General features: G+C 68.7%; 56 protein-coding genes and 2 pseudogenes (2 of these 58 running past the window's edge). 33 read left to right on the forward strand and 25 right to left on the reverse strand.

The features are described 5' to 3' along the window. On the forward strand, positions 1–387 hold the 3' portion of the coding sequence (locus PBN85_RS03405; RefSeq protein WP_271300166.1) for a GNAT family N-acetyltransferase. 147 nt of this gene lie to the left of the window's left edge; the window shows 387 of its 534 coding nt (coding positions 148–534); the start codon falls outside the window, past its left edge; it ends in the stop codon at positions 385–387. Positions 388–393: 6 nt separating this feature from the next. Here PBN85_RS03405 and PBN85_RS03410 read toward each other — a convergent pair whose 3' ends face one another. Then, complete coding sequence (locus PBN85_RS03410) at positions 394–1,125, reverse strand: potassium channel family protein (RefSeq protein WP_271300167.1); 732 nt, start codon at positions 1,123–1,125, stop codon at positions 394–396. Between the two features lie 150 nt (positions 1,126–1,275). Here PBN85_RS03410 and PBN85_RS03415 point away from each other — a divergent pair, with 150 nt between their 5' ends. Continuing rightward, the gene (locus PBN85_RS03415; RefSeq protein WP_037536922.1) at positions 1,276–2,463 is read left to right on the forward strand and encodes a helix-turn-helix domain-containing protein; all 1,188 of its coding nucleotides are present in this window, start codon (positions 1,276–1,278) and stop codon (positions 2,461–2,463) included. Between the two features lie 42 nt (positions 2,464–2,505). On the opposite strand, the gene PBN85_RS03420 is transcribed toward PBN85_RS03415, so the two are convergent. The 3 genes and pseudogenes from PBN85_RS03420 to PBN85_RS03430 all read right to left on the reverse strand — a co-directional run. Then, positions 2,506–2,928, reverse strand: a complete 423-nt coding sequence (locus PBN85_RS03420) for a flagellar biosynthesis protein FlgN (protein WP_037536919.1) — start codon at positions 2,926–2,928, stop codon at positions 2,506–2,508. Further along, positions 2,925–3,248, reverse strand: a complete 324-nt coding sequence (locus PBN85_RS03425; protein ID WP_271300168.1) for a rod-binding protein — start codon at positions 3,246–3,248, stop codon at positions 2,925–2,927. Before PBN85_RS03425 ends, PBN85_RS03420 begins: the two co-directional genes overlap by 4 nt. A gap of 8 nt (positions 3,249–3,256) precedes the next feature. Then, a pseudogene (locus PBN85_RS03430) lies at positions 3,257–4,117 on the reverse strand (flagellar basal body P-ring protein FlgI); the annotation flags it as partial. Between PBN85_RS03430 and PBN85_RS03435 the strand changes: the two are divergent. Beyond that, positions 4,100–4,732 (forward strand): annotated as a pseudogene (locus PBN85_RS03435) (aldo/keto reductase); the annotation flags it as partial. The pseudogenes PBN85_RS03430 and PBN85_RS03435 overlap by 18 nt on opposite strands. Positions 4,733–4,854: 122 nt before the next feature. After that, positions 4,855–5,589 carry a Crp/Fnr family transcriptional regulator gene (locus PBN85_RS03440; protein WP_271300169.1) on the forward strand — a complete coding sequence of 245 codons (735 nt, stop codon included), beginning with the start codon at positions 4,855–4,857 and terminating at the stop codon, positions 5,587–5,589. A 3-nt stretch (positions 5,590–5,592) separates the two neighbouring features. Here the strand turns inward: PBN85_RS03440 and PBN85_RS03445 are convergent, their stop codons facing one another. After that, positions 5,593–8,004, reverse strand: a complete 2,412-nt coding sequence (locus PBN85_RS03445; protein WP_443026778.1) for a TonB-dependent receptor — start codon at positions 8,002–8,004, stop codon at positions 5,593–5,595. A gap of 294 nt (positions 8,005–8,298) precedes the next feature. On the opposite strand from PBN85_RS03445, the gene PBN85_RS03450 reads away from it, so the two are divergent. From PBN85_RS03450 to PBN85_RS03500, 11 genes are all read left to right on the forward strand, one after another. Beyond that, positions 8,299–9,753: a methyl-accepting chemotaxis protein gene (locus tag PBN85_RS03450; protein WP_271300171.1), complete on the forward strand. Its 1,455-nt coding sequence runs from the start codon at positions 8,299–8,301 to the stop codon at positions 9,751–9,753. Between the two features lie 242 nt (positions 9,754–9,995). Further along, a complete protein-coding gene (locus PBN85_RS03455) occupies positions 9,996–11,429 on the forward strand; it encodes a methyl-accepting chemotaxis protein (RefSeq protein ID WP_271300172.1) in 1,434 nt (477 codons plus the stop codon). Positions 11,430–11,459: 30 nt separating this feature from the next. Beyond that, a complete protein-coding gene (locus PBN85_RS03460; protein WP_271300173.1) occupies positions 11,460–11,765 on the forward strand; it encodes an STAS domain-containing protein in 306 nt (101 codons plus the stop codon). Between the two features lie 11 nt (positions 11,766–11,776). Beyond that, positions 11,777–13,906, forward strand: coding sequence for a chemotaxis protein CheA (locus tag PBN85_RS03465; RefSeq protein WP_271300174.1), 2,130 nt, complete (start codon positions 11,777–11,779; stop codon positions 13,904–13,906). Further along, positions 13,903–14,763 (forward strand): CheR family methyltransferase, encoded by an 861-nt coding sequence (locus PBN85_RS03470; protein WP_037536819.1) that lies wholly within the window; start codon positions 13,903–13,905, stop codon positions 14,761–14,763. The genes PBN85_RS03465 and PBN85_RS03470 overlap by 4 nt, the downstream gene beginning before the upstream one ends. Continuing rightward, a complete protein-coding gene (locus PBN85_RS03475; RefSeq protein WP_271300175.1) occupies positions 14,760–15,800 on the forward strand; it encodes a protein-glutamate methylesterase/protein-glutamine glutaminase in 1,041 nt (346 codons plus the stop codon). The genes PBN85_RS03470 and PBN85_RS03475 overlap by 4 nt, the downstream gene beginning before the upstream one ends. Then, a complete protein-coding gene (locus PBN85_RS03480) occupies positions 15,797–16,354 on the forward strand; it encodes a chemotaxis protein CheD (RefSeq protein ID WP_051583721.1) in 558 nt (185 codons plus the stop codon). Before PBN85_RS03475 ends, PBN85_RS03480 begins: the two co-directional genes overlap by 4 nt. A gap of 31 nt (positions 16,355–16,385) precedes the next feature. Beyond that, positions 16,386–16,751, forward strand: coding sequence for a response regulator (locus PBN85_RS03485; protein ID WP_037536814.1), 366 nt, complete (start codon positions 16,386–16,388; stop codon positions 16,749–16,751). Between the two features lie 22 nt (positions 16,752–16,773). Continuing rightward, positions 16,774–17,217: a chemotaxis protein CheW gene (locus tag PBN85_RS03490; RefSeq protein WP_037536812.1), complete on the forward strand. Its 444-nt coding sequence runs from the start codon at positions 16,774–16,776 to the stop codon at positions 17,215–17,217. Between the two features lie 92 nt (positions 17,218–17,309). Further along, complete coding sequence (locus PBN85_RS03495; protein WP_271300176.1) at positions 17,310–18,320, forward strand: chemotaxis protein CheB; 1,011 nt, start codon at positions 17,310–17,312, stop codon at positions 18,318–18,320. Further along, on the forward strand, positions 18,317–18,643 hold the full coding sequence (locus PBN85_RS03500; RefSeq protein WP_037536809.1) for a hypothetical protein: 327 nt from the start codon (positions 18,317–18,319) through the stop codon (positions 18,641–18,643). The genes PBN85_RS03495 and PBN85_RS03500 overlap by 4 nt, the downstream gene beginning before the upstream one ends. Positions 18,644–18,709: 66 nt before the next feature. On the opposite strand, the gene PBN85_RS03505 is transcribed toward PBN85_RS03500, so the two are convergent. Continuing rightward, positions 18,710–19,090: a hypothetical protein gene (locus tag PBN85_RS03505; RefSeq protein ID WP_200870478.1), complete on the reverse strand. Its 381-nt coding sequence runs from the start codon at positions 19,088–19,090 to the stop codon at positions 18,710–18,712. Positions 19,091–19,198: 108 nt separating this feature from the next. Beyond that, on the reverse strand, positions 19,199–19,867 hold the full coding sequence (locus PBN85_RS03510; protein WP_037536806.1) for an MBL fold metallo-hydrolase: 669 nt from the start codon (positions 19,865–19,867) through the stop codon (positions 19,199–19,201). 80 nt (positions 19,868–19,947) lie between these two features. Here PBN85_RS03510 and pabB point away from each other — a divergent pair, with 80 nt between their 5' ends. The 4 genes from pabB (at position 19,948) to msrA (ending at position 23,970) form a co-directional block, all read left to right on the forward strand. After that, positions 19,948–21,726: an aminodeoxychorismate synthase component I gene (gene pabB, locus PBN85_RS03515; RefSeq protein WP_271300177.1), complete on the forward strand. Its 1,779-nt coding sequence runs from the start codon at positions 19,948–19,950 to the stop codon at positions 21,724–21,726. Positions 21,727–21,760: 34 nt separating this feature from the next. Then, a complete protein-coding gene (locus PBN85_RS03520; protein ID WP_037536802.1) occupies positions 21,761–22,960 on the forward strand; it encodes a pyridoxal phosphate-dependent aminotransferase in 1,200 nt (399 codons plus the stop codon). 155 nt (positions 22,961–23,115) lie between these two features. Then, on the forward strand, positions 23,116–23,262 hold the full coding sequence (locus PBN85_RS03525) for a hypothetical protein (protein ID WP_200870477.1): 147 nt from the start codon (positions 23,116–23,118) through the stop codon (positions 23,260–23,262). 54 nt (positions 23,263–23,316) lie between these two features. Next, entirely contained in the window at positions 23,317–23,970 is a 654-nt protein-coding gene (gene msrA, locus PBN85_RS03530) for a peptide-methionine (S)-S-oxide reductase MsrA (protein ID WP_037536800.1), read from the forward strand. Positions 23,971–24,310: 340 nt separating this feature from the next. On the opposite strand, the gene pdeM is transcribed toward msrA, so the two are convergent. Next, positions 24,311–24,973, reverse strand: a complete 663-nt coding sequence (gene pdeM, locus PBN85_RS03535; protein ID WP_037536798.1) for a ligase-associated DNA damage response endonuclease PdeM — start codon at positions 24,971–24,973, stop codon at positions 24,311–24,313. 137 nt (positions 24,974–25,110) lie between these two features. Between pdeM and PBN85_RS03540 the strand changes: the two genes are divergently transcribed. After that, complete coding sequence (locus PBN85_RS03540; RefSeq protein ID WP_037536795.1) at positions 25,111–27,045, forward strand: potassium transporter Kup; 1,935 nt, start codon at positions 25,111–25,113, stop codon at positions 27,043–27,045. Positions 27,046–27,206: 161 nt separating this feature from the next. Here the strand turns inward: PBN85_RS03540 and PBN85_RS03545 are convergent, their stop codons facing one another. Then, entirely contained in the window at positions 27,207–29,612 is a 2,406-nt protein-coding gene (locus tag PBN85_RS03545) for a ligase-associated DNA damage response DEXH box helicase (protein ID WP_271300178.1), read from the reverse strand. Between the two features lie 126 nt (positions 29,613–29,738). Here PBN85_RS03545 and PBN85_RS03550 point away from each other — a divergent pair, with 126 nt between their 5' ends. After that, the gene (locus PBN85_RS03550; RefSeq protein ID WP_271300830.1) at positions 29,739–30,737 is read left to right on the forward strand and encodes a ligase-associated DNA damage response exonuclease; all 999 of its coding nucleotides are present in this window, start codon (positions 29,739–29,741) and stop codon (positions 30,735–30,737) included. A gap of 31 nt (positions 30,738–30,768) precedes the next feature. Here the strand turns inward: PBN85_RS03550 and rpoN are convergent, their stop codons facing one another. The 5 genes from rpoN to PBN85_RS03575 form a co-directional block, all read right to left on the reverse strand. Next, positions 30,769–32,247 carry an RNA polymerase factor sigma-54 gene (gene rpoN / locus PBN85_RS03555; protein ID WP_271300179.1) on the reverse strand — a complete coding sequence of 493 codons (1,479 nt, stop codon included), beginning with the start codon at positions 32,245–32,247 and terminating at the stop codon, positions 30,769–30,771. Between the two features lie 160 nt (positions 32,248–32,407). Continuing rightward, on the reverse strand, positions 32,408–33,187 hold the full coding sequence (gene lptB / locus PBN85_RS03560) for an LPS export ABC transporter ATP-binding protein (protein WP_271300831.1): 780 nt from the start codon (positions 33,185–33,187) through the stop codon (positions 32,408–32,410). Positions 33,188–33,358: 171 nt separating this feature from the next. After that, positions 33,359–33,916: an LptA/OstA family protein gene (locus PBN85_RS03565; RefSeq protein ID WP_037536790.1), complete on the reverse strand. Its 558-nt coding sequence runs from the start codon at positions 33,914–33,916 to the stop codon at positions 33,359–33,361. 6 nt (positions 33,917–33,922) lie between these two features. Further along, entirely contained in the window at positions 33,923–34,561 is a 639-nt protein-coding gene (lptC, locus tag PBN85_RS03570; protein WP_037536787.1) for an LPS export ABC transporter periplasmic protein LptC, read from the reverse strand. Positions 34,562–34,570: 9 nt separating this feature from the next. Then, positions 34,571–35,191 (reverse strand): ribonuclease D, encoded by a 621-nt coding sequence (locus tag PBN85_RS03575; RefSeq protein WP_271300180.1) that lies wholly within the window; start codon positions 35,189–35,191, stop codon positions 34,571–34,573. Between the two features lie 284 nt (positions 35,192–35,475). Here PBN85_RS03575 and PBN85_RS03580 point away from each other — a divergent pair, with 284 nt between their 5' ends. Together PBN85_RS03580 and PBN85_RS03585 are read left to right on the forward strand one after the other, a co-directional pair. After that, positions 35,476–36,309 (forward strand): cold-shock protein, encoded by an 834-nt coding sequence (locus tag PBN85_RS03580; protein ID WP_271300181.1) that lies wholly within the window; start codon positions 35,476–35,478, stop codon positions 36,307–36,309. Between the two features lie 116 nt (positions 36,310–36,425). Beyond that, complete coding sequence (locus PBN85_RS03585) at positions 36,426–37,274, forward strand: glutaminyl-peptide cyclotransferase (RefSeq protein WP_037534918.1); 849 nt, start codon at positions 36,426–36,428, stop codon at positions 37,272–37,274. 33 nt (positions 37,275–37,307) lie between these two features. Here the strand turns inward: PBN85_RS03585 and PBN85_RS03590 are convergent, their stop codons facing one another. From PBN85_RS03590 to PBN85_RS03600, 3 genes are all read right to left on the reverse strand, one after another. Then, complete coding sequence (locus tag PBN85_RS03590) at positions 37,308–38,903, reverse strand: cisplatin damage response ATP-dependent DNA ligase (RefSeq protein WP_271300182.1); 1,596 nt, start codon at positions 38,901–38,903, stop codon at positions 37,308–37,310. A 74-nt stretch (positions 38,904–38,977) separates the two neighbouring features. After that, positions 38,978–39,469: a Dps family protein gene (locus PBN85_RS03595; RefSeq protein ID WP_271300183.1), complete on the reverse strand. Its 492-nt coding sequence runs from the start codon at positions 39,467–39,469 to the stop codon at positions 38,978–38,980. 95 nt (positions 39,470–39,564) lie between these two features. Then, positions 39,565–40,131, reverse strand: a complete 567-nt coding sequence (locus tag PBN85_RS03600) for a TMEM165/GDT1 family protein (protein WP_271300184.1) — start codon at positions 40,129–40,131, stop codon at positions 39,565–39,567. Between the two features lie 207 nt (positions 40,132–40,338). Between PBN85_RS03600 and rpmG the strand changes: the two genes are divergently transcribed. Beyond that, positions 40,339–40,506, forward strand: a complete 168-nt coding sequence (rpmG, locus tag PBN85_RS03605; RefSeq protein WP_017977469.1) for a 50S ribosomal protein L33 — start codon at positions 40,339–40,341, stop codon at positions 40,504–40,506. A gap of 417 nt (positions 40,507–40,923) precedes the next feature. On the opposite strand, the gene PBN85_RS03610 is transcribed toward rpmG, so the two are convergent. After that, positions 40,924–41,286, reverse strand: a complete 363-nt coding sequence (locus PBN85_RS03610; protein ID WP_037534955.1) for a response regulator — start codon at positions 41,284–41,286, stop codon at positions 40,924–40,926. Between the two features lie 36 nt (positions 41,287–41,322). Between PBN85_RS03610 and PBN85_RS03615 the strand changes: the two genes are divergently transcribed. The 4 genes from PBN85_RS03615 to PBN85_RS03630 all read left to right on the forward strand — a co-directional run bounded on the left by PBN85_RS03615 (position 41,323) and on the right by PBN85_RS03630 (position 44,135). Further along, positions 41,323–41,598 carry a DUF3572 domain-containing protein gene (locus PBN85_RS03615; protein WP_037534922.1) on the forward strand — a complete coding sequence of 92 codons (276 nt, stop codon included), beginning with the start codon at positions 41,323–41,325 and terminating at the stop codon, positions 41,596–41,598. Then, positions 41,595–42,221 (forward strand): HAD family hydrolase, encoded by a 627-nt coding sequence (locus PBN85_RS03620; RefSeq protein WP_271300185.1) that lies wholly within the window; start codon positions 41,595–41,597, stop codon positions 42,219–42,221. The genes PBN85_RS03615 and PBN85_RS03620 overlap by 4 nt, the downstream gene beginning before the upstream one ends. A 249-nt stretch (positions 42,222–42,470) precedes the next feature. Further along, positions 42,471–42,935, forward strand: a complete 465-nt coding sequence (locus tag PBN85_RS03625; protein WP_037534924.1) for a RidA family protein — start codon at positions 42,471–42,473, stop codon at positions 42,933–42,935. A 63-nt stretch (positions 42,936–42,998) separates the two neighbouring features. After that, a complete protein-coding gene (locus PBN85_RS03630) occupies positions 42,999–44,135 on the forward strand; it encodes a GNAT family N-acetyltransferase (protein ID WP_271300186.1) in 1,137 nt (378 codons plus the stop codon). Here the strand turns inward: PBN85_RS03630 and PBN85_RS03635 are convergent. The 3 genes from PBN85_RS03635 to PBN85_RS03645 all read right to left on the reverse strand — a co-directional run bounded on the left by PBN85_RS03635 (position 44,116) and on the right by PBN85_RS03645 (position 48,880). Then, positions 44,116–45,744, reverse strand: coding sequence for a hypothetical protein (locus PBN85_RS03635; protein ID WP_271300187.1), 1,629 nt, complete (start codon positions 45,742–45,744; stop codon positions 44,116–44,118). The two genes, PBN85_RS03630 and PBN85_RS03635, sit on opposite strands and share 20 nt — an antisense overlap. Before the next feature lie 9 nt (positions 45,745–45,753). Continuing rightward, a complete protein-coding gene (locus PBN85_RS03640) occupies positions 45,754–47,517 on the reverse strand; it encodes a hypothetical protein (RefSeq protein WP_271300188.1) in 1,764 nt (587 codons plus the stop codon). 145 nt (positions 47,518–47,662) lie between these two features. Further along, positions 47,663–48,880: an argininosuccinate synthase gene (locus tag PBN85_RS03645; protein ID WP_037534927.1), complete on the reverse strand. Its 1,218-nt coding sequence runs from the start codon at positions 48,878–48,880 to the stop codon at positions 47,663–47,665. Positions 48,881–49,013: 133 nt separating this feature from the next. On the opposite strand from PBN85_RS03645, the gene PBN85_RS03650 reads away from it, so the two are divergent. Beyond that, positions 49,014–49,406 carry an EF-hand domain-containing protein gene (locus PBN85_RS03650; RefSeq protein WP_235199758.1) on the forward strand — a complete coding sequence of 131 codons (393 nt, stop codon included), beginning with the start codon at positions 49,014–49,016 and terminating at the stop codon, positions 49,404–49,406. A 132-nt stretch (positions 49,407–49,538) separates the two neighbouring features. Here PBN85_RS03650 and PBN85_RS03655 read toward each other — a convergent pair whose 3' ends face one another. Together PBN85_RS03655 and PBN85_RS03660 are read right to left on the reverse strand one after the other, a co-directional pair. Further along, positions 49,539–49,706, reverse strand: coding sequence for a hypothetical protein (locus PBN85_RS03655; RefSeq protein WP_153810804.1), 168 nt, complete (start codon positions 49,704–49,706; stop codon positions 49,539–49,541). A gap of 174 nt (positions 49,707–49,880) precedes the next feature. Continuing rightward, the gene (locus PBN85_RS03660) at positions 49,881–50,381 is read right to left on the reverse strand and encodes a GreA/GreB family elongation factor (protein ID WP_037534929.1); all 501 of its coding nucleotides are present in this window, start codon (positions 50,379–50,381) and stop codon (positions 49,881–49,883) included. A gap of 98 nt (positions 50,382–50,479) precedes the next feature. Between PBN85_RS03660 and PBN85_RS03665 the strand changes: the two genes are divergently transcribed. Continuing rightward, positions 50,480–50,647: a hypothetical protein gene (locus PBN85_RS03665; RefSeq protein ID WP_200870430.1), complete on the forward strand. Its 168-nt coding sequence runs from the start codon at positions 50,480–50,482 to the stop codon at positions 50,645–50,647. Positions 50,648–50,659: 12 nt separating this feature from the next. On the opposite strand, the gene PBN85_RS03670 is transcribed toward PBN85_RS03665, so the two are convergent. Then, entirely contained in the window at positions 50,660–51,949 is a 1,290-nt protein-coding gene (locus PBN85_RS03670) for an MFS transporter (RefSeq protein WP_037534930.1), read from the reverse strand. Positions 51,950–52,049: 100 nt separating this feature from the next. Further along, positions 52,050–52,667, reverse strand: coding sequence for a flavin reductase family protein (locus tag PBN85_RS03675; protein WP_271300189.1), 618 nt, complete (start codon positions 52,665–52,667; stop codon positions 52,050–52,052). A gap of 26 nt (positions 52,668–52,693) precedes the next feature. On the opposite strand from PBN85_RS03675, the gene PBN85_RS03680 reads away from it, so the two are divergent. The 3 genes in view from PBN85_RS03680 to PBN85_RS03690 are tightly spaced (at most 18 nt apart) and all read left to right on the forward strand, a layout consistent with a single transcriptional unit that may run on beyond the window. Continuing rightward, positions 52,694–53,401 carry a cytochrome b/b6 domain-containing protein gene (locus PBN85_RS03680; protein ID WP_271300190.1) on the forward strand — a complete coding sequence of 236 codons (708 nt, stop codon included), beginning with the start codon at positions 52,694–52,696 and terminating at the stop codon, positions 53,399–53,401. Next, entirely contained in the window at positions 53,398–54,144 is a 747-nt protein-coding gene (locus PBN85_RS03685) for a molybdopterin-dependent oxidoreductase (RefSeq protein WP_037534933.1), read from the forward strand. Before PBN85_RS03680 ends, PBN85_RS03685 begins: the two co-directional genes overlap by 4 nt. Positions 54,145–54,162: 18 nt before the next feature. After that, positions 54,163–54,645, forward strand: the 5' end (the start) of a protein-coding gene (locus tag PBN85_RS03690; protein WP_271300832.1) for an SAM-dependent methyltransferase. The gene runs 747 nt beyond the window's last position; 483 of the gene's 1,230 nt are visible here — the first part of the coding sequence; its start codon is at positions 54,163–54,165; its stop codon lies beyond the right edge, outside the window.

Here is a 54,645-nt window from a genome sequence, read left to right on the forward strand (position 1 = left end):
GTCGTCACCGTCGACGGCGATCCCGCGGCCTTCGGGGGCTATGAGCTGTGGGACCATTATAACAAGGCGTTGCTCTATTGGGGCATGGCAGGGCGGGCATGGCATGGCGCCGGGCTCGGGCGGCTGCTGCTGTTCGCGCGGCTGTTCGACATCGCCTGCCACGCCGCGCCGCCGACCCGCTATGTCACGGTCGATACCTCCGATCTGGTGGCACCCTTCTTCCGCCGCCACGGCTTTGCGATCACCCGGGTGTGGCCGGAGGGCTATCGGAGCGGCATGACGATGCACGAGCTGCATTACGACCTCGCCGCGACGACACCGGCCGCGCTCGCCGAGGAACGCGATGCGGCGCTGGCTGCGGCGGAGGCGGCGGTGGCGCGCCGCTGATCGCGCTCAGTCGCGCTCCTCGTGTGCGAGGTGGAGCGCGACGAGGCGGGCGAGCAGCGTCGCCGGGAAGAGCTGGCCGATCACCGATTCGAGATTGGCGAGGCTGCGCGCGAGCGGCGCGACGGGGACGATGTCGCCGAAGCCGGTGGTGGTGATCGTCGCAAGGCTGAAATAGGTGAAGGCGGCGGTCGAGCTGCTCGCGCCATGCGGTTCGAAACCGCTGCCGGCAAACGCCCCCGGCGCGTGCATCGCAATCGCACTATAGAGAATCGCGAACAATGCCGAGACGTTGAGGTAGAGCAACACCGCGCCGCGGACGCGATGCGCGGTCACCCGCCCGGCGGCGAAGACGTGCGGCGCGACCACGGCGGTGACCGCGGCGTTGAACAGCAGCGCGGCAAAGGCGATCGCCTCATGCTGTTCGGTGGTGCTGAGCGGCAGGGTCGCCGAGATGGCGCGGCTCAGCACCGGCCAGCCGGTCAGCAGCGCGATCGAGACGAGCAGCACGATCCGCCACAGCCGCCGGCGGGTGAGCACGGTGATGCAGATCAGCGCAAAGCCGAGGTGACAAACATCGAGCAGCGTCCGCCCGAACGCCAGGCTCTGTGCGAGCGGGACGACGATGAACAGCGTCAGGCCTTGCAGGACGAGCAAGGCGGACAGGCTGTGATCGACGCGGCGTTCATAGTCGGACAGCGGCGGCGCGATCGGCGGCGTCGGCATCTTCGGCTCGGGCATCGCATCGTCTCCAGCAGCTGGCCGTCCGGTAGAGCGGCGTGGCTGAACCGCGTCTTGCTCAGCCGGCACCGTCGCAAGCCTCCGATTTGCCGGCAAAATGGATTCCAGATTGATCGACATCGCCGCGTTTCTGCGGCACAAGCTGCGACAATGACCCGCACCAGCATCGCCGGACCGGAAGAAGAGGTTGCCGCTCAACAGGTTGCGGCAGATGACGGGGCGATCGACCGCTACCGCTCGATCGTATTTCCCAATGCGATCCGCGAATTACGCAAGCAACACGGCTTCGCCCGCCTGCTCGGCCTGTCGGCGGCGCTGCCCGACATCCCCTATGTCCGGCTGTCCAAGATCGAACGCGGCGAAGTCTTCGCCAAACCGGCGGAATTGCAACGGATCGCCACCGCGCTGCGGGTGCCGGCCGAGGATCTGCTGCTCGACATCGACGCACCCGGCTTCGACGTCGCCGATTGGGCGACCGAATTGCAGGGGTGGACCGAGGAGGAGATCGCCGAGGATCGGTTCGCGGTGCTGCTCGCCGCGGCGATCCGCGCGCGGCGCGACGCCGACCGCTCGCTGTCGATCCCGCAGGTCGAGCGCCAGTTCGGCATCGCCCCGGTGATTCTGTCGCGGCTCGAAAATGGCTATAAGCCGCTGTCGCGGTGGAATGCGCAGACGGTGCGGGCGATCTGCGGCCTGCTCGGCGTCGCCGATGCCGCGGCGCTGCGCCGCATGGTCGAAGAGGCGGACGCCGCCGGCCAGTTGCGGGACTGGTTGCCGGTCGCGGCGAGCCGGGCCGCGCGGATCGAGAAGACACGCGCGCGCATCGCACTGCTCCGCACCGAATTGCGCGATGCGCCGCCGCCCGGCCCGCGCGCCAAGGCCGCGCATCCGTTCCGCATCGTCCCGCGCGAGCCGCAGCCGCGCGATGGCGATGCGGCGGTGCTCGCCGCGATCGAGCGCGATGATGTCGCGACGGTGCGACTGGTGCCGGTGTTCGGCGCGCCGCGCGGCGACGGGTTGATCGAGCGGGTCACCGCCGGACGCAGCGTCGAGGCACCGCGTCACGCCGGCGAGAAGGCCTATGGCCTGCGTGTCTGTCGCGCGACGCTGGGACCGGCGCTGCCGGCGCATGCGGTCGTCGTCGTCGATCCCGATCGCTTCCCCTCGTCGGGCGGCCTTGCCTGCGTGCGGGAGGCGGACGGGTTGCGGCTGCTCGTCGTCACCTTCGACCGGCAGGGGCGGATGATCGGCTATAGCCTCAACCCCGAGCGCGAGATTGAACTCGACCGGCTCGATCCTGCCGATATCGGCAGCGTCGTCGCGGTGCTGCTCGACTGAGCCGGTCGCCCGCGGTAATGACGCGCCCCCGGTCATCGCGGCTCAATAACTGGAGTTGATCGCGATCGGCATGGTCGGGTCGAACCGCGACAGATGACCCTGCGCACCATAGGTCGAGGTGGCGCGACCGGCGAGCCGCTTCGCCTCGGCGGTGATCGCGCCGATCATCTCGACCGACAGATCGATCTGTCGTTCGAGCGCGGCGGCATTGGCGCCGGAAATCGCCTCCAGCTCGGCGAGCAACGCGATCAGCCGGTCGCGCGGTTCACCGCTGAGCATCGGCTGCCATTCGTCGGGATTGCGCTGATAGGCGGCGGTCATCTGTTCGAGCTGACCGACCAGCCGCACCTTGGTGGCGGCGATCTCCGGCAGCGAGCGGCCGAACGGCTGGCCCTCGAGCAACTGCGTCTCCTCGCTCATCAGCATGACCAGCGATTCGAGGATGTCGATCAGCCGCGCGATCATGCCGTGGCACCCTGCATGCGGAGAATCTGCGTCATCACCGCGGGCGCGAGGCCGAAGCCACCGCGCGCCGCGATCGCATCGCCCATCTTCTCGGCGAGCACGCCGCGGAACATCTCCTCGCCGTGACCGCCGGTAAACGGGCCGTCGGCGGGCGCGGTGTCCATCATGATGCGGATCATCTGGCCGACGAACACCGCCTCGAACGACTGGGCGGTCGCGGCGGCATTGCCGGCCCTGGCGGTGGCGCGCGGCAGCCGCGGAGCGGACAGCGTCATATAGGCGGCGGGTGCGACGGCGGCGGCCGGCGGCGTGGCGGTCATGCTGGACATCATTGGACCTCGATTTCGGCCTGGAGCGCGCCGGCGGTGCGCAATGCCTGCAACACGCTGATCAGATCGCGGGGGGTGACGCCGAAGGCGTTGAGGCCGGCGACCAGCGACACGAGCGACGTGGCATTGTGCAACACGCCGAGCCCGCGCCCGTTGCCGTCGGTCACCCCGATCTGGGTGCGTGGCAGCACCTCGGTCGTGCCGTTGGAAAATGGCCCCGGTTGCGACGCGATCGGGGTTTCGGCGATGCTGATCGTCAAGCCGCCCTGCGCGATCGCCACCGGGCTGATCCGGACGTCGGCCCCCATCACCACCGTGCCCGATGCCTCGTTGATCACGACGCGCGCAGGCAGGTCGACCTCGACCGGCAGTTCCTCGACGCCCGCCACCAGATCGATGACGTGGTCCGCCGAGCCGGCGGGCGGAGTCAGTTCGACCGTGCCGGGATCGAGCACGCGCGCGGCACGATCGTAGCGGCGGTTGATCACCTCGGCGACGCGGAAGGCGGTGGTGAAATCCGGGTTCTTCAGCGCGAGCTTGAGCGTGGTCGCCGACCGCAGCGTGAAGGGAACCTCGCGCTCGACGATCGCCCCGCCGGCGATCCGCGCCGCGGTGGTGACGCCGCGGCTGATCGAGGCGGCGGCGCCCTGCGCGCGGAAGCCCGAAACCGACAGCGGCCCTTGCGCGACGGCGTAGATCTCGCCGTCCAGTCCGCGCAGCGAGGTGACGAGCAGCAATCCCCCTTGCAGGCTGCTGGCGTCACCCATCGCGCCGACCTGCACGTCGATCTTGCTGCCGGCGCGGGCGAAGGCGGGCAAGGTCGCGGTGACGGACACTGCGGCGATATTTTGCGTCCGCACCGCGTCGATCCCGACGTGCCGATCGAGGAGGTCGCCGGCACGGTGCGCGAGCTGATCGCCGCCGGCAAGGTGCGTCACTTCGGCCTGTCGGAAGCCGCGCCCGAGGCGATCCGCCGCGCGCATGCGGTGCAGCCGGTGACCGCGCTGCAAAGCGAATATTCCCTGTGGTGGCGCGAACCCGAGGCGGAGATCCTGCCGCTGCTCGACGAACTCGGCATCGGCTTCGTACCCTTCTCGCCGCTCGGCCGCGGCTTCCTGTCGGGGGCGATCGATGCAAGCACGACCTTTGCCGCGGACGATTTCCGCAACCAGCTGCCCCGTTTCTCCGCCGCGGCGCGGCAGGCCAATCAGGCGCTGGTCGACCTGATCGCGACCCTGGCCAAGGAGCGTGATGCGACGCCGGCGCAGGTCGCGCTCGCCTGGCTGCTTGCGCAGCGGCCGTGGATCGTGCCGATCCCGGGCACGACCAAATTGCACCGGCTCGAGGAGAATCTTGCGGCGGTGGACGTGGTGCTCGACGGCGACGCGCTGGCGCGGATCGATGCGGCGCTGGCGGGGATCGCGATCGAGGGGGATCGCTACTCGCCCGCGCAGCAGCAGTTCGTCCGCCGCTGAGCGGAGGCGACGCCTCGCCCCCCGACGTCAAGCCGGGTCAGGAACAACCCGGACCGATCTATGTTGCTGTCCGGGATCGGGCCGGCTGACGTCCCGCTGCTAAGGGGGTCGCAGAGTCGGCGATGGTAACGGCGTGGAAGGCGGTCGGGCCGCAGGATCGGGGCACCAGCAACCGGCTGCTCCGGCATATGGCGGCGGCGGACTGGGCGATGCTGGCGCCGCATGCCGAGCGGGTGTCGTTCGCAGTATGGGACGATATCGCCCGCGCTGGCGAGCGGATCGTCAGCGTCTGCTTTCTCGATGAGGGGATCGCCGGCATCCTCGATTCGCTCGACGGCGACCGCCGCTATGCGGTGGCGCTGGTCGGCGCAGAGGGGTTCATCGGCTGGCCGGTGCTGCTCGGCGACGATCGTTCGCCCTATGACGTGACGATGCGCGCCGAACATGGCAGCGCGCTGCGCATCCCCGCCGCGGTGCTAGGCGCGGCGGTCGCGCAAAGCGCGGGGCTGCGCAGCCTGTTGCTGCGCTTTGTCCAGACGCTGATGGTGCAGATGGGGCGGACGATCGTCTCGTCGCTGGCGCATCCGATCGAGCGGCGGATGGCGCGCTGGATCCTCCTCTATCACGACCGCGTGCGCGAGGACGATATTTGCATGACGCACGAGGAATTCCGGTTGATGCTCGGCGTCCGGCGCAGCAGCGTCACCGAGGCGCTGCATCGGCTGGAAGAGGATCAGGCGATCCGCGCGTTTCGCGGCCGCGTCGTGGTGCGCGACCGCGCCAGGCTGATCGAACTCGCCGGCGACACCTATGGCCATGCCGAGCAGGAATATCGACGCCTGCTCGGCATGGGATAAGCGTCAGAACCCCCGCCGCAGCGTCACGAACCACTGGCGCGGCGCACCGGCGAGCAGGGTCTGGTTGTCGCCGCTGGCGGTATAGCCGTTCGAGCCGATCGTCGAGATATAGCGTTTGTCGGTCAGGTTGGTGACGCTGCCCTCGATCGCCAGTCCTTCCAGCACGCCGCCGACGCCGCGCAGGCGATAGCCGAGGCTGGCGTCGACCAGCAGCCGCGCCCCGACCGACTGGTCGTTGAGATAGGTGAAATAGCGCTTGGTCATATAGTCGCCGCCGACCCGCGCGAAAAAGCGGTCGTCGTCATAGACGATCTCGCCCTTGGCCATATGTTCGGGCGTGTCGACCACGGTCTTGCCCTTGGTCGGGGAGAGCAGGGTGCCGTCGGCGGCGACGACGTTATCCTGATAGGTCGATCTGTTGTAGGAATAGCTGGCGAACAGCGTCAGCGGCCGGGCGACGCGATAGCTGGCGGCGAGTTCGGCGCCATAGCTTTCGACGTTGCCGGCGTTGTTGAGCGTCGGCGGATTGCCCTGGATGCCCGAGCCGTTGCTGAACGACAGCAGGCGGTTGGCGAAGTGGATGTAATAGCCCGCCGCCGACAGCTGCAACCCGCCGCGGCGCAGGCGCACGCCGCCTTCGCCGGTCTTCGACGTTTCCGGCTTGAGCGTATTGCGGATCGCGTTGAAACCGGCCTGCGTCGTCGCGAACGGTCCCGAGGTCGCCGACGAGACGAAGGCGCGCATATTCTCGGTATAGCTGGCGAATAGCTCGGCGCCGCTGCCGAGATCGAAGACCGCACCGACCTGCGGCAGGAACCAGTCCTCCGCCTTGATCTTGCCGTTGACCAGCGATCCGGTGAGCAGGTTCGCCTGATTGCGGACGCGCATCCCCTTCCAGCCGCCGTTGAGCGTCAGCGCGCCGAGGCGGAGCGTGTCGGCGAGATAATATTGCAGCGTCTCGGTATCGTACTTGCCGTTCCACTGCGTGAAATAGGGGTTGGACTGGAAATCGCGGGCGCTGCGGTCGGAGGCGGTGTTGCTCATCCCGTAGAAGCGACGCGCCTGGGTGAAGCTGTTGCTCTCATACCAGCCGCCGAGTTCGAACCGGTTGGCGCCGGTGTCGAGCGTCAGCCGGGTGAGGTTGCCGGCGCGGTCGATGCCATATTCGGTGGTGCGGAAGCCGAGCGGCGAGGCATAGCCATAGGCCGCGGCCGATGCGATCGGCAAAGTCTCGCCATTGCCGCCGAGCGCGCCCGCCGGCGTCGGCGAATAGGGCGTGATCCACGAGCCCTGGCCGCGGTTGTGATGATAATAAGCGGTCGACACGATCGACAGCTGATCGGTCAGCCGCCCGTCGAAGGTGACGCCGCCCAGCCAGTCGCGACGCAGGCCGGCGGCATCGTAATAGGCATCGTCGACGCTGCCGAAACCGGTCGGGAAGGTCAGCCCCGCCCCCGACCAGGGCGCGACGAAGCCGGCGGTCGCACCGTTGTTCGCCGTCCGATAGGCGGCGAGCGCCGCCTGGTTCTGGTAGACGCGTGCTAGTTGCAGCGCGAGCGCATAGTCGTTGCTGATATTGTCGTCGTTGAGCCCGCGCCGGCGGATGATGTCGAGGCTCAGATCCTGATAGTCGTTCTCGCGCCGGTCGGAATAATTGACGAAGGCGGTGATGCTGCCGCGCGCGCCAAGGTCTTCGACCAGCTTGGCGTTGACCTGATGCTGGCGCTGCGTGCCATAGCCCTTCCACTTGTCGGTGGTGAGATAGCCGTAGCTCAGATAGCCCTTGAGCCCGCCGCCGAGATCGCCGCTGTCGAGCCGCGCGAAGCCGCGCCAGGTGTCGTCGCTGCCGTAGGTGCCCGAGGCGACGAGGTCGAAGGTATCGGACGGCTTGCGGCTGGTGAATTGCAACGTGCCGCCGAGATTGCTGGTCGAGGCGGTGCCGAGCGCGCCGGCGCCCTGCGCCACCGTCGTCGCGGCGAGATTTTCGGAAAGGACCGCGCGGCTGATGTGCAGGCCGTTGACGTTGCCGTAGCTCATGTCGCCGAGCGGCACGCCGTCGAGCGTGAAGCCGAGCTGATTCTGGTTGAAGCCGCGCAGCGAGATGCGCGTCGACCATTCATAAGCACCGAACGCGTCGGCCGATTGGAAGTTGACGCCGGGCAGTTTGGCGACCGCCTTGAGCGGCGAGGTGCCCGGCGTGAGCCGCGCCATGTCGATCGCGCTCACCGTCTGCACCTGCCGGCTCTGGCCGAAGCCCATCACGACGATGTCGGTATCGGTGCCGCCCGCGGCCGTGGTCTGATCCTGATCGTCGGCGATCGTCGCACCCGCGGTCGCGGTCGCATCCTGTGCCCGGGCGGGCGCCGCCGCGAGCAGCGCCGCCGGCGCGACACTGACCAACCAAAGCCGTGACATCATGATGCTTTTCCCCTTCGCCTGCGCTGGCGTTGGGACCGCTCTGGCCATGGTTGGTGACGCTTTGACGACGCCTCGGCGACGCCACGGTGACAATCGCCACTTCCTGTCGGCACCGGCGACCCGATCGCCGGCGGATCAGTCTATATTTGTAAAAGGCCCGTGCGCAGCTTGCGTATTTAACGGGGTCTTTACAGATTCGGTCCAATTTGAACGTGAGTGGCTGATTCGAGCAGAGATGATGCCAGGACAAATGCTTCGCGGGCTCATCCGCACTCATCGAAGGACCTGAAGATGTTGACGTGGTTCGCTAATCATGCCCCGATACGCAGCAAGTTCCGGGTGCTGCTGGGCGTGCACGGGGCGGTCGCCGCGACCGGCGTGCTGACGACCTATCTCGCCGCGGAGGCGACGCCGGCCGAGGCGACGGTCTATGTCGGCATCGCCGCGACGCTGTTCCTCGTCACCATCGCGGTGGTGCTGTTCAGCGGCAAGGTGATCAGCGATCCCTATGTCGGCTCGGTGACGCGGATGGAGGGGCTCGCCGCGGGCGATCTCGCCTCGCCGATCCCGTTCGGCGATCACCGCGACTGTATCGGCCGGATGGCGCGGGCGGTCACCGTCTTCAAGCAGAATGCCGAGGCGGTACAGGCTGCGGCGGCGGCGCAGCAGATCGTCGTCGGCGCGCTCGGCGAGGGGCTGACCCGACTCGCGTCGAGCGATCTCGCCTATCGCATCGACCAGAAGTTTCCCCCCGACTATGAGCGGCTGCGCACCGACTACAATCGCGCGCTCGATGCGGTCGCCGAGACGATCCGCGCGGTGACCGATGCGACCAACGGCATCAACAGCGGCGCGATCGACATCCGCCAAGCCTCCGACGACCTGTCGCAGCGGACCGAGCAGCAGGCAGCGAGCCTGGAGGAGACGGCGGCGGCGATGGACGAGATCACCGCGACGGTGCGGCAGACCGCCGCCGGTGCGGTGCGCGCCAGCGGCGTCGTCGAGGAGGCGCGCGTCGAGGCCGAGCAATCGGGTGCGGTGGTGCGCCGCGCGGTCGACGCGATGAGCGGAATCGAGCGGGCCTCGAACGAAATCTCCGACATCATCTCGGTGATCGACGGCATCGCCTTCCAGACCAATCTGCTCGCGCTCAACGCGGGCGTCGAGGCGGCGCGCGCCGGTGACGCGGGGCGCGGCTTCGCGGTGGTCGCGTCCGAAGTCCGCGCGCTGGCGCAGCGTTCGGCGGAAGCGGCCAAGGACGTCAAGACGCGGATCACCGCCTCGTCCGAGCAGGTCGAATCCGGCGTCGAGCTGGTCAGCGAGACGGGCAAGGCGCTCGACCGGATCATCGTCCGCATCGCCGAGATCAACGCGCTGGTGGCGGAGATCGCCTCGGCCGCGGAACAGCAGGCGACCGGCTTGCAGCAGGTCAACACCGCGGTGAGCGAGATGGACGGCGTGACGCAGCAGAATGCCGCGATGGTCGAGCAAGCCACCGCCGCGGCACGCAGCCTGTCCGCCGAAGCCGACGAGCTCGCCCGTCAGGTGGCGCGCTTCAAGCTCGCCGGCGTCGGCCATTCGGGTGGCGAGGCGGTGCTCCGCGCGGTGCCGGTGGTGCACCAGCTTCAGGATCGCGCCGCGGATGCCGGGCGGCGGATCGCGCGGGCGGCCCGTCGCACCGCGCCGATGTCGTCGAGCGGCGGCACCGCGCTCGCCGTCTCGTCGGAGGATTGGTCGGAATTCTGACGCGGCCGCTTGGATCGACCCGCAGACCGGAAAGGGGGGGGGGGAACAGCATGTACCATCGTGACGAACATCGCCGTCATCGCCACGCCCCCGCCGGCCGCGGCCATCGCCGGGCCGCCGCGCCAAGCCGGCGTCGCTTTACACCCAGAATGAGTGTTCAACGCCCTGTTAAGTCAATTGGGACAGCGTCTTGCGACACATGCCCGGCGGTGGTCCGCCGGCTGTCGAGGGGGACGTCATCGATGTTGAACTGGTTTGCCAAGCGGGCGCCGATCCGTGTCAAATTTCGGGTCGCGGCGACGGTGCAGGCGCTGCTCGGTCTGATCCCGATCGGGATCGCCGGCGCGGCGGCGGCGGGGATGATCCACACCAGCCCGGCGGTCGACGTCACGCTGTCGGGGCTGACCGTCGCGACGATGTGCGCGATCACGCTCTACGCCGGACGGCTGATCTGCCGGCCCTATGTCGAGACGGTGGTGCGGATGGAAGCGCTCGCCGCGGGCGACCTCAGTTCGCCGATCGACCATACCGACAACACCGATTGCGTCGGCCGGATGACGCGGGCGATGGCGATCTTCCGCCGCAACACCGAGGAAGCGAATACCGCCGGCGCGCAGCGCGCGATGGCGGCGGCGCTCGCCGAGGGGCTGGCGGCGCTGGCGCAGGGCGATCTCGCCTTCCGCATCACCGCCGACTTTCCGGCCGAATTCGAGTCGCTGCGCGCCGATTTCAACGCCGCGATGGAGGCGATGATGGCGGCGGTCAGCGCGGTCAACCTTGCGGCGGCGAGCATCGACAGCGGATCGGGCGATATCCTGCGCGCCTCGGACGACCTGTCGCAGCGCACCGAGCAGCAGGCGGCGAGCCTGGAGGAAACCGCGGCGGCGATGCAGCAGATCACCGTGACGGTGCGCGATACCGCGGCCCGCGCCGAACGGGCGAGCGCCGTCGTCGGCAGCGCGCGCGGCGAGGCGGAGGAATCGGGCGGCATCGTCGCCCGCGCCGTCACCGCGATGGGCGGGATCGAGCGGGCGTCGCATGAAATCTCCGACATCATCTCGGTGATCGACGGCATCGCCTTCCAGACCAATCTGCTCGCGCTCAATGCGGGCGTCGAGGCGGCACGCGCCGGTGATGCCGGCCGCGGCTTCGCGGTGGTCGCGTCGGAAGTGCGCGCGCTGGCGCAGCGCTCGGCGGAAGCGGCCAAGGACGTCAAGACGCGGATCACCGCCTCGTCCGAACAGGTCGGGGCAGGGGTGGCGCTGGTCAGCGCGACCGGCACCGCTTTGCAGCAGATCATCGCGCGCTTCGGCGAGATCAGCGGTTTGGTCACACAGATCGCCACCGCCGCCGAACAGCAGGCGACCGCGCTGCAGCAGGTCAACACCGCGGTCGGCGAGATGGACAATGTGACGCAGCAGAATGCCGCGATGGTCGAGGAAGCCACCGCCGCCGCCCGCAACCTCGCCAGCGAGGCGAACGAGCTGGTCGGCCAGATGGCGCGCTTCCGCGCCGAGCCGCGCGTCGCGCCCGTCCGCCGGCCGGTCGCCGTCGGCAATCCGGTCCATCACCTTCAGCAGCGCGCCGCCGTCGAAGGTCGCCGCCTTGCCCAGCATGCCCGCCGTTCCGCCACCGCCGCCGTTGCCGTCGTCGGTGACGATTGGTCCGAATTCTAGCTCTTCAGCCCCTTGGAAAGTCGAAGCCGAATGTCTCCGCCCGCCACGTCCCTGCTTCCCGCGACGCTCGATACCACGGCGGCCAGCCCGCTGCGCGTCGCGCTGCTCGACCAGATCGAGCGTGGCGAGCCGGTCCATCTCGACGGCAGCGAGGTCAGCCGCGTCGGCCTCGCCTGCCTGCAGGTGCTGGCGAGCGCCCGCGCCACCGCGGTGGACCGCGACCTCGACTTCACGCTCGAGCGGCCGAGCGAGGCGCTGGCGCGGATGATCGGCGTCGCCGGATTGAACGAGGCGCTCGACGTCGCGGCCGATGCCGGCACGGCCCGCGACGCCTGAAAGGACGGATGATGAACCTCGACGAGATCCAGCTGATCTTCTTTCAGGAATGCGACGAAGGCCTGGCTTCGATGGAGGCGAGCTTCGGCGCCGTCCGTCAGGGTCACTATGACAATGAGACGATCAACACGATCTTCCGCGCGGTCCATTCGATCAAGGGCGGCGCGGGGGCGTTCGGGCATGAGCGGCTCCAGGCCTTCGCCCATGAATATGAGACGTTGCTCGATCTGGTGCGCAACGGCGCGCTGACGCTGACCCCCGATCTGCTCGGCACGATCGTCAGCGCCTTCGACATGCTCGCCGATCACGTAACCGCGGCGCGCGATGGCGGCGAACCGCCGGCCGATGCGGCGATGCTCGCGCGGCTGGTCGACGCCGCCACGCCCGACAGCGCCGGTGGCGCACCCGCGCCCGTCGCCGAGCCGGAGCCGGAGTTCGCGCCCGTCGCCTTCGGTGGCGACGATTTCGACGATCTGTTCGCGATGTGCGAGGCACCGGCCCCGGCACCGGCAGGCGGCGACTGGCAGGTGACGTTCATCCCCGGATCGGACGCGCTGGAGAATGGCGGCGACCCGCTGCTGCTGCTGCGCGAGCTGGCGATGCTCGACGCGACGGTGACCAGCGTCGATCTGTCGGCGCTGCCGCTGCTCAACCAATTGCATCCCGAGCGCTGCTATCTCGGCTGGACCGCCACCGTTCCCGCCGCGGTCGCCGAGGAGGATATCCGCGCGATCTTCGAATTCATGGGGACGTGCGACCTCAGAATCGAGAAGGCGGGCGGCGCGTCGGCGAACGACGATCTGCCGTTCGACCTGCCGCTGCCGGTGCTCGACGCCGAGCTCGGCGCACCCACGCCGATTCCGCCGGTCGCCGCGCCCGCGCCGCCGCCCGTGCCTGCCGCGCCGCCGGTCGCCGCCGAAGCCGCCGCGCCGCGCGCCGCGGTGACGCCGCCGGCGCAGACGATCCGCGTCGATCTCGACAAGCTCGACCGGCTGGTCAATCTCGTCGGCGAGCTGGTCATCACCCAGGCGATGCTCGCGCAGCGCCTGTCGGAACATGCGATGGCGGGGATTTCGGAGCTGACCGACCTCGACCACCTGACCCGCGAGCTGCAGGAATCGACGATGGCGATCCGCGCGCAGCCGATGAAGACGGTGTTCAGCCGCGTGCCGCGCATCATCCGCGAACTGGAGGTGGAGACCGGCAAGCGCGTCCGCCTCGACATCGTCGGCGAGATGACCGAGGTCGACAAGACCGTCGTCGAACGGATCGGCGAGCCGCTCACGCACCTCATCCGCAACGCGGTCGACCATGGCCTTGAAACCCCGGCCGAGCGGCTCGCCGCCGGCAAGCCGGAGGAGGGCGTCGTCACGCTGTCGGCGGCGCATCATTCGGGGCGGATCGTCATCACCGTCGCCGACGACGGCCGCGGCATCGATCGCAAGCGCGTCCGCGCCAAGGCGATCGAACGCGGCATCATCGCGCCCGACGCGCTGCTCAGCGACGAGGAGACCGACAATCTGATCTTCGCGCCCGGCTTCTCGACCGCGGCGACGGTGTCGAACATCTCGGGGCGCGGCGTCGGCATGGACGTGGTGCGCAAGAACGTCCAGGCGCTCGGCGGCCGCATCGGCATCACCTCGCATCTCGGGTCGGGGTCGAGCTTCGCGCTGTCGCTGCCGCTGACGCTGGCGGTGCTCGACGGCATGATCGTCACCGTCGGCGACCAGACCTTCGTCATCCCGCTCGGCCATATCGTCGAAAGCCTCCGGCCCGATCAGGACGGGGTCAAGGTGCTCGGTCCCAATGCGGCGCTGCTCGACGTGCGCGGGTCCTACGTCCCGGTCCATTACGTCGCCGACCAGCTCGGCATCGAGGGCGCCGAAACCGATCCGAGCCAGGCGGTGCTGATCGTCGTCGAATCGGACGTCGGCCAGGCGATCCTGATGGTCGATACGATCCAGGACCAGCGCCAGGTGGTGGTGAAGAGCCTCGAGGCGAATTACGCCGCCATCCCCGGCCTCGCCGGCGCGACGATCCTCGGCGACGGGCGCGTCGCGCTGATCCTCGATGTCGATGCGCTGATCTCGCGCTGGCGGCGCGACCGCGTCACCGCCGCGCCGCTCGGTATCGCCGCATGAGTGCGGTGATGCTGCCGGCGAACCGGCCGACCGAATTCCGCTTCGAGCCCGCCGATCACGCCGCGATCAGCGCCTTCGCCTATGACGCGGCGGGCATCCTGCTGCCGCCCGGCAAGATGCAGTTGGTCTATGGTCGGCTCGCGCCGCGGGTGCGCGCGCGCGGTCTGACCCGCTTCGCCGATTATGTCGCGCTGATCGACCAGGACGATGCCGAGCGGACGCGCGCACTCGACGCGCTGACCACCAACCACACCAGCTTCTTCCGCGAGGCGCATCATTACGATCACTTCATCGACCAGGCGTGGCCGGCGCTCGACCAGCGGCTGGCGACGCGCGGCAAGGTGCGGATCTGGTCGGCGGCCTGTTCGAGCGGCGAGGAACCCTATTCGCTGCTGATGGCAATGTTCGGCAACGAGCGCGGCAACGGCCAGCGGCTGGCGCGCACCGATCTGCGCGTGCTCGGCACCGATCTGTCGACCGAGATCCTCGATGCCGCCCGCGCCGGCCGCTATTCGCTGGAGACGGCGGCGAGCATCCCGCCGATGCTGCGCGGTCTGTGGACGACGCGCGTCGGCGATTCCGTCGAGGTCCATCCCCTGGTCCGCGAGCGCGTCGCCTTCCGCAAGCTCAACCTGCTCGAAGCCTGGCCGATGCGCGGCCTGTTCGACGCGATCTTCTGCCGCAACGTCATGATCTATTTCGACGAGGCGACCAAGGAGCGGTTGCAGACCCGGCTCGCCGATCATCTCGTCCCCGGCGGATTCCTCTACATCGGCCATTCCGAGCGGCTCGCCGCGACGGTGGCGCCCCGTTTCACCTGCGTCGGACGGACGACGTTCCAGAAGGTAGCGTCATGATCGCTTCGCATGCCCGAGCCGCGCCGACGCGCGTGCTGATCGTCGATGATTCGCCGACGATGCGCGCCATGGTCGCGCACAGCCTGTCGCGCTACGACGATATCGAGGTGATCGGCTGCGCCGACGGCCCGCATACCGCGCGCGCGATGATCAAGGCGCTCAACCCCGACGTGATCACGCTCGATATCGAGATGCCGGATATGAACGGCCTCGAATTCCTCGAGAAGATCATGCGGCTGCGGCCGATGCCGGTGGTGATGCTGTCGACGCTGACCGGGCGCGGGGCCGAGGCGACGATCCGCGCACTCGAACTGGGCGCCTTCGACTGCTGCGAGAAACCCAAACAGGCGTTCGGCGAGGATCTCGGCGACGATCTCGCCGAACTGTTGCGCACCGCCGCCCGCAGCCCGCGCCGGCCGCGCTTCGTCAGCACGCCGGCCCGACCGGTCGTCGATTACGAGCCGCGGCCCGACTCGCTGATCGCGATCGGCTCGTCGACCGGCGGGGTCGAGACGCTGATCGAGCTGCTGTCGGCCTTTCCGGTCCGCTGCCCGCCGACGGTGATCGTTCAGCATATGCCCGAAACCTATGTGCCGACCTTCGCCGCGCGGCTCGACCGGCTGTCGGCGCCGCAGGTCAGCGTCGCCCGCTCGGGCGCGCCGCTCGAAATCGGCCAGGTCTATGTCGCGCCGGGCGGCACGCACCATCTCGAGGTCACCGGCGGCAAGCTGCGCCGATGCCGGCTCGTCGCCGACGAGAAGATGAGCGGCCATCGTCCCTCGGTCGATCGGCTGTTCCTGTCGGCGGCGCGCTGGGCCGGGCCGTCGGCGGTTGGCGCGATCCTCACCGGCATGGGCGCCGATGGCGCGCAGGGGCTCAAGAAGATGAAGGAGGCCGGCGCGATGACGATCGGCCAGGATCAGGACAGCTGTGTCGTCTACGGCATGCCCGCTGCCGCGCAGCAGATCGGCGCGGTGACGGTGCAGCTGCCGCTGTCGCGGATCGCGGCGCGCCTGCTGTCCGAGTGCAAGGCATGAGGGGCGCGGCACGCACCGTCGACGGACTGCGGCGCATCACGATCATGCAGGGCGAGACCAAGGTGTCCGACGATCCCGACGCGGTGCTGACCACCGTGCTGGGCAGCTGCATCTCCGCCTGCCTGTTCGATCCGGTCGCCAAGATCGGCGGCCTGAACCATTTCCTGCTCGCCGAACCGGGCAGCGGCGATACCGACGTCACCTCGCTCCAGCGCTATGGCGTCTATGCGATGGAGGTGCTGATCAATGCGATGATGGCGATGGGCGCGATGCGCCACAACCTCAAGGCGCGGATCTACGGCGGCGCCTCGCTGCGCGACGGCTTCCGTGACATCGGCACCGCCAACGCGCTGTTCGCCCGCCGCTTCCTGCGCGACGAGCGGATCGCCTTGGTCGGCGAGGATGTCGGCGGCTATGGCGCGCGCCGCGTCGAGTTCCGCCCGACCCTGGGCCTCGCGCGCTGCCGCATCGCCAATGTCCGCCCGGTCGAACAATTGCGCGCCGTCCCGGTGCCGGTGCCCGCCGCCGCGATCGGCGACGTGGAGTTCTTCTGATGCGCCCTCCCAACCGAACAAAGGAATATCCGTGTCTACAACCATCATGACCGTTGACGATTCACCGAGCATGCGGATGCTGTTGCGGGCGGCGCTCACCGACCTCGGCTATACGGTGCTCGAGGCGGAAGATGGCGTGCAGGCGCTGGAGCGGCTCGATGGTGCCGAGCCGGCTTTGCTGATCACCGACATCAACATGCCGCGGCTCGACGGGTTCGGCCTGATCGAGCGGGTGCGCGAGCAGGACCGGCATCGCAACCTGCCGATCCTGGTGCTGACCACCGAAAGCTCGGAAGAAAAGAAGCAGCGGGCCAAGGAGGCCGGCGCGACCGGCTGGATCGTCAAGCCCTTCCACCCCGAAAAGCTGGCCGCGGCGATCCGCCGCGTGCTGCACTGACCCGTTGCGAGGAGACCCTATCATGTCCCGCCAGCTCATCACCTTCCAGATCGGCGAACAGGTCCTCGGCGTCGATATCATGGCGATCCGTGAAATCCGCGCCTGGTCGCCGGCGACGCCCTTGCCCAACGTGCCGCCGCATGTCCGCGGCGTCGTCAACCTGCGCGGCGTCGTGCTGCCGGTGCTCGACCTCAGCCACCGGCTCGGCTGGGGGATGACCGATCCCTCGGCGCGGCACGTCATCATCGTCGTGCGGATCGGCGAGCAGTTGCAGGGGCTGATCGTCGATGCGGTCAACGATATCGTCACCGTGCCCGACGACGGCATGCAGCCCTTGCCCGATATCGGCGATACGCCCGCGGCGCAGTTCCTCGAAGGGCTGGCGACGATCGATCAGCGGCTGATCCTCGTGCTGGCGCTCGAACGACTGGTCGACGGCACGATCGCGCTGCCCGACGCCGCCTGATCGTTCGGTTGGTCGCAACCTGGTAAAGCTGACGGGTCCACGGACGTTTCCGCTTCTTTAATCCTCTTCATTTCGCTCAAGGAAGCCTGGTTATGGCCGCTGCGGTCAAGGTTCTCGTCGTCGATGATTCGCTCACCATGCGCGCGCTGCTGTCGGGCGCGCTCGAGCGGATACCGGGTGTCGTCGTCGTCGGATCGGCGGATGGCGCCGACGAGGCGCGCGCGATGCGCCAGCAATTCCATCCCGACGTGATGACGCTCGACGTCGAGATGCCCGGGATGAGCGGCATCGAATATCTCGCCGAACTGATGGACGAGCGGCCGATGCCGGTCATCATGTTCTCGACCCGGACCGAGGCGGGTGCGGCGGCCTCGATCGAGGCGCTGCGGCTCGGCGCGATCGACTGTTTCCCCAAGCCCAAGGTCGCGGTCGCGGCGGAGTTCGACAAGATCCTCGCCAAGCTCGGCAAGCGGATCAAGGCCGCCAAGGGGGCGGTGGTGAAGAGCGGCACGATGGGCAAGGCGGTGGCGGCGGCGTCGATCGACTGGAACGGCCGGCTGCTGGCGATCGGCGGCGAGGCGGCGGCGACGCAGACGCTGTTCGACCTGTTCGGCAGCTTCGCGAAGAATTGCCCGCCGACCATCGTCGTCCAGCATCTCGGCGCGGGCCTCGCCGGCACGATGATCGACCAGCTCGCCGCGGAGATCGCGCCGCGCATCGTCCTCGCCGAGGACGGCATGGCGATCGAACAGGGCACCATCTATCTCGCGCCGCCGGGCGACCACCATGTCGTGGTCGACCGCTGGCCCGAGGGACGGCTGCGGATGCTGCCGCGTGATCCGGTCGCGGGCGAGCGGCCGTCGATCTCGATCCTGTTCGCCGCGGTCGCCAAGGCCGCGGGGGCGGAGGCGGTCGGCGTGCTGCTCGGCGCCGACGGCGAGGATGGCGATGCCGGCGTGCGCGCGCTGCAAGCCGGTGGCGGCTATTGCATCGCCCCGGCCGAGCCGCGGACCGACGGCTATGTGATGACGCGGCGGATGGCGTCGCAGGCCGTGCCGCCCGACCAATTGTCGCGCCAGATCATGCGGCTGTGTTCCAAATGAGCGGCCGAACCGGTACCGGCTCCGGGATCGAGCCCGCTCTGTCGCAGGCGCTGGCGGACGAGCTGACGACGCTCACCGGCGTGCTCGGCGATCTTGCCTATGATCTCGCCGCCAATGCCGATACGTTGCGGGCGCACATGCACAGCCTGCAGGCGATCGATCGCATCACCCAGGCGCAACTGGCGATGGCGGACGTGCTGCGGTCCTCGGCCTCGTCGGAGGATCGGGTCGCGGCGATCACGCTCGAATCGCTGGCGACGAGTCTGCTCGCGGCGCTGCATCATTATCGCGGGCTGGAGATCGACGCGCGCAACGTGGCGTGACGGTCCGGCTTTTTGAAAATCGACCCCGTCATCCGGATCGTGTCCGGATGACGGGGCCTGCCGGTCTTACGCCTTCTTGCGCGCGCGCTTGGGAGCGGCGGCGGCGGCGGTGTCTTCTTCCTCGTCGGGCTGGTCTTCACCCGCCTCGGTCAGCGCCTCGCCGAGCGACTTGAGCTTGTCCTGCGACTTGTCCGCCTTGTCGGCGATCTTGGTAGTCGCGGCACCGAGCCGGTGGAGCAGGGCATGGATGCGATCCGCATCCGGCGTATCCTTTTCGAGCTGTTTGCGCAGCGAGCCGAGGTCGCGCAGGATGCCCTTCGCGCCGGGGGTGTCGAGATCGGCCAGTGCGGCTTCCCAATCCTCGACCATGTCGGCGCCCTTGTTGGCCTTGGTGCTGTCCAGTCCGCGATTGATCGCGTTCATCGTTCCGGCGAATTTAACGGCCATGCGACGCATCCTTTATGGGGAAATCCCACGCCGCCAACGAGATATTGCCAATATGTTTCCTCGCCGCGGCCAACTTATGATGTTACCGCGGCAAGTCTTGATCTCGCTCTATTCGGCGAGCGCGCGGTCGCTGACGAACATGTTGTTGGCGCGCTCATGTGCGAAGGTGCTGGGATTGCCGTGACCGGGGATGAAGGCCGTATCGTCGCCGAGCGGCCAAAGCTTGGTGACGATCGTCTCGATCAGTTGCTTGTGGTTGCCGCCGGGCATGTCCGACCGGCCGACCGAACCCTGGAACAGCACGTCGCCGACCTGCGCGAACTTCGACGGCGCATGGTGGAAGATGACATGGCCGAGCGTATGCCCCGGCGTCTCATAGACATCGAGCGTCAGGTCGCCGACCGTCACCGTATCGCCCTCGACCAGCCAGCGATCGGGTTCGAAGACGACGCCGGTCATGCCATAATTGCGGCCGTCGTCGTCGAGCCGCGCCAGCCAAAAACGGTCCGCCTCATGCGGCCCCTCGATCGGCACGCCGAGGTCGTCGGCGAGCGGCTTGGCCTCGCCGGCGTGATCGATATGGCCGTGGGTGAGCAGGATCTTCTCGACGGTGACGCCGGTCTGCGCGATCGCCGCCTTGATCCGCGGCAGGTCGCCGCCGGGATCGATCACCGCCGCCTTCATCGTCGCGGTGCACCAGATCAGCGTGCAATTCTGCTGGAACGGCGTCACCTGGACGATGACGGCCTTGAGCGGCGTGGACTGTGTGTCGGTCATGTCGCGGGGGATAAGCATCTGGCGGCAGGGGAGCAATCGCCGCTTGCGCCGACCGGGGCGGGCCGTGCATTTGTGAGCGGATGCTGAACGCCCCCTTTGTGTTGCTGGACGATGCCCGTGCGGGCGGGGCGGGGGCGCGGCTCTACGAGGACCCGGTCGAGATCGTCCGAGCCGACAGCCCGGCGGCGGTGCTGACGGCGCTCGACCGGATTCGTGCGGCGGGCGGGCGCGGGCTGCACGCCGCGGGCTATCTCACCTATGAGGCGGGCGCGGCGCTGATGCCGCGCGCCGTGCCGATGCCGGCCGGCGATGGGTCGCTGCTCTGGTTCGGCCTGTTCGAGACGTATCGCGCGCTCGATGCGGCGGCGGTGGCGGACATGCTTCCGGATCCCGAGGCGGCGTGGGCGGCGGCGCCCGTGCCGCGCATCGATCGCGCCATGTACGACGCGACATTGGCCGAGGTGCTGGCGCTGATCCATGCCGGCGACCTCTATCAGGCCAATGTCACGCTGCGCGCGGACGTCAGGATCGCCGGCGACCCGCTCGCGCTTTATGCCGGGCTGCGGCGCGGCGCGGCGGCGGGTTATGGCGCACTGATCGCGACCGGGGACCGGCATATGCTGTCGCTGTCGCCCGAACTCTTCTTCACGCTCGCGGGCGACAGGCTGACCTGCCGACCGATGAAGGGGACCGCGACACGCGGCGATACGCCTGCCGACGATGCGGCGCGGATCGCGACGCTGCACGGCGACGCCAAGCAACGCGCCGAAAACCTGATGATCGTCGACCTGATGCGCAACGATCTGTCGCGCGTCGCCGTCGCGGGCAGCGTCGCGGTGCCGGCGCTGTTCACCGTCGAAAGCTATCCGACGGTGCATCAGCTGACCTCGACCGTCACCGCGCAGCTTGCCGGGGGGCTCGATGCGGTCGACGTGCTCACCGCGCTGTTCCCGTGCGGCTCGATCACCGGCGCGCCCAAGCTGCGCAGCATGGAGGTGATCGCCACCACCGAGACTGCGCTGCGCGGCATCTATACCGGGTCGATCGGGCGAATCGATGCCGATGGCGATGCGGCGTTCAACGTGGCGATCCGCACCTTGAGCATCGCCGAGGAGGCGGAGGTCGCCGAACTCGGGCTCGGATCGGGGATCGTCGCCGACAGTCGCGCCGACGAGGAATGGGCGGAGGTGGTGGCCAAGGGCGCGTTCGTCACCGCCGGGCGACGGCCGCTCGACCTGATCGAGACGATGGCCTTCGATCCCGACGAGGGCGTCGTCCTGCTCGAGGCGCATCTCGCCCGGCTCACCGTGAGCGCTGCGGCGCTCGGCTTCCGCTTCAATCGGCACAGCGCGCGCAACGACTTGCAGGCGGCGACCTTCCGGCTGCGCACCGCGGCGCGGATCCGGCTGGTGCTGGCGCAGGGCGGCGCGACCGCGATCGAGATCGCGCCGGCGCCCTTGCCGCCGCCCGCGCCGTGGCGGGTCGCGCTGGTGCCGCTGCCGGTCGCGGTCGAGGATTACCGGCTGCGCCACAAGACCAGCGACCGCGGCTTCTACGATGCCGCGCGGGCCGCGGCGGGAACCGACGAGGTGGTGTTCGTCCGCCCCGACGGGCTGCTGACCGAGGGCAGCATCACCTCGCTGTTCGTCCCCGCGGCGGACGGGCAATTGGTCACCCCGGCGCTCAACCTCGGACTGCTGCCGGGCGTGCTGCGTGCCGATCTGATCGCCAAGGGGCGTGCCAGGGAGGGATATCTGTCGCCGGAAGCGCTCACCGCGCCATTTTTTGTCGGGAATGCGGTGCGCGGGCTGATCCCGGCGGTTGTTGCGATTGCGAAAGGGGCGGCGCTGTCGCTATAGGCCGCGCGTCCTTTCCGCCATCAAGGCCCGACTCATGAAGCCCTCCGCCGCCCTCGGCCGCATCAGCCCGTCCCCGACGCTCGCCATCACCAGCCGCGTGCTCGAGCTGAAGCGGGCCGGCGTCGACGTGATCGGCCTCGGCGCGGGCGAGCCGGACTTCGACACGCCCGATTTCGTCAAAGAGGCGGCGATCGCCGCGATCCGCGACGGCAAGACCAAATATACCAATGTCGACGGCACGATCGAGCTCAAGCAGGCGATCGTCGCCAAGTTCGCGCGCGACAACCATCTCACCTACACGACCGATCAGGTGACGGTGAACGTCGGCGGCAAGCATACGCTGTTCAACGCCATCGTCGCGACGGTCGATGCCGGCGACGAGGTCGTCATCCCGGCGCCCTATTGGGTGAGCTATCCCGACGTCGTCCAGTTCGCCGGCGGCACGCCGGTGTTCGCGGTGGCGGGCCCCGAACAGGATTACAAGCTGTCGCCGGAGGCGCTCGAGGCGGCGATCACCGAGCGGACCAAGTGGGTGATCCTCAACTCGCCGTCCAACCCGACCGGGGCCGCATACAGCGTCGACGAACTGAAGGCGCTCGGCGCGGTGCTGGCGCGCCACCCGCACGTCTGGATCTTCGCCGACGATATGTACGAGCATATCGTCTATGACGATTTCCGCTTCGCGACGATCGCCGAGGTCTGCCCCGATCTTTACGAGCGGACGCTGACGGTGAACGGCTGTTCCAAGGCCTATGCGATGACCGGCTGGCGGATCGGCTTCGCCGCCGGCGCCCCGTGGCTGATCAAGGCGATCGCCAAGCTCCAGTCGCAGTCGACCAGCAACCCCTGTTCGATCGCGCAGGCGGCGGCGGTGGCGGCGCTGACCGGACCGCAGGACTTCCTGCGCGAGCGGGCGCAGGCGTTCCAGCGGCGGCGCGACCTGGTGGTCGACATGCTCAACGCCATCCCCGGCATGCACTGCCCGCGGCCCGAGGGGGCGTTCTACGTCTATCCGTCGTTCGCAGAGCTGATCGGCAAGACGACGCCGAACGGCCGCCGGATCGACAGCGACGAGGATTTCGTCGGCTATCTGCTCGACGACGCCAAGGTGGCGGCGGTGCAGGGCGCGGCGTTCGGCCTGTCGCCGGCGATGCGGATCAGCTACGCGACCTCGGACACGCTGCTGCGCACCGCCTGCGAGCGGATCCAGCAGGCCTGCGCCGATCTGCGCTGAGCGCTGACCCTGCTCTGCGCTGAACGGACCGGCCACGGCGGGTTAATCCAGCGTTTCTATAAACGACATTGCGAACGGCGCGCAGAACCACGATCTGCGCGTCTATGATTGGGCAGGGTTTATGACCCGCCTGCACGACAACGAAGGCATGCGTGATGCAGAAGGTAATCAAGAGCCGGTTCTTCTGGCAGTTCATCGGCGGTTTCGCGATCGGTGCGGTCGGCGTCGTCACGCTCCACCCGGCGAGCGCGCAGCCGGTCGCGCCGGTCGCCGCGGCGTCGCCGATCGTCCAGGCGCACTGAGCCATGCCGCGCCCCGCCCTTGGCGCGCGGCGGGCGGCTCCCCATTTAGCTGATATGCTCAAGATCCTGTTGCCGGTCGCCGGCGCCGCCGCCGCCGTTCTCGCCTCCACCGGCTTTGCCGAGGCCGAGCGCGTCGTGCCGATTCCCGCTGCGGCGCGCGACGTGCCCGCGGGCGCCGGGGCGCAGACCGCGGTCTTCGCCGGCGGCTGCTTCTGGGGCATGGAAGCGGTGTTCGAACATGTGAAGGGCGTGCGCTCGGTCACCGCAGGCTATGCCGGCGGCAGCGCGGGTACCGCGACCTACGACCAGGTGTCGACCGAACGCACCGGCCACGCCGAGGCGATCAAGGTCAGCTACGACCCGCGCGTCGTCAGCTATGCGACGCTGCTGCGCGTCTATTTCGCCATCGCGCACGATCCGACCGAGCTCAACCGGCAGGGGCCGGACAGCGGGCCGAGCTATCGGTCGGCGATCTTCCCGCAGAGCCCGCAGCAGGCGGCGGTCGCGCGCGCCTATATCACGCAGCTCTCCGCGGCGAAGAGCTTCCGCGCACCGATCGTGACGCGGATCGAACAGGGCAGCTTCTATCCGGCCGAGGCCTATCACCAGAATTTCTACGACCGCAATCCGACCCACCCCTATATCGTCCATTGGGACAAGCCGAAGGTGGCGGCCTTCAAGGCGGGGCTGCCGGCGCTGTATCGTTAAGGGCGGCGCATCGATCTTTCGCTTGCGCCAGGTGGGTTCGCGCAGAGGCGCTGAAGACGCAGAAGTGTTGCGTTCGCGGTGCCGGCGTCATCCGATGGCACTGAGCTAATAAGGCCGCGCCAACTGTGCGCCTTTACTCTGCGCCTCTGCGCCAACATGTTTCATAATAGCCGCAACTGAATGACCAGTGCTCCCGCGGAGGCGGGAGCCCAGTGTTCTTCCTGCCGCAAGCGCGGTTCTGCTTGGTCACTGAATTCCCGCCTGCGCGGGAATGCTGGTACTTCTAAGTCGCCCCGAACGATCCCACGGTGGACTTCAGCCGATGGCGCGACCGGCGTGGTCAGGCGGCGATCGGAAACCGCAGCAGGCGCTGCTCGACCGGCACCAGCGCTTCGGCGCCGCGCCCGACCGCCTTGGTCAGCGCCGGATGGTCGACGTCGAGGCCGCCGGTCAGCGCGCCGAAGGCGGGCAGGACGATCTTGCGCTCGGTGGCGACGAAGCAGCGCCGGGCGATCGTCTTGCCGCGCACCGCGAGCCGCAGCTTGGGGTGGAAATGGCCCGACACTTCGGGGCGCAGCTCGCGCGGATCGGCCTCGTGACGCAGGACGAGGCCGTCGACCTCCACCTCGTCGGCGGTCTCGCCGCCGCAGCGGTCCTTGATGTCGGGATCGTGGTTGCCGGTGATCCAGGTCCAGCGCAGCGTGCCGGTCAGCGTGCGCAGCCGCAGCTGCGCCTCGCGCGGCAGGCGCTCGCAGCCGTCGCTGTCGTGGAAACTGTCGCCGAGGCACCACAATTCCCGCGCCCCCGTCGCCTGCACCAGCCGGCCGAGATCGGCGAGCGTCGCCAGCGAATCATAGGGCGGCAGCATCTGTCCGCGCGCCGCATACCAGCTCGCCTTTTCGAAATGCAGGTCGGCGACGAGCAGCGCCTGCCGCGCCGGCCACAGCAAGGCGCCCTCGGGCAGGGCGTAAAGCGCGTGACCACCGAACGAAAAGGGAACCATCGCCGCGCCTTGCCCGTAATGGGACAGGGGATCAAGGCCTTGTATCAGCCGATGCAAATCCGCTTGCGTGTCCCTCCAATCGGCGTAAAGCGCGCCGTCCTTCCGCCGGAAGGGGATTGAAGGGGGTAGTCGCGCGCATGTCGCACGCTGTCGAAGCACCCGTGGCCGAGCGTTCTTCGCATCCTGCGCTGCTCGGGCTGACCATCGGGGCGATCGGCGTCGTCTTCGGCGACATCGGGACCAGTCCGCTCTACGCGTTCCGCGAGGCGTTGCAGCAATCCGCCGCCGACGGCATCGACCCGAGCGAGATTCTCGGCGTGCTCAGTCTCGCGCTGTGGACGCTGACGCTGATCGTCACCGTCAAATACGTCCTGTTCCTGATGCGCGCCGACAATCACGGCGAAGGCGGCGTGCTTGCGCTGGCGGCGCTGGCGCGGCGCTCGCTCGGCCTGCGCAGCCGGATCGCGCTGGTGCTCGGTGCGGCGGGCGCGGCGCTCTTCTATGGCGATGCGATCATCACGCCCTCGCTGTCGGTGCTGTCGGCGATGGAGGGGCTGCGCACCATCCCGAGCGCCGCCAAATTCTTCGACGAAGCGACGATCCGCGCGCTGACGATCGCGATCCTCGTCGCGCTCTTCGTTATCCAGCGGCGCGGCACCGCGATCGTCGCGCGGCTGTTCGGGCCGGTGTGTATCCTGTGGTTCCTGACGATCGGCGGGCTCGGCCTGTGGCATATCGCCGACGAGCCCTCGATCTTCCGCGTGCTGCTGCCGCAATATGGCATCCGCTTCCTCGCCAGTCACGGCACGGTCGGGCTGTTCGTGCTCGGCGCGGTGTTCCTCACCGTCACCGGGGCGGAGGCGCTGACCGCCGACATGGGCCATTTCGGCAAGAAGCCGATCCGCATCGCCTGGCTGTTCCTCGTCTTCCCGGCCTTGATGCTCAACTATCTGGGGCAGGGGGCGTTCGCGCTGTCGCATCTCGAGGCGGCGCAGCAGGCGGGCACGCCGTTCCAGAACCAGGACTGGTTCTTCCTGATGGCGCCCGAATCGATGCGCGGCGCGCTGATCGTGCTCGCCGGCTTCGCCACCGTCATCGCCAGCCAGGCGGTGATCACCGGCGCCTTCTCGCTCACCCAGCAGGCGGTGCAGCTCGGGCTGCTGCCGCGGATGAAGCTGCGCCAGACCTCGGCCGATTTCGTCGGGCAGATCTATCTGCCGACGATCAACTGGCTGCTGCTGGTGGGCGTGCTGGTGCTGATCATCCAGTTCAAGACCTCGTCGGCGATGGCGGCGGCCTATGGCATCGCGGTGACCGGCACGATGGTGGTGACGACGTTGCTCGGCTATCTCGTCGCGCGCCACGTCTGGCATTGGCAGCGGGCCTGGGCGCTGGCGGCGATCCTGCCGTTCCTGTGCCTCGACCTGGTCTTCTTCGGCGCCAACATCCTGCGCGTGATCGAGGGCGGCTGGGTGCCGCTGGTGATCGCGGCGGCGATCGGCCTGCTGATCTACACCTGGGTGCGCGGCAAGGGCATCGTGCGCGCGTTCGAGGCGCGGCAGAGCATCCCGCTCGCCGACCTCGCCGCCGCGCTCGCCAAGCGGCCGCCCGAGCGCGTGCCGGGCACTGCGGTGTTTCTCACCGCCAATCCGCGCTCGGCGCCGGGCGCGCTGCTCCACAATCTCAAGCACAACAAGGTGCTGCACGAGCGCAATCTGGTGGTGAGCATCCGCACCACCGACCGGCCGGTGGTCGATGCCGAGCATCGCCGGACGAGCGAACGGCTCGACGACAATTTCGAGATCGTCGTGCTCAATTACGGCTTCATGGAATCGCCCAACGTCCCCGCCGACCTCGGCGTCGGCGGCAAGACCGAGATGCGCAGCCTCGAGGCGATGAAGACCAGCTTCTTCATCGGACGCAACACGCTGAAGCCGGAGGCGGATGTCGGCATGCCGCTGTGGCAGGACCGCATCTTCATGTTCATGCAGCGCAATGCCGCGGACCCGACCGAATTCCTCAAGATCCCGCCGGGCAAGGTACTCGAACTGGGCGAACAGGTGACGGTGTAGGCCCATTACCGCTCCGTCGGTGCCGAGCGCGGCGAGGGCGTGAGTCTCAGGCCCTTCGACAGGCTCAGGGCGAGCGGGGTGGGGGTATGCCTCCCCGCCCCCCTTCCTGTCAGTCCTGCGCCGGTCGAAGGACGGGAGGGACCCGCAACCTCCGCCTCGTCTCAGTCGATCCGCATCGCGTCCGCCACCAGCGCTTCCGCCTCGATCAGCAGCGCGTCGTCGGCCGATCCGGTCGATACCTTCTCGCGCCCGATCAGCGTCAGCACCGGCACCGCGAGCGGCGTCACCCGGTCGAGATCGACGTGCAGCATCGTCTCCGCGGCGCGGTCGAGCAGGCCGGCGAGGCGGCCGACGTCGGTCATCCGCGCCCGCGCATCGTCCCAGGCGGCCTGGAGCAGCAGGTGCGTCGGTTCGTATTTGCGCAGCACGTCGTAGATCAGGTCGGTCGAGAAGGTGACCTGCCGCCCGGTCTTGCGCTTGCCGGGATGCTGGCGTTCGACGAGGCCGCCGATCACCGCGACTTCGCGGAAGGCACGCTTGAGCAGATGCGACTGCTGCACCCAGTCGACGAATTCGTGTTCGAGGATATCGGGGCTGAACAGGGCGGCGGGATCGGTGATCTTGTCGATGCCATAGACCGCAAGCGCATAATCGTTGGCGACGAAGCCCAAGGGCTTGAGCCCCTGCGCCTCCATCCGCCGGGTGATCAGCATGCCGAGCGACTGGTGCGCGTTCCAGCCTTCGAAACTATAGGCGACCATGTAATGGCGCCCCTCGCGCGGGAAGGTCTCGACCAGCAGCTGGCCGGGGCGGGGCAGTGCCGAGCGCTTCGCCTGGAACTCCAGCCAGTCGCTGACGTCCTTGGGAAAGCGCGGCCATTCGGACGGGTCGGCGAGGAAGCGGCGCACCCGGTCGGCGAGGTTGGTCGACAGCGGCATGCGGCTGCCGCCATAGGTCGGTATACGCGCGGGCTTGGACGAGGCGCGGACGATCAGATCCTCGGTATCGATCTTCTGCACCTCGCAGCTCAGGCCGGCGAAGAAGAAGGTGTCGCCGGGGCTGAGCTGCGCGGCGAAGCCTTCCTCGACCTTGCCGAGGTTGCGGCCATTCTTGAAGCGGACGTTGAGCATCGTCGCCTCGACGATGATCCCGGCGTTGAGCCGGTGCTGCGTGACGAAGCGCGGATGGCTGACCCGCCACAGCCCGTCCGCCTCCTGCGTCAGCCGCTTGAACCGGTCATAGGCCTTGAGGCTATAGCCACCGTCGCGGATGAAGCCGAGCACGCGCTCGAACGTCTCCTCGGTCAGCGCCGAATAGGGCAGCGCCGAACGCACCTCGTCGAGCAGCGCCGCCGCCTCGAACGGCGCGGCGCAGGCCATCGCCATGACATGCTGGGCGAGCACGTCGAGCGCACCGGGGCGGAACAGGTCGGGGTCGAGCTCGCCCGCCTCGACCGCATCGAGCGCGGCGCGCGCCTCGAGATATTCGAAGCGGTTGCCGGGGACGAGGATCGCCTCCGACGATTCGTCGAGCCGGTGGTTGGCGCGGCCGATCCGCTGGAGCAGCCGCGACGATCCCTTGGGCGCGCCCATCTGGATGACGCAGTCGACATCGCCCCAGTCGACGCCGAGATCGAGGCTGGCGGTCGCGACCAGCGCCCGCAGCCGGCCCGACGCCATCGCGCCTTCCACCTTGCGCCGCGCCTCCAGCGCGAGGCTGCCGTGATGGACGCCGATCGGCAGGCTCATCGTGTTGACCTTCCACAGATCCTGGAAGATCAGCTCGGCGAGGCTGCGCGTGTTGCAGAAGATGATCGAGGTCTTGTGCGTCTCGATCTCCGCCATCACCTGTTCGGCGGCGTAGCGGCCGGAATGGCCGGTCCACGGCACCCGATCCTCGGGCAGCAGGATGGCGATATCCGGGTCCGCGCCGGCCTCGCCCTGGACCATCGCGACCTGATCGATATCGCCGTCCGGCGCCAGCCAGGCGCGATAGCCGTCGGTATCGGCGACCGTCGCGGAGAGGGCGACGCGGCGCAGCCCGGGGCTGATCCGCTGCAGCCGCGCCATGCACAGCGACAGCAGGTCGCCGCGCTTGCCGGTGGCGAAGGCATGGACCTCGTCGACGACGATCGTCCGCAACCCTTCGAACATCGTGACGCTGTCGGGATAGCTGAGCAGCAGCGACAGCGATTCGGGCGTGGTCAGCAGGATCTGCGGCGGCTTGACGCGCTGGCGCGCCTTGCGGTCGCTCGGCGTGTCGCCGGTGCGCGTCTCGACGCGCAGCGACAGGCCCATCTCGTCGATCGGGGTGACGAGATTGCGCTGGATATCGACCGCCAGCGCCTTGAGCGGCGAGACGTAGAGCGTGTGCAGCCCCTCGCCCGGCGCCTCGATCAGCTCGGCGAGCGTCGGCAGGAAGCCGGCGAGCGTCTTGCCCGCGCCGGTGGTGGCGACGAGCAGCGCATGCCGTCCGGCACGCCCCTCGCGCAGCATGTCGAGCTGATGCCGGCGCGGCCGCCAGCCGCGGGCGGCAAACCATTGGGCGAGCGGCTGGGGAAGATCCATCGCCGCCTATGTAGGGAGCGCGGCGGGGCGGGGGAATGCCGGGTGGTGATCGGGCGATCGTCGCCCGACAGCAGCGTCAGGCCGTGCGCGACGGCACCCGGTGCCATGCTGGCGCGTAATAGCCGGATGGCACGATTGGGCGACTGGCTGGAACCGCATCCGCACGGCATCTACGTGCGCCCCGCCGATGCGTGGATCGACCCGTCCGAGCCGGAGGCGCGGGCGCTGGTGACGCATGGCCATGCCGACCATGCGCGCGGCGGCCATGGCGCGGTATGGGCGACGCCCGAGACGCTGGCGATCATGGATGCGCGCTACGGCGAACAGGCGGGCCACCCCGTCGCTTATGGCGAAAGCCTGACGATGGGCGAGGTCGAGGTCGGTTTCGTCCCCGCGGGGCATGTGCTCGGCTCGGCGCAGATCGTGCTCGACTATCGCGGCGAGCGCGTCGTCGTCTCGGGCGATTACAAGCGCCGCGCCGACCCGACCTGCACGCCGTTCGAGCCGGTCGCCTGCGACGTCTTCGTCACCGAGGCGACCTTCGCGCTGCCGGTGTTCCGCCACCCCGATACCGGCGACGAGATCGACAAGCTGATCGTGCGGCTGCACGCCAATCCCGACCGCTGCGTGCTGGTCGGCGCCTATGCGCTGGGCAAGGCGCAGCGGGTGATCGCCGAATTGCGCGCACGCGGGCATGAGGCGCCGATCTATCTGCACGGCGCGTTGCAGCGCTTGTGCGACCTGTATGTCGAACATGGCGTCCGGCTCGGCGAATTGCGCGCCGTCGCGGGGGCGAGCAAGGCGGAGATGGCCGGGCATGTCGTGATGTGCCCGCCCGGCGCGCTCAACGATCGCTGGTCGCGGCGACTGCCCGACCCGATCACCGCGATGGCGAGCGGCTGGATGCGGGTGCGCCAGCGCGCGCGCCAGAAGAACGTCGAGCTGCCGCTGATCCTGTCCGATCACGCCGACTGGGACGAACTGACCGACACGCTTGCCGAGATCGCGCCGCGCGAGGTGTGGGTGACGCACGGCCGCGAGGAGGCGCTGGTCCATTGGTGCCAGCAACGTCAGATCAAGGCGCGGGCCCTCGCGCTGGTGGGGTTCGAGGATGAGGATGACTGAGGGGGCGATCGTCGCGCCTGCGCGATGACCGTCAATCCGATCCCTGAAGCGCCTTCGCCCGCCGGCGCTGCACCGAGCTGCCGATCCCCATCGCCTCGCGATATTTGGCGACGGTTCGGCGCGCGATGTCGAAACCCTTGGCCTGAAGCAGCTCGACCAACGTATCGTCGGACAGGATCTTCGCGCCCTCGCCGGCGATCAGCGCGCGGATCGCGCTCTTCACCGCCTCCGCCGACACCGCATCGCCGCCGTCCGCGGCCTGGATCGCCGAGGTGAAGAAATATTTGAGCTCGAACACGCCGCGCGCGCAACTCAGATATTTGTTGCTGGTGACGCGGCTGACCGTCGATTCGTGCATCTCGATCGCCTCGGCGACGCGGGCGAGGGTCATCGGGCGCAGGTGGGAGACGCCGTGGAGGAAGAAGGCCTCCTGCTGTTTGACGATCTCGGTGGCGACCTTGACGATCGTGCGCTGACGCTGGTCGAGCGCCTTGATCAGCCAATTGGCCGAGGCGAGCGCCTCGGACAGCCACGCCTTGCCCGCCTTGTCCTGCGCGCCATGGCTGAGCTCGTGATAATAGCGGCGGTTGACCAGCACGCGCGGCAGCGTCGCGGCGTTGAGTTCGATCCCCCAGCCGGCCTTGGTGCGCATCACGAACAGGTCGGGGACGACGCCGAGCGCGGGCTCGCCGCCGTAGCGGCAGCCGGGCTTGGGATCATAGCCGCGCAGCTCGCGGATCATGTCCGCCATATCCTCGTCGTCGACGCCGCAGATCCGCTTGAGCCGGGCGAGATCGCCGCGCGCGAGCAGGTCGAGATGGTCGAGCAGTCGCGCCATGCACGGATCGTAGCGATCCGCCTCGCGCGCCTGGAGCGCGAGACATTCGGCGAGGTTGCGCGCGCCGACGCCGGTCGGGTCGAGCGTCTGGATATGCGCCAGCACCTGCTCGACGCGCGCCAGCGGGGCGCCGAGCCGCGTCGCGATGTCGAGCAGCGGCACGGTGAGATAGCCCGCCTCGTCGAGCTGGTCGATGAGATGCTGGGCGATGAACCAGTCGGCGGCGTCGACCACCGCGCCCGCCTGTGCGAGCAGATGGTCGGCGAGCGTCGCATCCTTCTGCGCGAAGGAATCGAAGTCGGGCGCGTCCTCGCCGCCCGCCCCGCCGCTGCCGCCGGTCGCCGACAGCGCGCCGTCGAAGCCGCCGCCACCATCGGCGACGCTGTCCTGCTGATGGCTTTCGGTGGCGTAATCGACGTCGAGCGGATCGGCGGCGGCGGCGCCACCGACCAGCTCGTCGGCGCCGGCGGGCTCGTCGCGCTCGACGCGTTCGGGGCGGACGACCTCGTCGGTCTGCGCCGCCTCGAGCAGCGGATTCTTCTCGACCTCCTCGGCGATGAACCCCTCGATCTCGAGGTTGGAGAGCGCGAGCAGCTTGATCGCCTGCTGCAATTGCGGCGTCATCACCAGCGACTGCGACTGGCGCAGGTCGAGACGCGGGGCGAGGCTCATACTGCCCTCTCCCTATGACAGGGGGAGGGAGCCGCCGGAGGTGGCGCAAGGGTGAGCGCAGACGTCGCTCGTGTTCCGCACCGGCCCTCACCCCGCGCCGCTTCGTGGCTTGCCCCTCTCCCGCCGGGAGAGGGGATGGGGGCGTACCGCTCCCACATCGTTACAGCGAAAAGCCCTCGCCGAGGTACAGGCGGCGGACGTTGGCGTCGGCGACGAGTTCCTCGGGGCTGCCGGCGAACAGCACGCGGCCGTCGTAGATGATATAGGCGCGATCGACGATATCGAGCGTTTCGCGCACGTTGTGGTCGGTGATCAGCACGCCGATGTCGCGCCGCTTGAGGTCCTTCACCAGATCGCGGATGTCGGCGATTGAGATCGGATCGATGCCGGCGAACGGTTCGTCGAGCAGCATGATCGACGGATCGGCGGCGAGCGCGCGAGCGATCTCGGCGCGGCGGCGCTCGCCGCCCGACAGCGCCATGGCGGGGCTGGCGCGCAGCCGGGTGAGGCCGAATTCGTCGAGCAATTTGTCGAGCTTGGCGGTGCGCGCCGCGGGATCGGGCTCGGACAGTTCGAGCACCGCGCCGATATTCTTCTCGATCGACAGGCCGCGGAAGATGCTCGTCTCCTGCGGCAGATAGCCGAGGCCGAGGATCGCGCGGCGGTACATCGGCAGGCGGGTGATATCCTCGCCGTCGAGCATGATGCGGCCCGAATCGGGTTTGACGAGGCCCATCACCGAATAGAAGCAGGTCGTCTTGCCGGCCCCGTTGGGGCCGAGCAGCCCGACCACCTCGCCGCGATCGACCGAGACCGACACGTCGGTGAGGACGACGCGCTTGTCATAGGATTTGGCGATCGAGATCGCCTGCAGGCCGCGATTGGCAGGCGGCTCGTGGATCGCTTCGGCGCTGTGCAGGTCGGTAACGGCGGCGTCCATGTCCATCGACTCGATGCCTCGCATCAAAGAGTTAGCAAAGCCTTGGCAGGCTTCGTGCATAGCCGCCGCGTCATGGCGCGCCGCGACGCGCGAGGGAAGACCCTTTAGGTCGCGGCCGGCGCACCCGGCGCGGGTGCGTGCCCCGCGCGCGCCGGACGGAAAGGCTTGCGATCAGTTGCGCTTAGGGACCGAGAAGGTGCCGGTGACGCGGCCGCTCGGCGCGGTGGTGGTGGTCGCGCCGGGAGCGGCGCCGCCCGCGCCGCGGACCGAATTGCCGTCGATCACCGCGCGGCCGGTATCGAGATTGATCGTCAGGCGGCCGCCGTTCACCGTATTGCCGCCCTGCGTCAGCGTCACCGCGCCGAGCATGGTGATGACGCGACGGTTGAGGTCGTAGATCGCATATTGGCTCTTGCCCGTCTGATCGGGGCGACGGACGACGACGCCGCCCGAGGCGTCGATCCGCGACACCTGCGGGCTGCCGCCGATGATCGCGCCGGTCGTCGCCACCGTCATCCGCGCGGCGTTGAGCGTCATTTCCGCCTGCTTGACCGCGACGTTGCCGGTCAGGATGGTGCGGTGCTGCTTGTCCTGCAACTCGATCGTATCGGCGCCGAAATCGATCGGCGCGTTCGAATTGTGCGCGCTCTGCGCCGCCAGCGGCGTGGCGAACGACGCCGCGACCAGGGACAAGGCGACGACCGGAGCGGCGGGGAAGGGCTTGCGCATGGCCGGCTATTTCGTCTTTCGCGGCACGATCCGCAAGCGGGCATTGCCGCTCAGGCGGACGGTGCGGCCGTCGAGATCGGCGCTCAGCCGATCGGCGCTGAACGTGCCCTGCGGCACGGTGCCGGTGACCTTGCCGTCGCTGCGCATCGTCTTGGCCTTGAGATCGACCGTCGCATCGCTGGTGTCGATGCGATAGCCGTTGGCGGCGCGCACCGCGATCGGGCCGTCGACCTTCATCTGTTCGGTGTTGAGGTCGTAGCGACCCTGATCGGCGCGCAGCGTCGCCGGCCCGTCGGCGAGCGCGAGATCGGCGGTCATGCCCTTGATCTGGACGATCGGCACGCTGCTGCTCTGCTGCACGGCGCTGCCGGCGTTGAGCGCGAAGGCCTGGCCCTTGTCGTCCTGCCCACGATAGGTCGCCGCCTGCAGCTTCAGCCGCTCCTTGGCGACCTCGACCTTGTTCTTGTCGAGTACGAACGAGACTTCGTTGGCGGCGGTGAGCGGGGCAAGCACCAGAAAGGCGGCGAGCACGCCGATGCCGATCGGCAGTCCGGTGTTGAGCAACGTGACGATCCGGTCCTGCCGGCCGCCGGGCGCGGCCCAACGCTGCCGCGCCGAGCGGATCGGGCGCGCCGTCGCGCTCACCGGACGCGCCTACGCATGGGCGAAGATGTCGATTTCCGGCCAGCCCGCGAGGTCGAGCGCGGCGCGGGTCGGCAGGAAGTCGAAACAGGCCTGCGCCATCGCCATCCGCCCCTCGCGCTCCAGCCGCCGGTTGAGCTCGGCCTGGAGGCGGTGGAGGTAGCGCACGTCGCTCGCCGCATATTCCTTCTGCGCGTCGGACAGGTCGGGCGAGCCCCAGTCGGACGATTGCTGCTGCTTGCTGAGCTCCTGGCCGAGCAGCTCACGCACCAGCTCCTTGAGGCCGTGGCGATCGGTATAGGTGCGGATCAGCCGCGACGCGATCTTGGTGTCATAGGCGGGCGCGGCGACGATGCCGAGGTAATGCCGCAGCGCGGCGATGTCGAACCGGCCGTAATGGTAGAGTTTGACGCGCGCCGGATCGGCGAGCAGCGCCTTGAGGTTGGGCGCGGCATAGTCGCTGTCGGGGCCGAAGCGGACGAGATGCTCGTCCGGCCCGCCATCGGACAATTGCACGACGCAGAGACGGTCGCGCGGCGTGATCAGCCCCATCGTCTCGGTATCGACGGCGATCGACGCGCCGGGGGCGAAGACATCGGCGGGGAGGTCTTCCTCGTGGAAGTGAACGGTCATGCGCCCGCCCTACGCTGCAACGTCGCGATGCTCAACGGTTAAGCGTCGACGCGCGGCAGGCCGGCCCGGGTGCGGCACGGCGTGCCGGATCGGCGACGATGCGGCAATATTCGCGCAGCCATGGGACAATAACGCGACGATTTCATTCGCGGGGACTTGTTTTCTGCGCTATGGCGATTCCCAAGGCGCAATAGGTTTCGCGCCCGAGGGCTCGCGTTCGTCGTCCGGCGCACGGGTTCTTGTCACGGATTGGATGCGGGCGAACCGGGAAGACGAATAGGGTTATGGGTTACGACAAAGGTGGCCGCGGCAATCGTGGCGGACGTGGTCGCGACAAGCGCGACGATTTCGGTGGCGGCAGCAGCGATTTCGGTGGCGGCTTCGGCGGCGGCGGTTTCGGCGGTGGCGGCTTCGGTGGCGGTGACCGCGGCGGCTTCGGTGGTGGCGGCTTCGGCGGCGGCGATCGCGGCGGCTTCGGCGGCGGCGGCGGCGGGTACCGTGGCGGCGGCGGTGGCGGCGGCTTCGGCGGCGGCGGTGGCGGCGGGTTCAGCGGCGGTGGCCGCGGCATGCCCCCGCAGGTTGTCGGCGAAGGCACGGGCGTCGTAAAGTTCTTCAACGCGCAGAAGGGCTTCGGCTTCGTCGTCCGTGATGACGGCGGCGAGGACGTGTTCGTGCACATCTCGGCGGTCGAGCAGGCGGGCATGAGCTCGCTCGCCGAAGGCCAGCCGCTCGGCTTCACCCTCGTCGACCGCGGCGGCCGCATCTCGGCGACCGAGCTGAAGATCGACGGCGAGCCGATGGCGGTGACCGAGCGTGCGCCGCGCGAGCCCCGCGAAGGCGGCTTCGGCGATCGTGGCCCGCGGGCCGGCGGTGCCGGTGGCGCGCCGCAGCGTCAGCTGACCGGCGAGAAGGCGACGGGCGTCGTCAAGTTCTTCAACGCGATGAAGGGCTTCGGCTTCATTCAGCGCGACGATGGCCAGCCCGATGCGTTCGTTCACATATCGGCGGTCGAGCGTGCCGGCATGGCGACGCTCAACGAGGGCGATCGTCTCCAGTTCGAACTCGAAGTCGATCGTCGCGGCAAATATGCCGCGGTGAACCTCTCGGCCGCGTCGTAACGGTCCCGACCCGATCAGTGAAAGGCCCGGCTCCGCAGATCGCGGCGCCGGGCCTTTTGCGTTTCGGCATAGGACAGGCGATAGGCGTGGCGTGCCGGACGGGCGGATGTGAGGATATGCAGGTGGTCAAGCTGACGCTGGTGGTGGGGCTGATCGGGGCGCTCGGCGCGTCGGCGTGGCATGTCGCGGCGCCGACGCCTCAGGCAAGCGTCCCGCCGCCGTCGGCCGCCGCGCCGCCACCGGAAACCGGCACCCCGGTCTATGCCGCCAACGTCGTCGCGCGCTTCCCGCACGATCGCGATGCCTTCACCGAGGGGCTGCTGTTCTGCAACGGCACGCTCTACGAAAGCACCGGCAAGGAAGGCGCGTCGGACATCCGCCGCGTCGATCTCGCCACCGGCAAGGTGCTCGCGCGGGCGCGGCTGACGCCCGATCTGTTCGGCGAGGGGATCGGCTGCTGGAAGAACAGCCTGCTCAGCCTGACGTGGAAGACCGGGATCGGCTTCCGCTGGACGCTGCCGACGCTCAAGCGGGTCGGCGCGCCGTTCCACTATACGGGTGAGGGTTGGGGGATGACGAGCGACGGCGGTTCGCTGCTGCTCTCCGACGGCACGCCGACGCTGCGGCGGATCGACCCCGCCGGCTTTACCGAGCGCGGCCGGATCGCGGTGACGCTCAACGGGCGGCCGCTCGCCAAGCTCAACGAGCTCGAATTTGTCGGCGGCCGTATCCTCGCCAACGTGTGGATGACCGGCTTCATCGCGCGGATCGACCCGGCGAGCGGACGGGTCGACGGCCTGATCGACCTGCGCCCGCTGATCGCCGAGGTACAGGCGAGCGACCCGGACGCGGTGCCGAACGGCATCGCCTATGACGCCGCGCACGACCGGTTGTTCGTGACGGGCAAATACTGGCCGACGCTGTTCGAGATCAAGATCGGCGAAGAGGTCGGCCGGGCGAACTGAGGCGCGCCGGATCGGCTGACGGCGACGTGCCCCTCACGTCACCAGCTTGCGCAACGTCTCGATCCGGTCGGCTTCCGCCGCCGGTTTGTCGGTGCGGATGCGGGCGATGCGGGGGAAGCGCATCGCGACGCCCGATTTGTGGCGGGTCGAGCCGTGGATCGAATCGAACGCGATCTCCAGCACCAGCGACTTCTCGACCTCGCGCACCGGGCCGAAGCGGGCGAGCGTGTGGCGGCGCACGAAACTGTCGAGCATGCGCAATTCCTCGTCGGTGATCCCTGAATAGGCCTTGCCGACCGGCAGCAATTCGCCCTCCTCGGTCCAGCAGCCGAACGTATAGTCGCTGTAATAGGAGGAGCGACGCCCGTTACCGCGCTGCGCATACATGATGACGCAATCGGCGGTGAGCGGATCGCGCTTCCATTTGTACCACAGGCCGGCACGACGACCACCGACATAGGGCGAGTCGCGGCGCTTGAGCATCACGCCCTCGATCGCGGCATCGCGCGCACCGGCACGGATCGCCTCCAGCTCGGTGAAGCTCGCCGCGGTGATGACCTGGCTGATGTCGAAGCGATCGCGGTCGAGCCGCGGCACGAAGGCTTCGAGCCGGGCCCGCCGCTCGGTCCACGGCAGCGCGCGCAGATCCTCGTCGCCGTCGAGCAGGATATCGTAGAGGCGGACGAAGGCGGGATATTCGGCGAGCATCTTCGCCGACACCTGCTTGCGGCCGAGTCGCTGCTGGAGCGCATTGAAGCTCGCCGCGCCGCCGCCATCCTCGAGCGTGCCGCCCTGCACCTCGCCCTTGACGAGCAACTCGCCGTCGACCGTGCCGGGGGTGGTGAAGGCGGCGGCAACGTCGGGGAAGCTGGCGGTGACGTCGTCGCCGGTGCGGCTGTACAGGCGGGTCTGGCCGGCGACATGGACGATCTGGACGCGGATCCCGTCCCATTTCCATTCGGCGGCGTAATCGGCGAGATCGACCTGCGCATCCTCCAGCCCGTGCGCGAGCATGAAGGGGCGGAAGACCGGGACGTTGGCGGCGGTCGGCTGGTCGCCCTTGCCCTCCGCCCAGGCGAACAGGCGGGCATAGGGCGGGGCGAGACCATGCCACACCTCCTCGACCACATCGACGTCGAGTCCGAAGGCCTGCGCCAGCGCCGTCTTGGCGAGTCGCGCGGAGACACCGATGCGCAGGCCGCCGGTCGCCATCTTGAGCAGTGCGAACCGTTCCTCGGCATCGAGCCGGTCGAGCATCGCGGCAAGGACGCCGGGCGCATCCGAGCGCGACAGGTGGCGGAGCGCGTCGATCGCCGCGCTGATCGACAGCGGTGGCGCCGGGGCCGGGGGCACCACGGGGGCCGGCCAGAGCAGCGCCACCGTCTCGGCGGTGTCGCCGACGTAGTCGCGGCTCATCCGGAACAGCACCGGGTCGACGCGCGCCTCGATCAACGCGCGGATCTGTGCCGGCTTGACGCCGGGCAGGTCGAGATCGCCGGTCAGTGCCGCCATCGCCCAGCCGCGGTCGGGATCGGGCGTGGCGTGGAGATAGTCGACGATCAGCTTGAGCTTGGCGTTGCGCCCGCGCGTGTAGATGAGCGAATCGAGGAGCGCGGCGAAAGCGTGCATGACCGGGAAACGCGCAGGGAGGGCGTTCCGCTCCGTCGACGGCGGGTGGATGATACACCCGCCGTCGCGACGCCTCAGCCCTTGCGGCTGGCCTCGAACAGGAACCAGGCGCGCTCTTCGGCCTCGTCGGTCCAATCGTCGACGATGCCGCTAGTGGCATTGTCGCGTGCCGCGTCCGCGGCATCCTTGACGACGCGGAAGCCCTCGACGAGCTTCAAATTGTCCTCGCGCAGTTCGGCGAGCATCGACGCGGCGTCGACGAAGTCGAGGTCGTTGTCGACGATCGACTGGCGGCGGCTGATGTCGCCGATCGAGCGCAGCGTCGTATTGCCGGTCTTGCGGACGCGTTCGGCGATCGCATCGGTGACGCCGAGGATCTGCGCCGCCTGATCGTCGAGCAGCAGGTGATAGTCGCGGAAATGCGGGCCCGAGACGTGCCAGTGGAAGTTCTTGGTCTTGAGGTACAGCGCATAGCAGTCGGCGAGCGACGCGTTGAGCGCGTCCGCCACCGAGCGGGTGTTGCTGAGATCGGTCGGCGTGCTCAACGCCGGGTTGATGTCGGCCATGTCAGTCTCCGTGAATGGGATCGTTGCGGCAACGATCCGATAGCGCAAACGCTCCGCACGGTGGGGCCATTTTGGTGATGTCGATGATCGACGGCTCAGATCAGCCGCAGCGCGCCGAGCCCGAGCCAGAGGGCGACGAGGACGAACAGGATCCCGACGATGCGACGGGCGGGAGCGAGCGGCAGGCGCCGCCAGTCGCGCTCGCCGAGGATCGCGGCAGGGGCGATCACCGCCAGCGATCCCAGCATCGCGCCGACCGCGGCGAGCCAGGGGAGGGCGGCACGCGCGGCGAGCGCGACGACGATGAACTGGATGCCGTCCCCGAAGGCGAGGATGAACAATCCGGCGGCGCTGGTGGCGAAGCCGCCGATCCGCCAGCCGGCGAGCCGTTCGGGCGCTTTCGCCGGCAACAACGCACCGCCACCCTGCAACAGCAGCGCGAGCGCAAGGAACAGCTGTTTCGCCTCGGGTGTCAGATGCGGCGCGAGCCACGCGCCCGCCGCGGCAGCGATCAGCCCGGCGGCGAGCAGCGCCAGCGCGGCCGCGAGGATGACGCGCAGCGGCATGCGGTAGCGATCGGCGAGGATCGCAGCGAGCGCCGCCGGACGATCGCCGATCTGGGCGAGCGCCGCCGCGACCAGCGCCGCCATCAGCGCGTCCAACGATCGTCCCCTATGCTATGCCGATCCGTCTGCATGTCCCGCCCCCTGTGACCGCGCGACCATGGGCGCGGACGGTAAGCGGCTGGTTAAGGGGACAGGATCGTGCCGTCGACGGTTGACTTTGCCGCGCCTATCCGCCATGCGCCGCGACTGATCGAGCGGCGGCGTTGGTGCTGCCGCTCTCCTTGTTTTCAGGATTTGGGGCTCATGGCCAAGCCGACTACCGTCAAGATCAAGCTCGTCAGCACCGCCGACACCGGCTTCTTCTACGTCACCAAGAAGAACCCGCGGACGAAGACCGAGAAGCTGAGCTTCAGCAAGTATGATCCCGTCGTGCGCAAGCACGTCGAGTTCAAGGAAGCCAAGATCAAGTAACCCTCGCGGCGGCGTTCTGCCGTCTGCGGGTGATGATCGCAATGCCGCCGGCGCCACGGGTGCCGGCGGCATTGCGCATGTCCGCGGGATGCTTGCACCAGCGCCTTGATTCGGGCGTGCTTCGGACACCTTGCGTTCATCTTCTTACGGCATAGCGGCGTCTGGCACCGGATCGTCCGGTTGCCCTGTATCGCGTCACTACGGGCTAAGGGCGGTGGTCTCCACGGGAGGGCGCCGCCCTTGGTTTTTGGGTCGCGGAACCGCAGCGGCGTCGGGTAGTTTTCTACCATGCTCGCAGCATCTGGCCCTTTTCGGGGGGCAAGGGCTACGAAGCGCGCGACGCCCTGTCGATGCCCCGCCGGCTCGGCAGGGCGTCTTCATATGCGCGCCCGCGCAGCCGGCGCCGGCCCGCTCCCCCTACAGCAACGCGTTCACCGCTTCCATGAAGCGCGCGAGGCTGATCGGCTTGGAGACGTAGGAGCGTGCCCCGGCGGCACGGATGCGATCCTCGTCGTCGCGGCCGGCATAAGCGGTCACCGCCATCACCGGAATCGCGCGCAGCTGCTCGTCCGCCATCAGTTCGAGGATCAGCTCATAGCCGGTGACGTGCGGCATCTGGATGTCCATGATGATGAGGTCGGGAACCAGCTCGCGCGCGCGGGCCACCGCCTCGCGGCCGTCGCGCACCGGCTCGGCCGCGATGCCGTGGGCCCGCAGCAGATCGCAGAACAGTTTGAGGTTGAGTTCGTTGTCCTCGACAACGAGTACCCGTTTCGCCACGTGCGTCACCACCCTTCCAAGATCGGACGATAGGCAATGCGCGCACGCGATACAAATCTCCCGGATGCCGACGTGCTCGGCCTGCAGGCGCTGGTCTGGACGATCGGCGAGCCGGACCGCGCCGACCGGCTGATCGCGGTCACCGGCCTCTTCCCCGACGATCTGCGCGCACGTGCCGGCGAGCCGGCGGTGCTGGCGGCGGTGATCGCCTATCTCGAATCCTACGAACCCGATCTGATCGCCTGCGCGGAGGCGCTCGGCGTCTCGCCCGAGGCGCTGGTCGCCGCCCATGCGATGCTGGAGGCCCGATGAGACCGCTGCTGATCACCGATTGCGACGAAGTGCTGCTGCACATGGTCAAGCATTTCGGCGCCTGGGTGGGCGAGGCGCATGATATCGACTTCACCCCCGACGGCGAGGATTTCGCCAACAGCCTGCGCCGCCGCGACGGCGGTCCGGCGCCGACCCGCGACGAGATGTGGGCGCTGCTCGGCGGCTTCTTCCCGGCGGAGATGGACCGGCAGACGCTGGTGCCGCACGCCGCCGAGGCGCTGGCGCAGCTCGCGACGCAGGCGGATATCGTCGTGCTCACCAACATCACCGATGCGTGCAAGCCGGCGCGGATCGTGCAGCTCGCCCGCTTCGGCATCGCGCATCGCGTCGAGTGCAATCAGGGCGGCAAGGGTGAGCCGGTGGCGCGGCTGCGGGCGGAATATGGCGACCCGGTGACGGTGTTCGTCGACGATCTCGCCACGCATCACCAGTCGGTCGCGGACCATGCGCCGGCGGTCCACCGGCTGCACATGGTGTCCGAACCGACGCTCGCGCCGCGGGTGCCGCCGGCGCCGTTCGCGCATGCGCGGATCGACGACTGGCGTGAGGCGGGCGCTTGGATCGCCGCGCGCTTCGCGGCGGGGGTGGGGGCGGACGCGTAGGCGGGGGCGATCCTCCCTCAGCTTCGTCATCCCGGCGCAAGCCGGGATCCATGGACACGGCGCCATCGCCGTCGCGCGCCGCCGCCAGCCACCCGCCTCCATGGATCCCGGCCTGCGCCGGGATGACGAAGGGGGTGGGACAGGCCGCCGCATGAGGAGCGAACGACTCCCATCGCCGCCAAACGCACCCGTTCCACCGGCGCGGCAAATCGGCTAGACGCACCCGCCATCTTCCCGAAAGGACTTCGCATGACCACGCACGTCGATCGCAAGCTTGAGGAGCTCGGCCTGTCGCTGCCCGAGGCGGCGGCACCGGTCGCGGCCTATGTGCCGGTGGTCGAGGCGGGCGGGATGCTCCACCTGTCGGGGCAGTTGCCGTTCAAGGCGGGACAGCTCGTCACCGGCCGGCTCGGCGACGGCGTGTCACTCGAGGACGGACAGGAGGCGGCGCGGCTGTGCGGGCTGATGATCGTCGCGCAGATCAAGAAGCATCTCGGCGGCGACCTGTCGCGGGTCAAGCGGATCGTCAAGCTCGGCGTGTTCGTCAATTCGGCCGCCGATTTCACCGATCAGCCCAAGGTCGCCAACGGCGCGTCGGAGCTGATGGTCGCGCTGTTCGGCGAATCCGGCAAGCATGCGCGCAGTGCGGTCGGCGTACCGGTGCTGCCGCTCGGCGCCGCGGTCGAGGTGGATGCGATCATCGAACTGGCCTGACCCCTGCCCAAGCGCGGTTCATGACCTATATCGGCGGGCGATGACCCTATCGTCCTTCGCCGCATGAGCCCGCTTGCCGCCCGCCTTGTCGACGGGGTCCGCGCGATCCCGGCCGAGCAATGGAATGCCTGCGCCGGCACCGCCAACCCCTTCGTCCGCCACGCCTTCCTCGCCGCGCTCGAGGAATCGGGCAGCACCGGCGGACGATCGGGGTGGCAGCCGATCCCGATCGTCGTCGACGATGCCGCCGGCGTGCCGGTGGCGATCGCCCCGGCCTATGCCAAGAGCCACAGCCAGGGCGAATATGTCTTCGACCATGCCTGGGCCGACGCCTGGGAGCGGGCCGGCGGCCAATATTATCCCAAGCTGCAGGTCGCCGCGCCGTTCAGCCCGGTGCCGGGGCCACGGCTGCTGCTGCGCGATCCCGGTGCCGCGCCGGCGCTGATCGCCGCGCTGGAGGCGGTGACCGACCAGCATGACCTGTCGTCGGCGCATGCCACTTTCGTCAGTCCCGATCAGGTCCCGGCGTTTGAACAGGCCGGCTGGCTGATCCGCGAGGGGACGCAATTCCACTGGGCGAACGACGGCTATGCCACGTTCGACGATTTCCTCGGCGCGCTCGCCAGCCGCAAGCGCAAGGCGATCCGCAAGGAACGTGCCGCTGCGGTGGAGGGGCTGACCATCCGCCACCTCAGCGGCGCCGAGATCCGGCCGGAGCATTGGGACGCCTTCTGGACCTTCTATCAGGATACCGGCAGCCGCAAATGGGGGCGGCCGTATCTGACCCGCAGCTTCTTCCCGCTGCTCGGCGCGGCGATGGGCGACGACGTGTTGCTGATCCTCGCCGAGCGCGACGGCCGGCCGATCGCCGGGGCGCTCAACCTGATCGGCGAGGAGACGCTCTACGGCCGCTATTGGGGCTGTACCGAGGAGGTGCCGTTCCTCCATTTCGAGCTCTGCTATTATCAGGCGATCGACGCGGCGATCGCGCGCGGGCTCAGGACGGTCGAGGCGGGGGCGCAGGGCGAGCATAAATTGGCGCGCGGCTATGTGCCGGTGCCGACCTGGTCGGCGCATTATATTCCCGACGCGGGCTTCCGCCGCGCGATCAGCGACTTCCTGGTGCGCGAGCGTGCCGCCGTCAGCGACGAGCAAAGCTATCTCGCCGAGCTTGCGCCGTTCAGGAAGCGCGGGGGATAAGCCGCCGCCGCGGCGGCAGCAGATCGGGATCGAGCGTCACCTTGGGCCGGCTGCGATCATCGATCCGGTAGAGCACGTCGCGGCCGCTCCGCCAGATCGGGGTCAGGCCGGTGAGGTATTCGGGCTCGACCGGTGCCGGATTGATCAGCCAGACATAGTCGAAGGCGTCGCGCGGCAGATAGGCGAGCGAGACGCGCAGCGGCCGCCACCATTCGCCGCGACAGCGCCGGTCGGTGACGAGCTGCGAGGGATCGTGCGCGAAGGCGCCGGCCGGCGTATAGCGGACGGTGAGCAGCTGCCCGCCCGCCATCGACCATTGGTCGTTGGCATAAGCGATGCGGCGTTCGAGCGCGATGCCGGCGGCATGTTCGAGCCGCGAATAGAGCCATTCGTCCCGGCAGGTGCGCCCGACCATGGTGAGCAGCCGCGCGCCCTTGGGCACGCGGTCGAGCGCGGCGAGCGTGCGGTCGTATTCCGCATCGAACATCCCATAGCTCACCGTCGTCGCGACGAGCCGCGCGCCGAAGAAGGCGAGGCCGAGCGCGGCAAGCGTCGCGGCGCCGCGGAACGACAGGCCGCGCCGCGGACGCAGCGCGATCAGCGCGATCGCGATGACGAACGGCGCCAGCCGCATGTCGGCATAGGCCGAGCCGAAGACGATGCGCGGCAGCAGCACGAAGATCGCGCTGAGGAACAGCGCCGAGAGCAGCAGGTTGCGCGAATATTCGATGCGGTCGTCGCGCATCCCCTTGAACAGGATGACGAACAGGATGGTCGCCGAAGCGAGGTCGAACGCCATCCAGCGATCGCGCAGCACCATGATGATCCAGTTGACCTTGGCGCGCCAGTTGAACCAGTCCATCGTCTTGCCGGTGACGTGATCGCCCGACCGCCACAGCACCATCATCAGGAAGGGCAAGGCAAGCGGCAGGCAGCCGATCGCGGCGCGCGCCCAGCTCTCCGCCCAATGCCCGCCCCCTCCCGGCACATCAGGCCCGTCCTTGCGCAGGTCGTGCTGGCGGATCATCTCGGCGGAGAAGGCGAGGATGCCGAGCACGCCCCAGCCGAAGGTATGGCAGACCCATAAGGCGCAGGACAGCGGCACGAACAGGATCGCGCGCAGCCGCAGGCTGCCGAGCCGCCCCATCCGCAGCCACAATGCGAACAGGTTGAGCGCCAGCGCCATCGACAGCGCGAAATTGACGAAGCCGAACTGGAACGGATAGCTGTAGGCGAGCGGCAGCGCGAACAAGGCGGTGGCGGGGATCCGGCCGTGCACCTCGCGCGCGATCCACAACAGGCCCGAGACGGTCAGCGCCGGGATTGCCATGACGATCAGCTTGACCGCCAGCTCGAGCCCGAAGATCGGCGTCAGCGGCTCGATCAGCAGGTCGACGCCGAGATTGCCGATCAGCGCCCAGCGGAAATCATACCAGTCGGCGAGCCAGGGATAGGCCGCGCCGTCGAGCTGGACGCGATAGCGCCCCATATGGCCGGGCAAGTCGACCAGCGGCGGGATGTCCGGCCACCATAAGGGAATCGTCGTCGCGATCACCATCGCCACGACGAACCAGCGCGTTTGCCACCAGTGCAGCTTATGCCCCTGCATCCGACCGCCTTACGCGGGCGGAGCGCCCCCCGACAAGCGGTTCCGCGCGATGATGCGGGCGCCGTCCGGCAAAACGGCGACGGTGGCGAAGCCGGGCAGGGTGCCGCGGGCGAGCGCGGCGGCAGCGCTGCCGCGGCGGTGCGCGCCGGGAAGGGCCGCGCAGGCGAGCAGATAGTGCGCGCCGAGCCGGTCGGCGGTGGCGGCGGCAACGCCTGCCGGCGCGGCGTAGAAGGCGTAGACCGCGCGCAGTCCGGCGCCGTCGCGATGATAGGGGGCGGCGAGCACGGTGTCTTGCGTGCCGCCGATAATCCACGCCCCGGCATCGACCGGCGCGATCACGCGCCCCGGCGGCAGGCGGTCGAGCGTCGCGATCATCGCCGGCGCACCGCAATCGCCGCGACCGACGCTCGCCTCGCCGGTCGGCGAGGGCAGGGCTCGGGCGGCGAGCGGGTAGAGGATGCCGGCGGCGGCGAGCCAGCTCGCGACCAGCGCCGCCGGACCGCTGTCACGCGCCGCGGCGACCATCGCGGCGAGGGCGGGTGCGGCGAGCAGGGCGGCGGGATAGGCGCCCCGCAGCTGCACCGCGGTGATCGCGAGCGCGCCGGCGAGCAGCAAGGCGATCAGCTCCCAGCCGGGACGTGTCTCTGCCGCCATGCCGCTCGCGGTGTCTCCGGGCGTTCCCCTGTGCGACGCGAGGCCGCGGCGGCGGGCCATCTGCCATAGGGTCGCCGCGAAGCCGACGAGCGGCAGCCCGGCATAGCCGAAGCTCGTCGCGACGGGCGCCGACCGGATCGACTGCGCCTCGCCGACCTGATTCAGCCAGAGCGCGGCGATCCGTGGATCGACCGCGCCATAGGGATGCAGACATTGCGGCGACAGGGCGAGCCCCAACGCGACGGCGCCGCCGCCGAGCGCGATCACCGCGACCCAGCGGAGCCGGTGACCGGTCAAGAGCCGGTCGAGCAGCGCCAGCAGCAGCACCGCGCCGGCGGGCGCCAGGAACGCGCGCCAGGCGATGCGGGTTAAGCCGTCGCAGGCCGGATAGGCAAAGTCAGCGCTCGCGAACAGCGCGCGGCCGACGATCAGGGTGAGGAGCAGGCCGAGCGCGAAGGCGGCCAGCGTCGCGCCGGCGACGCGGTGCCGTGCCCATCCCGCGACGAGCCAGAGGCCGGCGAGCGCGAGCAGCGGCGCGGTCTCCAGCCCGACGATCAGGCTCGCCGCCGTACAGCCGCCGGCGAGCGCCGCGCCGCACGCATCGCGGGCGAGCAGCCCGGCGATGCCGGCGAGCAACAGCACGAGCTGCAAGCCGTGATGATCGATCCGCCCCGGCAGGAAGACCGTCGTCGCCGGATAGGCGAGCGCGGCAATTACTCCGGCGGTGGCCGCGACCCGCTCCCCGCCCAGTCGCCGGGCGATACGGATGACGAGCCGCAGCGCGACGGCGAACAGTACGATCGGCCAGACGGTGACCGCGATCACCTCGGCGGTGTGGCTGCCGAGCAGCGGCCGCAGCGCAACGATGATCGCCGCGGGGCCGAGATCGGCCAGTCGCGTCCAGTGCATCGGCAAGCCGCCCGCGAGGCGATGCTGACGCAGATCGCCGAATGGTTGACCGGCCAGCCAGTCGCGAATCTGCGCGAGCCGCATCACGTCGTCGGTATCGGGCAGGCGGAGCTGCCCGAGATCGGAGCTGGCGCGGATCGTCCAGACGAGGCCGAGCAGCAGCGCCAGCACGGCTGCGATCAGCGTATCGGATCGGAGCCGCCGGGCCATGGCGGCGATTGTGCGGGGAGGGTGGTTAAGGCGGGTTTAAGGGCGGTGACGAGGCGCCAGGCGGCGGTCACGCCACGTTACCCCTTTGGGGCCGCCGCCTGGGACAGGCTGGCTATCGCCGCTTGCCGCCTCGTCGCGCTATCCTTTACCGATCGCGCCGCCCGAGCAGGCGCAGCCTCAGCGCGTTGAGCTTGATGAAGCCCGCCGCGTCGCGCTGGTCATAGGCGCCCTGATCGTCCTCGAAGGTGACGACCTTTTCCGAATAGAGCGAATTGGGCGACTTGCGGCCGACGATATAGACGCCGCCCTTGTAGAGCTTGAGCCGCACCGTGCCCGACACCTTGGCCTGGCTGTGGTCGATCGCGGCCTGCAGCATCTCGCGCTCCGGCGAGAACCAGAAGCCGTTGTAGATCAGCTCGGCATAGCGCGGCGCCAGTTCGTCCTTGAGGTGCGCGGCGCCGCGGTCGAGCGTGATCTGCTCGATGCCGCGATGGGCGAGATGATAGATGGTGCCGCCCGGCGTTTCGTACATGCCGCGGCTCTTCATGCCGACGAAGCGATTCTCGACCAGATCGAGCCGGCCGATGCCGTGACGGCGGCCGAGCTCGTTGAGCTTGGCCAGCAGCGTCGCCGGGCTGGTCGCCTCGCCGTTGAGCGCGACGCCGTCGCCGCGCTCGAAGTCGATCGTGATATATTCGGGCGCGTCGGGCGCATCCTCCGGGTTGACGGTGCGCGAATAGACATAGTCCGGCACCTCCTCCCACGGATCCTCGAGCACCTTTCCCTCGGACGAGGTGTGCAGCAGATTGGCGTCGGTCGAGAAGGGCGATTCGCCGCGCTTGTCCTTGCTGACCGGAATCTGATGCTGTTCGGCGAATTCGATCAGCCGGGTGCGGCTGGTCAGGTCCCATTCGCGCCACGGCGCGATCACCTTGATGTCGGGCGCGAGCGCATAATAGCCGAGTTCGAAGCGGACCTGGTCGTTGCCCTTGCCGGTCGCGCCGTGGCTGACCGCATCGGCGCCGACCTGCCGCGCGATCTCGATCTGGCGCTTGGCGATCAGCGGCCGCGCGATCGACGTGCCGAGCAGGTACAGCCCCTCGTACAGGGCATTGGAGCGCATCATCGGGAAGACGTAGTCGCGGACGAACTCCTCGCGCAGATCGTCGATGAAGATATGCTCGGGCTTGACGCCGGCCATCTGCGCCTTCTGACGCGCCGGCTCCAGCTCCTCGCCCTGGCCGAGGTCTGCGGTGAAGGTCACCACCTCGCAATTGTACGTCTGTTGGAGCCATTTCAGGATCACGCTCGTATCCAGCCCACCCGAATAGGCGAGAACGACGCGGTTGATCTGATCGGTCACGGCAGCATCCTTGGATAGGGCAAGTCGCCGCGCCACTAAGCGTCCGGGCGCGGTGGCGCAACGGTTGCGTTCACGATGGGTTTAAACGCCCGCGCCTAAGCGGGCGCAATCCTTTCGTTCGACCGGAGATATCATGCGTCCGTTGCTCGTCATCCTGCCGCTGCTGCTCGCCACCCCGGCGCTGGCGGCGGAGAAGATCGATCCCAAATTGCAGGCAGAGTTCGACCGCACCGACGCCAATCACGACGGCGTGCTGACCCGCGCCGAGATCGACGCGCGCGTCGCGAGGATGGATGTCGGCAAGAACAAGATGCCGCCGGGCAAGGCCAAGGCGATCAGCGCCGCCTGGTTCAACACCGCCGATGCCAATCACGACGGCAAGGTGACGCCGACCGAGATGCAGGGCCTGTTCCGCGCCCTGGCCTATCGCTACGACACCAACCACGACGGCGTCGTCAGCGTCGAGGAACGCAACGCCGCGCGCTCGGCGATCATCGCGCCGGCACCGGTACCCAAGGGGCGCTAGCACGATCTGCCGAGACCAGGCGCCGGACGGGCATGCCCCGCTGCGCCCGGCATCATGATGCCCGGACCGGCGGTGTGATGGCCGTCGGTCCGGGCGCGACGATCGATCACGGCCGACTCCCCGGCCCGGCCGCTACCCCAGCCGATCCGCGATGATCCATCGCCGGCTGATCGCGGTCCGCATCAGGAGCAGGCCGCAGCACAGGCAGCGGGCGCGGCGGATGCCGTCGGTCTCGCTGCGGCTGCGGCCGGGGCGGTGGCGGGTCGCAAGGCAGGTGGCGATCGGCGGCGGTGCCGGCATGGCGAGGCTCCTTCGCCGCAGGCCATCGCGCCGGCGGATTGCAGGCAGATGTCCGGTTCGGTCGATCCCAGACATATCGGAGCAACATGCCGCCCGTATCGCAGCCGCTGTCGGCGGCGTTCTCTCCCACTCACCCGTCGACGTCCGGGCGCTCCCCGGTGCCCGACCGTCGAGCTACGAAGCCCCCCCGGCTTCGTAGCTCGGCCCCTCGGCGGCATCGATCGGCGCGACCGCCAGCACCTCGATCGTCTCGTCACGGCCGTTGAACGCCAGCCGGTCGCCGACCTCCGCCCCGAACAGCGCCTGCGCCAGCGGCGCGCCATAGCCCAGCCGGTCGGCGGCGGGGTCCGCCTCGTCGTCGCCGACGATGTCGATCGTCCGCTCCCGTCCGCCGAGCCGGATCGTCACCCGCGTGCCGAAGCCGGCGCTGCCATCCTCGGGCGCCGCGGTCGGGATCGCGGTGGTGCGGCGCGTCTGCCAATAGCGCAGGTCGCGGCGCAGCGCGTCGACCGCATCGGGCGCCGCCGTCGCCAGCGCGGCCTCCAGTTCGGCGATCCGCGTCGCGATCAGCCGCTGGCCCGCGGCGGTGACGCGATTGGGCGCACGCGGGATCGGCAATTCGAATTTGGGTTCGAGATGTTCCTCGTCGCTCTCGCGGCGAAAGGCGACGCTCATCGATCTACTCCTACAATTGCGTCCCACAGTCGGACAGCCGGATATTAACCACCTTAGCCACTGGTCCAATTCGTAAACAATTCGTTAACCCGGTCGCCATGACCAGACGCCTAGTCCTCACCAATGAAGCCGCCCGCCATCCCTTCCGGCAGACTCTGCCGCCGCCGGTGGCACCCGACGCCCGGCGCGGCGACGATTCGGACTGGAAGCTGTTCCTGCTCAGCTTCGCCGCCTTCTTCACCTGCTTCTACACGTTCCTGTTCTAGCGGCGGCGCCGCTCAGTCGCAGGCGCGATGCAGTCGCTGTGCGATCCAGGCGGAGATCAGGCACATGGCGGCGACGAGGAACAGCATGTCGACCGGCTGCACGCCGGCGAGGTTGATCCCGATCGCCGCGATCGAACCCAGCGTCATCGCCCCCGAATTGACGACGTTGTTCGCCGCGACGGTGCGCGCGGTCTGGTCCTTCTCCACCGTGGTGGTCAGGAAGGCATAGAGCGGTACGACGAACATGCCGCCGGTGGTGGCGATCGCGAGCAGCGACAGCATGATCGGGATGCTGCGCGGCTGCGCGACGAATTGCGTCCAGTCGTAGAATTGCCCCGGCGGCGCCGGCACCCAGGTGCGGCAGAGCAAGGAGAAGACGACGACGAACCCGCCCATCGCGATTACCGACAGCGGCGAATAGCGCGCGCTGATCCGTCCGCGCAGCATCGTGTTGATGACCACCGATCCGATCGCGACGCCGACCGAGAAGACCGCGATCGCGCCGCTCGCCACCATCTTGTCGGCGGTGAGCACGTTCTTGACCAGCGGCGGGAAGATGATGATCAGCACCGCGCCGATCGTCCAGAAGAAGCTGATCGCGCAGATCGCCAGGAACAGCCGCGGAATGTGCATCGTCGTGCGGATCAGCCGCCACGAGGCGGAGAAGGGATTGTAGTTGAGCGTCAGCCGCGGCCCCTCGCGCGGCGCCGGCGGCACGAAGCGCGCCGCGAACCAGCCGATCGCCGCGACGACCAGCACGAGGATCGCCGCGCCCTCGATCGGCACATAGCCGGCCACGATCGTGCCGAGCAGGATGGCGAGATAGGTCCCCGCCTCGACCAGCCCGGTGCCGCCGAGCACGTCGTGCGGTTTGAGGTGCTGCGGCAGGATCGCATATTTGATCGGGCCGAAGAAGGTCGAGTGGACGCCGAGGAACAGCACCGCGCCGAGCATCAGCCCGACGCCGAGCGTCGGCAGGCCGGCGCGCGCCACCATCAGCCCCGCCGCGCCGAGCAGCATGATGCCGATTTCCGCGGTCTTGACGATGCGGATGATCCGCGCCTTGTCGTGGCTGTCGGCGAGCTGCCCGGCGAGCGCCGAGAACAGGAAGAACGGCAGGATGGCGATCCCCGTCGCCAGCGCGTTGAAGTTCGTTTCCATATGCGGATCGTTGAAGATCGCATAGGTCGCGAACAGCACCATCGACGTCTTGAACAGATTGTCGTTGAAGGCGCCGAGGAACTGGGTGGTGAAGAGGGGCAGGAAGCGGCGCTGCTTCAGCAACCCCATGGCATTCAACATGCGATCAACGGCCTTCAATCGTGGCGCTATTGTGATCGGCATAGCGGACGGAGCGGGGCACGCCAACGGGGAAGGCGCATCCGCGCACCCGCCCGCGCCCTCAGCCCGGCCGGCGCATCGTGAAGCGCGTCTCGGGCGTCACCTCGAAATAATCGGCCGGACCGCCGCCGCGCAGAATCGGGCGGGGACGGGCGGTCTGATAGACGCCGTCGTCGAGCATCGCACTGTCGATATGGATGCCGACCGCCTCGCCGATCACCAGATATTGGTCGAGGTCGGCGCCCTGCCGGTCCTTGAGGCGGATCAGCTGGGTAAGCCGGCATTCGAACGCCACCGGGCTCGCCGCGACCCGTGCCGGCGCGACCAGCCGCGACGGCAGCGTCTCCAGCCCGGCGAGGTCGAACTCGTCGACCTCCGCCGCCACCGCCGCCGCGGTCGCGTTCATCGCCTCGGCGAGTTCGCGCGTCGCGAGGTTCCAGACGAATTCGCCGGTCGCCGCGATATTGGCGACGCTGTCCTTCCAGCCCATCGAGGAGAAGGCGATCAGCGGCGGCGTATAATTGATCAGGTTGAAGAAGCTGTACGGCGCGACGTTGGGCACGCCGTCCGCCGAGACGCTGCTGATCCAGCCGATCGGACGCGGCGCGACCATCGCGTTGAGGGGATCATGCGGCAGCCGGTGGCCGTCGCGCGGTTCGTAGAAATGCCAGTCGATCATCGCTGCTTAACTGCTATGATGCGGGAATGGACGCAAACACTCCCGGAACGTCGATCGTCCGCCACGCGCTGGCGACGCGGCTGTGGCATTGGGTCAACGCCGTATCGGTCGTCATCCTGCTCGGCAGCGGCCTTGGCATCTCCAACGCGCATCCGCGGCTCTACTGGGGGCGTTACGGGGCGAATTTCGACCATGCCTGGGCGCAGCTGCCGCGCTTTCCGGCGTGGATAACGATTCCCGCCAACTACAATCTCGCCATCTCGCGCCGCTGGCACCTGCTGTTCGCGCTGGTCTTCGCCTTCGGCCTGCTCGGCTATATGATCGTCAGCCTGATCAACCGCCATTTCGCGCGCAAGCTCGCTTTGCGCCGCGCCGATGTCAGCCCCGCGCATCTGGCCGCGGACGTGCGCGATCATCTCAACCTGCGTTTTCACGACGCCGACGATCCTGCCGCCTACAACAGCCTCCAGAAGTGGAGCTACATCCTCGTCCTCTTCGTCGCGCTGCCGATGATGATCGCCACCGGGCTGGCGCTGTCGCCGGGGATGGACGCGGCCTGGCCCTGGTTGCTCGATCTGTTCGACGGCCGCCAGTCGGCGCGCTCGCTGCATTTCGTCACCGCCACGCTGGTCGGCGCGTTCATCGTCGTCCATGTGGCGCTCGTCATCCTCGCCGGCGCAGGCAACGAACTGCGCTCGATGATCACCGGCAAGTGGAAGGTCCCCGAGGCATGATCCTCCCCCGTCGTTCGCTCCTGACGGCAGGCGCCGGGCTGCTGCTCGCCGGCTGCGACAAGGTCGCCGCGATCCCGCAGGCGCGCAAGATCCTGTTCGCGGGCGAGGACATGCATCGCGGCCTGCAACGTGCGTTGCTCGATCGCGGCGCGCTCGCGCCGGAATTCACCCGCGAGCAGATGTCGCCGATCTTCCGCGCCAACGGCACGCGCGATCCCGGTACGCCGGCTTATGCCGCAATGGTCGCCGACCAGTTCAGCAGCTACCGGCTCGCCGTCGACGGGCTGGTCGACCGGCCGCTGTCGCTGTCGCTCGATCAGCTCGCCGCGATGCCCGCGCGCAGCCAGATCACCCGCCACGATTGCGTCGAGGGGTGGAGCGCGATCGGCCAGTGGCAGGGGCCGATGCTCGGCACGGTGCTCCAGGCCGCGGGGGTGCGCCGCTCGGCGCGCTACGTCGTCTTTACCTGCGCCGACCTCTACAACGGCCAGCCCTATTACGAATCGATCGACACCGTCGACGCCTTCCACCCGCAGACGATTCTCGCGCTCAAGATGAACGGCGCGCGGCTCACCGTCCCGCATGGCGCCCCGGTGCGGCTGCGCGTCGAGCGCCAGCTCGGCTACAAGCACGCCAAATACGTCACCGGCATCACCGCGGTGGCCAGCCTCGCCGCGATCGGCAAGGGCAAGGGCGGCTATTGGGAGGACAATGTCGATTACGATTGGTATGCTGGCATATAGGCGATTATGGCGGCGCGCATGGCGCTGATCGACATGTTCCTCAGCCGCGCCGTCAAGCGTGGCCAACTCACCCTCCACCGTCCCGGCAAACCCCCCGCCACCTTCGGCACGCCCGATCCCGACCTCGGTCATATCCAGCTGCGGTTCCAGGATAATGGCGTCGCCGGTCGCATCGTCCGCAACCCCGCGCTCGCCGCGGGCGAGATGTATATGGACGGGCGGATGACCGTCGACGGCGACGACATCATGGGCCTCGTCCGGCTGATGAAGCACAACAGCGCCTATGAGCATGGCCAGAACGCGCTCCAGCCCTCGGCGGTGGTGCGCGGCGTCGGCGCAATCAAGCACCGGCTCGACCGGATCAACATGGAGCGCCGCTCCAAGCAGAATGTCGCGCATCATTATGATCTGTCGGCGCGGCTCTACGATCTCTTTCTCGATGCCGACAAGCAATATAGCTGCGCCTATTATACCGATCCCGACAACAGCCTCGAACAGGCG

Origin of the sequence: Sphingomonas sp. CV7422 (assembly GCF_027945725.1) — a bacterium.
GTDB classification, from domain to species: domain Bacteria; phylum Pseudomonadota; class Alphaproteobacteria; order Sphingomonadales; family Sphingomonadaceae; genus Sphingomonas; species Sphingomonas kyungheensis.

Bases quoted from the DNA above. Each gene is read 5' to 3' on its own strand.
- PBN85_RS03410 (WP_271300167.1), bottom strand. From the start codon at position 1,125: ATGCCCGAGCCGAAGATGCCGACGCCGCCGATCGCGCCGCCGCTGTCC.
- PBN85_RS03415 (WP_037536922.1), top strand. From the start codon at position 1,276: ATGACCCGCACCAGCATCGCCGGACCGGAAGAAGAGGTTGCCGCTCAA.
- PBN85_RS03420 (WP_037536919.1), bottom strand. From the start codon at position 2,928: ATGATCGCGCGGCTGATCGACATCCTCGAATCGCTGGTCATGCTGATG.
- PBN85_RS03425 (WP_271300168.1), bottom strand. From the start codon at position 3,248: ATGACCGCCACGCCGCCGGCCGCCGCCGTCGCACCCGCCGCCTATATG.
- PBN85_RS03440 (WP_271300169.1), top strand. From the start codon at position 4,855: ATGGTAACGGCGTGGAAGGCGGTCGGGCCGCAGGATCGGGGCACCAGC.
- PBN85_RS03445 (WP_443026778.1), bottom strand. From the start codon at position 8,004: ATGTCACGGCTTTGGTTGGTCAGTGTCGCGCCGGCGGCGCTGCTCGCG.
- PBN85_RS03450 (WP_271300171.1), top strand. From the start codon at position 8,299: ATGTTGACGTGGTTCGCTAATCATGCCCCGATACGCAGCAAGTTCCGG.
- PBN85_RS03455 (WP_271300172.1), top strand. From the start codon at position 9,996: ATGTTGAACTGGTTTGCCAAGCGGGCGCCGATCCGTGTCAAATTTCGG.
- PBN85_RS03460 (WP_271300173.1), top strand. From the start codon at position 11,460: ATGTCTCCGCCCGCCACGTCCCTGCTTCCCGCGACGCTCGATACCACG.
- PBN85_RS03465 (WP_271300174.1), top strand. From the start codon at position 11,777: ATGAACCTCGACGAGATCCAGCTGATCTTCTTTCAGGAATGCGACGAA.
- PBN85_RS03470 (WP_037536819.1), top strand. From the start codon at position 13,903: ATGAGTGCGGTGATGCTGCCGGCGAACCGGCCGACCGAATTCCGCTTC.
- PBN85_RS03475 (WP_271300175.1), top strand. From the start codon at position 14,760: ATGATCGCTTCGCATGCCCGAGCCGCGCCGACGCGCGTGCTGATCGTC.
- PBN85_RS03480 (WP_051583721.1), top strand. From the start codon at position 15,797: ATGAGGGGCGCGGCACGCACCGTCGACGGACTGCGGCGCATCACGATC.
- PBN85_RS03490 (WP_037536812.1), top strand. From the start codon at position 16,774: ATGTCCCGCCAGCTCATCACCTTCCAGATCGGCGAACAGGTCCTCGGC.
- PBN85_RS03495 (WP_271300176.1), top strand. From the start codon at position 17,310: ATGGCCGCTGCGGTCAAGGTTCTCGTCGTCGATGATTCGCTCACCATG.
- PBN85_RS03500 (WP_037536809.1), top strand. From the start codon at position 18,317: ATGAGCGGCCGAACCGGTACCGGCTCCGGGATCGAGCCCGCTCTGTCG.
- PBN85_RS03505 (WP_200870478.1), bottom strand. From the start codon at position 19,090: ATGGCCGTTAAATTCGCCGGAACGATGAACGCGATCAATCGCGGACTG.
- PBN85_RS03510 (WP_037536806.1), bottom strand. From the start codon at position 19,867: ATGACCGACACACAGTCCACGCCGCTCAAGGCCGTCATCGTCCAGGTG.
- pabB (WP_271300177.1), top strand. From the start codon at position 19,948: ATGCTGAACGCCCCCTTTGTGTTGCTGGACGATGCCCGTGCGGGCGGG.
- PBN85_RS03520 (WP_037536802.1), top strand. From the start codon at position 21,761: ATGAAGCCCTCCGCCGCCCTCGGCCGCATCAGCCCGTCCCCGACGCTC.
- PBN85_RS03525 (WP_200870477.1), top strand. From the start codon at position 23,116: ATGCAGAAGGTAATCAAGAGCCGGTTCTTCTGGCAGTTCATCGGCGGT.
- msrA (WP_037536800.1), top strand. From the start codon at position 23,317: ATGCTCAAGATCCTGTTGCCGGTCGCCGGCGCCGCCGCCGCCGTTCTC.
- pdeM (WP_037536798.1), bottom strand. From the start codon at position 24,973: ATGGTTCCCTTTTCGTTCGGTGGTCACGCGCTTTACGCCCTGCCCGAG.
- PBN85_RS03540 (WP_037536795.1), top strand. From the start codon at position 25,111: ATGTCGCACGCTGTCGAAGCACCCGTGGCCGAGCGTTCTTCGCATCCT.
- PBN85_RS03545 (WP_271300178.1), bottom strand. From the start codon at position 29,612: ATGGATCTTCCCCAGCCGCTCGCCCAATGGTTTGCCGCCCGCGGCTGG.
- PBN85_RS03550 (WP_271300830.1), top strand. From the start codon at position 29,739: ATGGCACGATTGGGCGACTGGCTGGAACCGCATCCGCACGGCATCTAC.
- rpoN (WP_271300179.1), bottom strand. From the start codon at position 32,247: ATGAGCCTCGCCCCGCGTCTCGACCTGCGCCAGTCGCAGTCGCTGGTG.
- lptB (WP_271300831.1), bottom strand. From the start codon at position 33,187: ATGGACGCCGCCGTTACCGACCTGCACAGCGCCGAAGCGATCCACGAG.
- PBN85_RS03565 (WP_037536790.1), bottom strand. From the start codon at position 33,916: ATGCGCAAGCCCTTCCCCGCCGCTCCGGTCGTCGCCTTGTCCCTGGTC.
- PBN85_RS03575 (WP_271300180.1), bottom strand. From the start codon at position 35,191: ATGACCGTTCACTTCCACGAGGAAGACCTCCCCGCCGATGTCTTCGCC.
- PBN85_RS03580 (WP_271300181.1), top strand. From the start codon at position 35,476: ATGGGTTACGACAAAGGTGGCCGCGGCAATCGTGGCGGACGTGGTCGC.
- PBN85_RS03585 (WP_037534918.1), top strand. From the start codon at position 36,426: ATGCAGGTGGTCAAGCTGACGCTGGTGGTGGGGCTGATCGGGGCGCTC.
- PBN85_RS03590 (WP_271300182.1), bottom strand. From the start codon at position 38,903: ATGCACGCTTTCGCCGCGCTCCTCGATTCGCTCATCTACACGCGCGGG.
- PBN85_RS03595 (WP_271300183.1), bottom strand. From the start codon at position 39,469: ATGGCCGACATCAACCCGGCGTTGAGCACGCCGACCGATCTCAGCAAC.
- rpmG (WP_017977469.1), top strand. From the start codon at position 40,339: ATGGCCAAGCCGACTACCGTCAAGATCAAGCTCGTCAGCACCGCCGAC.
- PBN85_RS03615 (WP_037534922.1), top strand. From the start codon at position 41,323: ATGCGCGCACGCGATACAAATCTCCCGGATGCCGACGTGCTCGGCCTG.
- PBN85_RS03620 (WP_271300185.1), top strand. From the start codon at position 41,595: ATGAGACCGCTGCTGATCACCGATTGCGACGAAGTGCTGCTGCACATG.
- PBN85_RS03625 (WP_037534924.1), top strand. From the start codon at position 42,471: ATGACCACGCACGTCGATCGCAAGCTTGAGGAGCTCGGCCTGTCGCTG.
- PBN85_RS03630 (WP_271300186.1), top strand. From the start codon at position 42,999: ATGAGCCCGCTTGCCGCCCGCCTTGTCGACGGGGTCCGCGCGATCCCG.
- PBN85_RS03635 (WP_271300187.1), bottom strand. From the start codon at position 45,744: ATGCAGGGGCATAAGCTGCACTGGTGGCAAACGCGCTGGTTCGTCGTG.
- PBN85_RS03640 (WP_271300188.1), bottom strand. From the start codon at position 47,517: ATGGCCCGGCGGCTCCGATCCGATACGCTGATCGCAGCCGTGCTGGCG.
- PBN85_RS03650 (WP_235199758.1), top strand. From the start codon at position 49,014: ATGCGTCCGTTGCTCGTCATCCTGCCGCTGCTGCTCGCCACCCCGGCG.
- PBN85_RS03655 (WP_153810804.1), bottom strand. From the start codon at position 49,706: ATGCCGGCACCGCCGCCGATCGCCACCTGCCTTGCGACCCGCCACCGC.
- PBN85_RS03660 (WP_037534929.1), bottom strand. From the start codon at position 50,381: ATGAGCGTCGCCTTTCGCCGCGAGAGCGACGAGGAACATCTCGAACCC.
- PBN85_RS03665 (WP_200870430.1), top strand. From the start codon at position 50,480: ATGACCAGACGCCTAGTCCTCACCAATGAAGCCGCCCGCCATCCCTTC.
- PBN85_RS03670 (WP_037534930.1), bottom strand. From the start codon at position 51,949: ATGTTGAATGCCATGGGGTTGCTGAAGCAGCGCCGCTTCCTGCCCCTC.
- PBN85_RS03675 (WP_271300189.1), bottom strand. From the start codon at position 52,667: ATGATCGACTGGCATTTCTACGAACCGCGCGACGGCCACCGGCTGCCG.
- PBN85_RS03680 (WP_271300190.1), top strand. From the start codon at position 52,694: ATGGACGCAAACACTCCCGGAACGTCGATCGTCCGCCACGCGCTGGCG.
- PBN85_RS03685 (WP_037534933.1), top strand. From the start codon at position 53,398: ATGATCCTCCCCCGTCGTTCGCTCCTGACGGCAGGCGCCGGGCTGCTG.